This is a genomic window from Sphaerisporangium melleum (assembly GCF_014646695.1).
Taxonomy (GTDB): Bacteria; Actinomycetota; Actinomycetes; order Streptosporangiales; family Streptosporangiaceae; genus Sphaerisporangium; species Sphaerisporangium melleum.
In genome coordinates this window covers 1-43,812 of the sequence record NZ_BMNT01000051.1, presented here as the reverse complement: position 1 = coordinate 43,812, position 43,812 = coordinate 1, and the positions used below count along the sequence as shown (strand labels likewise).

36 protein-coding genes and 1 tRNA gene are annotated in these 43,812 nt (G+C 71.4%); 23 read left to right on the top strand and 14 right to left on the bottom strand.

The window, feature by feature from the left end:
* The 3 genes from pyrH to IEY93_RS32945 form a co-directional block, all read left to right on the top strand.
* Positions 1-628 (top strand): UMP kinase (gene pyrH, locus IEY93_RS32955; protein ID WP_229691674.1); only part of this gene is annotated, 628 nt, incomplete at its 5' end.
* A 9-nt stretch (positions 629-637) separates the two neighbouring features.
* Entirely contained in the window at positions 638-1,195 is a 558-nt protein-coding gene (frr, locus tag IEY93_RS32950; RefSeq protein ID WP_189167082.1) for a ribosome recycling factor, read from the top strand.
* Positions 1,196-1,360: 165 nt separating this feature from the next.
* Positions 1,361-2,476: a phosphatidate cytidylyltransferase gene (locus tag IEY93_RS32945; RefSeq protein WP_229691673.1), complete on the top strand. Its 1,116-nt coding sequence runs from the start codon at positions 1,361-1,363 to the stop codon at positions 2,474-2,476.
* Positions 2,477-2,489: 13 nt separating this feature from the next.
* Here IEY93_RS32945 and IEY93_RS32940 read toward each other — a convergent pair whose 3' ends face one another.
* Positions 2,490-3,521 carry a suppressor of fused domain protein gene (locus IEY93_RS32940; protein WP_189167081.1) on the bottom strand — a complete coding sequence of 344 codons (1,032 nt, stop codon included), beginning with the start codon at positions 3,519-3,521 and terminating at the stop codon, positions 2,490-2,492.
* Between the two features lie 108 nt (positions 3,522-3,629).
* Here IEY93_RS32940 and rlmN point away from each other — a divergent pair, with 108 nt between their 5' ends.
* Positions 3,630-4,736 (top strand): dual-specificity RNA methyltransferase RlmN, encoded by a 1,107-nt coding sequence (gene rlmN / locus IEY93_RS32935; protein ID WP_189167080.1) that lies wholly within the window; start codon positions 3,630-3,632, stop codon positions 4,734-4,736.
* A gap of 76 nt (positions 4,737-4,812) precedes the next feature.
* Here rlmN and IEY93_RS32930 read toward each other — a convergent pair whose 3' ends face one another.
* Positions 4,813-5,067: a hypothetical protein gene (locus tag IEY93_RS32930; RefSeq protein ID WP_189167079.1), complete on the bottom strand. Its 255-nt coding sequence runs from the start codon at positions 5,065-5,067 to the stop codon at positions 4,813-4,815.
* A 305-nt stretch (positions 5,068-5,372) separates the two neighbouring features.
* Here IEY93_RS32930 and rnhA point away from each other — a divergent pair, with 305 nt between their 5' ends.
* Both rnhA and IEY93_RS32920 read left to right on the top strand, forming a co-directional pair.
* Positions 5,373-5,885: a ribonuclease HI gene (rnhA, locus tag IEY93_RS32925; protein WP_189167078.1), complete on the top strand. Its 513-nt coding sequence runs from the start codon at positions 5,373-5,375 to the stop codon at positions 5,883-5,885.
* 193 nt (positions 5,886-6,078) lie between these two features.
* On the top strand, positions 6,079-6,957 hold the full coding sequence (locus tag IEY93_RS32920) for a lytic polysaccharide monooxygenase auxiliary activity family 9 protein (RefSeq protein ID WP_189167077.1): 879 nt from the start codon (positions 6,079-6,081) through the stop codon (positions 6,955-6,957).
* A gap of 33 nt (positions 6,958-6,990) precedes the next feature.
* Here IEY93_RS32920 and IEY93_RS32915 read toward each other — a convergent pair whose 3' ends face one another.
* From IEY93_RS32915 to IEY93_RS32905, 3 genes are all read right to left on the bottom strand, one after another.
* Positions 6,991-7,791, bottom strand: coding sequence for a methyltransferase domain-containing protein (locus tag IEY93_RS32915; RefSeq protein ID WP_189167076.1), 801 nt, complete (start codon positions 7,789-7,791; stop codon positions 6,991-6,993).
* Positions 7,792-7,980: 189 nt separating this feature from the next.
* Positions 7,981-8,664 (bottom strand): hypothetical protein, encoded by a 684-nt coding sequence (locus IEY93_RS32910; RefSeq protein WP_189167075.1) that lies wholly within the window; start codon positions 8,662-8,664, stop codon positions 7,981-7,983.
* Positions 8,661-9,476, bottom strand: coding sequence for an ATP-binding cassette domain-containing protein (locus tag IEY93_RS32905; protein ID WP_229691672.1), 816 nt, complete (start codon positions 9,474-9,476; stop codon positions 8,661-8,663). Before IEY93_RS32905 ends, IEY93_RS32910 begins: the two co-directional genes overlap by 4 nt.
* Positions 9,477-9,638: 162 nt before the next feature.
* Between IEY93_RS32905 and IEY93_RS32900 the strand changes: the two genes are divergently transcribed.
* Positions 9,639-10,982, top strand: coding sequence for a DivIVA domain-containing protein (locus tag IEY93_RS32900; RefSeq protein WP_189167073.1), 1,344 nt, complete (start codon positions 9,639-9,641; stop codon positions 10,980-10,982).
* Positions 10,983-11,154: 172 nt separating this feature from the next.
* Here the strand turns inward: IEY93_RS32900 and IEY93_RS32895 are convergent, their stop codons facing one another.
* Positions 11,155-11,658, bottom strand: a complete 504-nt coding sequence (locus tag IEY93_RS32895) for an Lrp/AsnC family transcriptional regulator (RefSeq protein ID WP_189167072.1) — start codon at positions 11,656-11,658, stop codon at positions 11,155-11,157.
* 217 nt (positions 11,659-11,875) lie between these two features.
* On the opposite strand from IEY93_RS32895, the gene IEY93_RS32890 reads away from it, so the two are divergent.
* The 6 genes from IEY93_RS32890 (at position 11,876) to IEY93_RS32865 (ending at position 18,994) form a co-directional block, all read left to right on the top strand.
* Complete coding sequence (locus IEY93_RS32890) at positions 11,876-13,309, top strand: gamma-aminobutyraldehyde dehydrogenase (protein ID WP_189167071.1); 1,434 nt, start codon at positions 11,876-11,878, stop codon at positions 13,307-13,309.
* A 71-nt stretch (positions 13,310-13,380) separates the two neighbouring features.
* Positions 13,381-14,535 (top strand): ABC transporter ATP-binding protein, encoded by a 1,155-nt coding sequence (locus IEY93_RS32885; protein ID WP_189167070.1) that lies wholly within the window; start codon positions 13,381-13,383, stop codon positions 14,533-14,535.
* Between the two features lie 89 nt (positions 14,536-14,624).
* Positions 14,625-15,815, top strand: a complete 1,191-nt coding sequence (locus tag IEY93_RS32880; RefSeq protein WP_229691671.1) for a polyamine ABC transporter substrate-binding protein — start codon at positions 14,625-14,627, stop codon at positions 15,813-15,815.
* 4 nt (positions 15,816-15,819) lie between these two features.
* Entirely contained in the window at positions 15,820-16,674 is an 855-nt protein-coding gene (locus tag IEY93_RS32875; protein ID WP_189167068.1) for an ABC transporter permease, read from the top strand.
* The gene (locus IEY93_RS32870) at positions 16,671-17,519 is read left to right on the top strand and encodes an ABC transporter permease (RefSeq protein ID WP_189167067.1); all 849 of its coding nucleotides are present in this window, start codon (positions 16,671-16,673) and stop codon (positions 17,517-17,519) included. The genes IEY93_RS32875 and IEY93_RS32870 overlap by 4 nt, the downstream gene beginning before the upstream one ends.
* An 80-nt stretch (positions 17,520-17,599) precedes the next feature.
* Positions 17,600-18,994 carry an NAD(P)/FAD-dependent oxidoreductase gene (locus tag IEY93_RS32865; RefSeq protein WP_189167096.1) on the top strand — a complete coding sequence of 465 codons (1,395 nt, stop codon included), beginning with the start codon at positions 17,600-17,602 and terminating at the stop codon, positions 18,992-18,994.
* Between the two features lie 59 nt (positions 18,995-19,053).
* Here the strand turns inward: IEY93_RS32865 and IEY93_RS32860 are convergent, their stop codons facing one another.
* On the bottom strand, positions 19,054-21,261 hold the full coding sequence (locus tag IEY93_RS32860) for an N-acetylmuramoyl-L-alanine amidase (RefSeq protein WP_203969014.1): 2,208 nt from the start codon (positions 21,259-21,261) through the stop codon (positions 19,054-19,056).
* Between the two features lie 244 nt (positions 21,262-21,505).
* Here IEY93_RS32860 and IEY93_RS32855 point away from each other — a divergent pair, with 244 nt between their 5' ends.
* The 5 genes from IEY93_RS32855 to IEY93_RS32835 all read left to right on the top strand — a co-directional run bounded on the left by IEY93_RS32855 (position 21,506) and on the right by IEY93_RS32835 (position 29,628).
* Entirely contained in the window at positions 21,506-24,037 is a 2,532-nt protein-coding gene (locus IEY93_RS32855) for a carboxylate--amine ligase/circularly permuted type 2 ATP-grasp protein (protein ID WP_189167066.1), read from the top strand.
* Entirely contained in the window at positions 24,037-25,869 is a 1,833-nt protein-coding gene (locus tag IEY93_RS32850; RefSeq protein WP_189167065.1) for an N-acetylglutaminylglutamine amidotransferase, read from the top strand. The genes IEY93_RS32855 and IEY93_RS32850 overlap by 1 nt, the downstream gene beginning before the upstream one ends.
* On the top strand, positions 25,845-27,620 hold the full coding sequence (locus tag IEY93_RS32845; protein WP_189167064.1) for a S9 family peptidase: 1,776 nt from the start codon (positions 25,845-25,847) through the stop codon (positions 27,618-27,620). Before IEY93_RS32850 ends, IEY93_RS32845 begins: the two co-directional genes overlap by 25 nt.
* 115 nt (positions 27,621-27,735) lie before the next feature.
* On the top strand, positions 27,736-28,623 hold the full coding sequence (locus tag IEY93_RS32840; protein WP_189167063.1) for an alpha/beta hydrolase: 888 nt from the start codon (positions 27,736-27,738) through the stop codon (positions 28,621-28,623).
* 57 nt (positions 28,624-28,680) lie between these two features.
* A complete protein-coding gene (locus IEY93_RS32835; RefSeq protein WP_189167062.1) occupies positions 28,681-29,628 on the top strand; it encodes a ribonuclease Z in 948 nt (315 codons plus the stop codon).
* 116 nt (positions 29,629-29,744) lie between these two features.
* Here the strand turns inward: IEY93_RS32835 and IEY93_RS32830 are convergent.
* Positions 29,745-29,818, bottom strand: a tRNA-Met gene (locus tag IEY93_RS32830).
* A gap of 73 nt (positions 29,819-29,891) precedes the next feature.
* Positions 29,892-30,335, bottom strand: a complete 444-nt coding sequence (locus tag IEY93_RS32825; RefSeq protein ID WP_189167061.1) for a hypothetical protein — start codon at positions 30,333-30,335, stop codon at positions 29,892-29,894.
* 291 nt (positions 30,336-30,626) lie between these two features.
* Between IEY93_RS32825 and IEY93_RS32820 the strand changes: the two genes are divergently transcribed.
* On the top strand, positions 30,627-31,538 hold the full coding sequence (locus IEY93_RS32820) for a TIGR03564 family F420-dependent LLM class oxidoreductase (protein WP_189167060.1): 912 nt from the start codon (positions 30,627-30,629) through the stop codon (positions 31,536-31,538).
* Here IEY93_RS32820 and IEY93_RS32815 read toward each other — a convergent pair.
* The 3 genes from IEY93_RS32815 to IEY93_RS32805 form a co-directional block, all read right to left on the bottom strand.
* Entirely contained in the window at positions 31,535-34,189 is a 2,655-nt protein-coding gene (locus tag IEY93_RS32815) for a PEP/pyruvate-binding domain-containing protein (protein WP_189167059.1), read from the bottom strand. The two genes, IEY93_RS32820 and IEY93_RS32815, sit on opposite strands and share 4 nt — an antisense overlap.
* A gap of 150 nt (positions 34,190-34,339) precedes the next feature.
* Positions 34,340-35,059, bottom strand: a complete 720-nt coding sequence (locus IEY93_RS32810) for an SDR family oxidoreductase (protein ID WP_189167058.1) — start codon at positions 35,057-35,059, stop codon at positions 34,340-34,342.
* Positions 35,060-35,198: 139 nt separating this feature from the next.
* Positions 35,199-35,852: a VC0807 family protein gene (locus IEY93_RS32805; RefSeq protein WP_189167057.1), complete on the bottom strand. Its 654-nt coding sequence runs from the start codon at positions 35,850-35,852 to the stop codon at positions 35,199-35,201.
* A gap of 276 nt (positions 35,853-36,128) precedes the next feature.
* Between IEY93_RS32805 and IEY93_RS32800 the strand changes: the two genes are divergently transcribed.
* Positions 36,129-36,470, top strand: coding sequence for a luciferase domain-containing protein (locus tag IEY93_RS32800; protein WP_189167056.1), 342 nt, complete (start codon positions 36,129-36,131; stop codon positions 36,468-36,470).
* 148 nt (positions 36,471-36,618) lie between these two features.
* On the opposite strand, the gene leuE is transcribed toward IEY93_RS32800, so the two are convergent.
* A complete protein-coding gene (gene leuE, locus IEY93_RS32795; RefSeq protein WP_189167055.1) occupies positions 36,619-37,272 on the bottom strand; it encodes a leucine efflux protein LeuE in 654 nt (217 codons plus the stop codon).
* A 531-nt stretch (positions 37,273-37,803) separates the two neighbouring features.
* Here leuE and IEY93_RS39455 point away from each other — a divergent pair.
* The 3 genes from IEY93_RS39455 (at position 37,804) to IEY93_RS32780 (ending at position 42,194) form a co-directional block, all read left to right on the top strand.
* Positions 37,804-39,150, top strand: coding sequence for a cellulose binding domain-containing protein (locus IEY93_RS39455; protein WP_203969012.1), 1,347 nt, complete (start codon positions 37,804-37,806; stop codon positions 39,148-39,150).
* A gap of 11 nt (positions 39,151-39,161) precedes the next feature.
* On the top strand, positions 39,162-40,715 hold the full coding sequence (locus IEY93_RS32785; RefSeq protein WP_189167054.1) for a cellulose binding domain-containing protein: 1,554 nt from the start codon (positions 39,162-39,164) through the stop codon (positions 40,713-40,715).
* A gap of 231 nt (positions 40,716-40,946) precedes the next feature.
* Positions 40,947-42,194 (top strand): putative hexosyltransferase, encoded by a 1,248-nt coding sequence (locus IEY93_RS32780; RefSeq protein WP_189167053.1) that lies wholly within the window; start codon positions 40,947-40,949, stop codon positions 42,192-42,194.
* 27 nt (positions 42,195-42,221) lie between these two features.
* Here the strand turns inward: IEY93_RS32780 and IEY93_RS32775 are convergent, their stop codons facing one another.
* The gene (locus tag IEY93_RS32775) at positions 42,222-43,301 is read right to left on the bottom strand and encodes an AI-2E family transporter (protein ID WP_229691670.1); all 1,080 of its coding nucleotides are present in this window, start codon (positions 43,299-43,301) and stop codon (positions 42,222-42,224) included.
* Positions 43,302-43,812: the final 511 nt, after the last annotated feature.

Here is a 43,812-nt window from a genome sequence, read left to right as displayed (position 1 = left end):
GCTCGCCGACTCGGTCGCCGAGGCCGTGCGCGAGGGAGTGCAGGTCGCCGTCGTGGTCGGCGGCGGGAACATGTTCCGCGGTGTCGCGCTGTCCGAGCGCGGCATGGACCGCGCCCGCGCCGACTACATGGGCATGCTGGGCACGGTGATCAACTGCCTCGCGCTGCAGGACTTCCTGGAGAAGCGCGGCGTCGAGACCCGGGTGCAGACGGCGATCACGATGCAGCAGGTCGCCGAGCCGTTCCTGCCCAGGCGCGCCATCCGGCACCTGGAGAAGGGGCGCGTGGTCATCTTCGGTGCCGGGCTGGGGTCGCCCTTCTTCTCCACCGACACCTGCGCCGCCCAGCGCGCGCTGGAGGTCGGCGCGGAGGCCGTGCTGAAGGGCACCCAGGTCGACGGGGTCTACGACTCCGACCCGCGCAAGAACCCGGACGCCGTCCGCTTCGACCAGCTCGACTACAGCGAGGTGCTGACGCGAGGTCTCGGCGTCATGGATGCCACCGCGATCAGCCTGTGCATGGACAACGGCCTGCCCATCGTGGTCTTCGACCTGATGGGTGAGGGGAACATCCTGCGGGCGGTCCGCGGTGAGAAGATCGGCACGCTGGTGAGTCCGGCAGGGAAATAGGGAGCCGCTGTGATCGACGAAACCCTCCTCGAAGCCGAGGAGAAGATGGACAAGGCGGTCGCGGTCGCCAAGGAGGACTTCGCGGCGATCCGCACCGGCAGAGTCAGCCCCTCGATGTTCAACAAGATCATTGTTGACTACTACGGGTCGCCGACTCCGGTGCAGCAGCTGGCCTCGTTCCACGTTCCGGAGGCCCGCATGGTGATCATTCAGCCCTATGACAAGGGTGCGATGAGCGCCATCGAGAAGGCCATCCGTGACAGCGACCTCGGGGTCAACCCCGGCAACGACGGTGCGGTGATCCGCGTGGTGTTCCCCGAGCTGTCGGAGGAGCGCCGCCGCGAGTACATCAAGGTCGCCAGGAGCAAGGCCGAGAGCAGCAAGGTGTCGGTGCGCAACATCCGGCGTCACGCCAAGGAGACGCTCGACAAGCTCGTCAAGGACGGCGAGGCCGGCGAGGACGAGGTGCGGCGCGCCGAGAAGGAGCTCGACGACCTCACCCAGAAGCACGTCGCCAAGATCGACGAGCTGCTGAAGCACAAGGAAGCCGAGCTGCTCGAAGTCTGAGCACTGGAGCGGTTCAACAGGTCAGGTCGGGGCGCTTCCCCCTCCGGCGGTGTCCGTGGGGGAGCGCCCTCGCCGCGTTCTGGCACCCGCGCCCCCTCTCCGCCTCCGGGCGGTTCCGGCACGGCGGGTCGCCCGGCACGGCCGTGGTACGAGAGTGGGATCACTGTGGAAGGTACGGCGGCGGACGGCACCGGGCCGGCTCCGGGACGCGGGTCAGGCGAGCGTCCGCCCGAGCAGGTCCCGCAGGGACACGCCGCGTCCGCGAACGGCGAGAACGGCACGGCGGCCGGGGCCGGCGGCGAGCAGACCCCGGCGGGCGGCCTGCCCTCGGCGGGGGGTGAGACGTCCGGCAAGAGCATGCCGCTCACGTCCGGAGCAGGTGCGGCTCCCCGCGCTGACCTCCGCCCGGTTGCCGCGCGAGCGGGCCGCGGTGCGCCGCAGGAGGAGGTCACGGTGGAGGGCGGCAAGCCGGGGCGCATCCGCACCGGCCGCAACCTTCCCGCCGCGATCGGTGTCGGCGTCGCGCTCGGCGCGCTGGTCATCGCGTCCCTCTACACGGTCAAGGTCCTGTTCCTGATCGTGGTCCTCGCCGCGGTCGGCATCGGCGTCGTGGAGATGGCCCGTGCCCTCGGCGGCCGGGGCATCCAGGTGCCGATCCCCCCGCTGCTGGCGGGCCTGGTCGGCGTCCTCGCCGGTGCCTACTGGGGCGGGACGATCTGGATGCTCGGCGTCTTCACACTGACCGTGCTCGTGCTGCTCGGCATGCGCATGGTCCACGGACCCGAGGGGTACGTGCGGGACGCCTCGGCCAGCCTGCTCACCGCCGTCTATCCCATGCTGATCGTCGGGTTCGTTCCGTTGATGCTCAGCGAACCGGACGGCGCCCATCGGGTGGTCATCTTCATCGCGGTGACGGTGTGCAGCGACATCGGCGGCTATTTCGCGGGCATCCTGTTCGGCAGGCACAAGATGTCGATCATCAGCCCGAAGAAGACCTGGGAGGGGTTCGCCGGCTCCGTGCTCGCCTGTGTGGTGTGCGGGGCGCTGCTGGTCCACTTCCTCCTCGACGGCCGGCTCTGGCAGGGGGCCCTGCTGGGCGCCGTCGTCGCCGTGTGCGCGACCTTCGGCGACCTCGTCGAGTCGACGATCAAGCGCGATCTCGGCATCAAGGACATGGGCAACGTGCTGCCCGGGCACGGCGGGCTCATGGACCGCCTCGACTCGCTGCTCGCCACGCTCTTCCCCGTCTGGCTGCTCCTGGCGATCTTCATTCCCGTCTGACCGGCCCGCCCGCTCAGGGGAGGCGCCCGGTCAGTGGCACGGCCTCGTGGCCCTGCTCGGCGATCAGCCGCAGCTCCGGCTCGGTGACCGGGACCAGCCACAGCCAGCGCACTTCGTCCCCGCTGAACCCGAACCCCGACAGGTCCGGCAGGCCGGGCACCGTGTCGAGCATCAGCACCCCTTGGTACCCCGGTCCGAGGGGGAAGGACGCCGACTCGCGGTACCAGCGTGCCGTGTGCCCGTGCCCGAGCCAGGTGACCGACGTCCACGGGTAGCGGGCCAGCCACAGGAACAGCCGGGCCGCCTCGGCCGCCTCGCCGCGGGTGGCGACCGCCAGCTCGATGCGCGCGAAGGTGTCCGGCCGGTCGATGTACTGCTCGACCGTGGGCATGCGCTGGCAGCTCATCCCCACGGTGGACAGCAGGGTGTACCCCTCCTGCGGGCGCTCGGTGATCCCCACCGTGGGGAGCCGGTCGCCGCCCACGTCCCAATATCGACCGGCGGGCCCGGCCTTGGCGTCCAGGTGGCTCATCACGAACTGCTGGAACGACGGCCACGCGCCATCCCCGTGCCGCCATTCCCAGTACGAGCGCGCCTTGGCGATGCGTGGCGCGAGTCCTTCCAGCGCGTCGGCGAGCGGCCAGGCGAACGGTGACTCGCCGGCGGCGTCCCGCGCGTAGCCGGGCATGCCCCGTTCGAGGTCGGCCCAGCCGGGAATCACCGCCAGCAGCTCGCCGTTGCGGTAGAGGGCGGCGCCGTCGCCCTCCTCGAACCACAGCACCTCCAGCTCGCCCGCGATGAACGGCGGCGATCCCTCAGGGACGCGGGTGTTGCCGAGGGGCATCACCGGGGTCTGGCCGGACTCGATGCGCACCAGGTCGACCGAGGAGGGAGCGGGTCCATGGTTGGCGAGCCACACGGCTCCGTGGATCCCGCCCTGCGCGTCGCGAAGGTAAGCTACCGACGACGAACCGTCCTGTTCGACGGTCACCACGCGACTACCGTAGGGGCTGGTGTCGGTGAGAACGACATCGGTGGTGCCCAACGCATATCCGCCTTTCCGGTAAGCGTCTCCCCGTTCCGCCGAGGATCGCACTAGATCACACGGAATGGCTGTCCAGTGCAGCTTCCGGCAAACCGTTAAGAGAAGGACATGTCCGCCCAGCTAACCTTTGTCGCCCCCCGACGGGCGAAGCCGTCACGCCACCTGGCCGACCTGTCCATGGCGGAGCGCCGCGCGGCCGTGGCGGAACTGGGCGAGAAGCCCTTCCGGGCCGACCAGCTCTCCCGGCACTACTTCGAGCGGTTCACCACCGACCCCGAGCAGATGACCGATCTGCCGGCGGCGTCCCGCGACCGGCTGGTGACGCAGCTGATGCCCGGCCTGCTGACCTCGGTCCGTGAGATCACCTGCGACGGTGGCATGACCCGCAAGACGCTGTGGCGGCTCTTCGACGGCGCGCTGGTGGAGTCGGTGCTCATGCGCTACCCCGACCGCGTGACGATGTGCGTGTCGTCCCAGGCCGGGTGCGGCATGAACTGCCCGTTCTGTGCCACCGGGCAGGCCGGGCTGACCCGCAACATGTCCACCGCCGAGATCGTCGAGCAGGTCGTGGCGGGGGCGCGGGCACTGGCCGCGGACGAGGTCCCTGGCGGTCCGGGGCGGGTCAGCAACATCGTGTTCATGGGGATGGGCGAGCCGCTGGCCAACTACAAGGCCGTGATCGGCGCCGTGCGCCGCATCGTGGAGCCGGCGCCCGCGGGCCTCGGCATCTCCGCCCGGGGCGTCACCGTCTCCACGGTCGGCCTGGTCCCGGCGATCGACAAGCTCGCGGCGGAGGGGCTGCCGGTGACGCTCGCGGTCTCCCTGCACGCGCCGGACGACGAGCTGCGCGACACGCTCGTGCCGGTCAACACCCGCTGGAAGGTCGCCGAGGTGCTGGACGCCGCCTGGCGCTACGCGGCGGTCACCAAGCGCCGGGTCTCCATCGAGTACGCCCTGATCAAGGACATCAACGACCAGGAGTGGCGGGCTGACCTGCTGGGACGGCTGCTCAAGGGCAAGCTCGTCCACGTCAACCTGATCCCGCTCAACCCGACCCCCGGCTCCAAGTGGACGGCCTCCCGCCCCGAGGACGAGCGCGCCTTCGTCCGCCGCCTGGAGTCGCACGGCGTGGCCGTCACGGTGCGCGACACCCGGGGCCGTGAGATCGACGGCGCGTGCGGTCAGCTCGCCGCCGCCACCCCCGAGCAGGGCTGACCGAGCCGGGCGGACGCCTCCCCGTACGCGGGCGTCCGCCCCGCGACGGCCCGCGCGTACCCCGCCTGCCTGAGCGTCACCTGTAGCGGATCGCGTTGGCGATCAGTGCGAGCAGCAGGAACGTCACGGCGCCCACCATGACCATGCGCCAGAACGCCGCCCGGGCCGCCGACTTCGCGGGCGGCACCTTGGCCGCCGCCTCCGCGGCGGCCTTGATCGCTTTACCCCAGCCCGCCCAGGTGTCCACGGTGCGCTGGAAATTGCGCCCGACGGCGAACAGGACCGTCGCGACCAGGATGATGAGCAAAATGCGGCCGTCGGTACTCTCCATTGATGCGCTCCTGCGGGGGAAGTCGGACCCGGCACCTGCTGAATTTATGCCACCCACGGCGATGACGCGGAGGAAAGCTCGCAGTGGCGCTGAAGTGCGGGAACGTGCTAATCGATGTTTCGTGATATGTCCGGCTTCCCGTCCGTGAGGTGGAGCGCTCGTCGGATAGGACGGTTTCGCGAGGGGACGCGGAGCCGCAGCCGTGAAATGCGGACGATAGCCAGGTAAATCGGATATGTGAGGGTGGCGGGCCGGCCCGCCGCATCCGGATGTGCGGGCGCATCCGCATGCACGGCGGGAATGGTATGACTGGTGCCGACCACGAGGACCACGGGCAGGAGGGCGTGCCGGCCGTGCAGGACCAGGCGAGGACGGCCGGGCAGGCCGTGGACATCTACACCGACGGCGCGTGCAGCGGCAACCCCGGTCCCGGCGGCTGGGGAGCGGTGCTGCGCTACGGCGAGGTGGAGAAGGAGATCTACGGTGGCGAGCCCGGCACCACGAACAACCGCATGGAGCTGATGGCCGCCATCATGGCCCTGGAGAGCCTCACCCGGCCGGTCACCGTGCGCCTGCACACCGACAGCACCTACGTGCGCAACGGCATCACCCAGTGGCTGCGCTCCTGGAAGCGCAACGGCTGGCAGACGGCCGCCAGGCAGCCGGTCAAGAACATGGACCTGTGGCAGCGACTGGACGCGGCGACCGCGTGCCACACCGTCGAATGGCTCTGGGTGAAGGGCCACGCCGGTCACCCCGAGAACGAACGCGCCGACGCCCTGGCCCGCCGCGGCGTCGACCAGATCCGGAGAGGCTGAGCCCGGCCGCGAACCCCGATCACACCGTGACCGGGTGAACCGCGGCCAGGGACGGGCCGTAGCTCAAGGGCAGCCGCCGCTCCGGCGCTCCTCTCAGGCACGCCGGGGCACGGCGACGGGGCGCCGCCCCGGCCGCACCGAACCTGCCGTGACCTACGGACACGGCCCGCTCCGGTCTTGCGAGGGTTGATCGATGCGTAAGGTCGTCGTGACCGTCACCGGCTTCGGCCTCGCCCAGCTACTGCTCGCAGGGCCGGCCGCCGGCCCCGCCGATGCGCACGGCGCGCTGACGAACCCGCTCAGCAGAGCGGCCGCGTGCGGCGTGGGCGAGAACGCGGCCCTGCGGGCCTGCAAGGCCGCCGTCGCCGCGAGTGCGCCCGGCGCGCTGGCCGAGTGGGACGACCTGCGGGTCCCCGGCGTGGCCGGGCGTGACCGCGAGATGATCCCGGACGGCAGGCTGTGCAGCGCCGGGCTCGCGCGCTTCGCCGGTCTCGACCTGCCGCGGACGGACTGGCCGGCGACCAAGTTGGCCGCGGGAGCCGCGTACACCTTCAAGTACCGTGCGACGATTCCGCACAAGGGCACGTTCCGCATGTACGTCACCAAGGACGGCTACGACCCGGCCCGGCCGCTCACCTGGTCGAAGCTGGAGAGGGAGCCGTTCCTGCGGGTCACCGATCCGCGGCTGGTCGCCGGGGCGTACACGATGAAGGGCAGGCTGCCGTCCGGCAAGACAGGCCGGCACGTCGTCTACACCGTCTGGCAGAACTCCGAGACCCCGGACACCTACTACTCCTGTTCCGACGTGGTCTTCGCCGCGAGCGGCGCTGACGGATCGGGTGGTTCGGACGGTGCGGGCGGCGGCGCCCAGGCCACCGAAGCGGACGCGCCGGCCCGTGAGACGAACTCCGCGCCCGGTGCCGGGAGCGCACCCGTTGCCGAGGCGGCGAGCCGTCCGGCGGCGGAGAGCGGTGGCGGCGGTGTCCGGCTGATGGCGGGCGCCGCCGTGGCCCTTCTCGCCTGCGCGGCGGGTGCCGTACTGCTCGCCCGGCGCTCCACCCGGCGGGCGTGACCGCCGGGACGCCGGCCGGCGGGGCGCCCGTCGTCAGGCGCGGCAGATGATCTCGCCGTGCACCACGGCGAACCAGCCGTCCTCGTGGGCGCCCCACTCGCGCCAGCCCGCGCTGAGGCGCTCCAGGTCGGCACGCGTGGCGAGGCCGAGCGACAGGGCGTGATCGGCGAAGGCGGAGGAGGTGACCCGGTCCGCCCACAGGCCGCTCCACCAGGCGCGGTCCTGCGGCGAGGCGAAGCACCACACCGAGGCGGAGGCGGTGACCTCGGTGAAGCCGGCCTGCCGGGCCCAGGAGAGCAGGCGGCGTCCGGCGTCCGGCTCCCCGCCGTTGGCGCGGGCGATCGCGCGGTACAACTCCTGCCAGTCGGTCAGGGCCGGCGGCTCCGGGTACCAGGTGAAGGCGGCGTAGTCGGAGTCGCGGGCCGCGACCAGGCCGCCGGGCGCGCACGCCTCGCGCATCGCGGCCAGGGCGCCCACCGGATCGGCCAGGTGCTGGAGCACCTGGTGGGCGTGGACGACATCGAATCCGCCCTCGGGCAGGTCGTGGACGTCGGCCACCTCGAAGGTGAGGCCGGCCCAGCCGGCGGAGGCGGTCCGCGCGGCCTGCGCGATGACGTCCTCGCTGGTGTCGATCCCGACGACGCGTCCCGGCGCCACCAGGTCCGCCAGGTCGGCCGTGATCGTGCCGGGACCGCAGCCGACGTCGAGGAGGGACATGCCGGGACGCAGGTGCGGCAGCAGGTAGGCGGCCGAGTTGGCGGCGGTCCGCCACGTGTGCGAACGCAGCACGGATTCGTGGTGACCGTGGGTGTAGGTGGCGCGCGGTGCCGGCATGGCATCCCCCTTCTCGATGGTCGAACGAGGCGAGCCTAGCCGCGTATCCATATTGCGAGAAGATTCGTATCGCATGTCGAGACGGATAACGAAGACGCCGGATCGGGACCCTCGGAGATCGAGGGCCGATGGAGACCGGAACGGGAGTGGGCGGCCTGGCCTCAGGGCCGCGAACCCGAGGCCGTCCCGTCAGGGGCGGGTGCGGCGCAGGCGGGTGTAGGCGAACAGGGCGACGGCGCACCAGAAGAGGGTGGCCCCGGCCAGGCCGGGCAGTGAACGGCCGAGGAAGTCGCCCTGGCCGGCCGCGCGCATCCAACTGATGATCGGCACCGTCAGCCAGGTGACCGGGACCAGGCTGAGCAGCAGGATTCCCGCGTACCCACCCAGCAGGGTGAGGGCCGCGACGGCCGGATCGGGGAGGATGGGGCGGCTGGTCAGCGCGCCGATGGCCGTTCCGGTGAGCAGCGAGAGCAGGTGCAGCGCGAGCCCGCCGAGCAGCGCCTGCGGCCCCGGGGTGGCCGAGAAGCCGATGGCGAGCGGCACGACCAGCGCGACCAGGGCCAGCGCCGCGTTGAGGGCGACCGCGGCGAGCAGGCCGCTCGCCACCTCGCGCCCGGGCCGTCCGACCGCGGTGATCGACAGCAGTCGCTGCACGTCCGGTTCGGCGTCGAGCAGGCCACGGGCGGCCCAGGCGAACACCGGGACCAGGAGGGCGGCCGAGTCGGCGTAGGACGGCAGCTCCTGTCCGACGTTCACCCGCACCGAGTACAGGATGGCCATGACGACCAGCAGTCCGCCGAACGGCAGGATGACGCGATGCGACCGCAGGTAGGCGGTGATCTTGAAGTAGGTCAGGGACAGCGCCGGTCTCATCGGTCCTCACCTGCGTCGTGTGCTCCCGGCGTGGCCGGTGCTCCGGGTCCGGCCGGCTCCGCCTGGCCCGCAGGTAGCGGCTCTTCCCGTCCTTCTGGCATCGGCCGTCCCGGCATCGCCGCTTCCGCGGTGCGGAGGACGGGCTGGTAGCCCTCGGCCCGGAGTTTGCCGGCCACCGCCTCGGCGTCGGCGGCGTCCACGGTGATCTCGATGACCACCGTGCCGGAGGCCGGGGACGAGTCGACCGCGGCGGCCACGGCGTCGGCGGGCTGGACCGTGGCGTCGCCGACATGCAGGTGGCGGATGCCGGGATACCCGGCGAGCCCGCTCTGATGGTCGCTGACCACGACGACGCCGCCCGCCGCCGCGACGTCCGCGACGATGCGCGGCAGCTCGGCGCGGGCCTGCGCGTCGAGCCCGGAGAACGGTTCGTCGAGGATGAGCAGCCCCGGCGGCGCGAGCAGCGCCTGGGCCAGGCCGACCTTGTGCGCGCTCCCCTTGGACAGGTCGGCGAGCGGCACGTCGAGCAGCGCCGCCATGCCGAGCCGGTCCACCCACGGGTCGATCACGGCCGGCCGCAGGCCCCGGATCGCGGCCATCCGGGTGAGGTAGGCGAGCACGGTGAACGGCTGCTCCACCGGGAAGATCTCCGGGGCGTACCCGACGACCTCGGGACGGTCGGTGATCCGGCCCCGGGTCGGCGGCGTGACGCCCGCGAGGAGCCGCAGCAGGGTGGATTTGCCGGCGCCATTGCGCCCGGTGATCTCGGCGACCGTTCCCGGGGGCAGATGCAGGTCGACGTCACGCAGCACCCAGGGGGCACGACGTGCGTACCGAAATGAGAGGTTCGCGAGCCGCATAGGGCGGCAAGCTTACCGGTCGGCCGCTAACTTTCTGGATTTCAGCCTGTCATACGTTCAGAATGGTAAAAGAGGGAAAAGAGCACCGGGGTGTGAACACCGGGAGGACACGGCGTGATCCGCTTTCCACGCGTGCTGGGTGTGCGGGCAGGCTATGACCCCGCCCAGGTAGACGCGCTGATCCGGCGCATCGAGGCGACCCTCGGCCGCGGCGTCCTGGACGGGCCGCCCCTGACGGCCGACGACATCCGCGCCGCACGCTTCAGCACCAAGCTGGGCGGATACAACGAGGTGGCCGTCGACTACGCGCTCGACGCGTTCGTGGTGGCGGTGGAGATCCACGCGGGCCTGGTCCACGATGCCGGGCCCGCCACCGCGCCTTCCGCGGCTCCGGCCTCCGGTGGCTCCGCCGCCCTGCCCTCCAGGACTCCTGCCGGCCACACCGCCACGAGTCCGCCCGGCTCCGCGAACACCCTGGGTCGCACCGGCTTCCCGGGGCACCCGAGCGCCCCCGGCTCGGCGGATCCCCTGGGGTCGATGGGCTCTTCGGGTCCGGTGGGCGGGCCCCTGGGCCGCCGCGCCGTCACCGGCCCGATGAGCGAGGCCCCCGGGCGGCGTGCCGCGGCCGGCACCTCGGGCGGGATCTCCTCGACCCCTCCTACGGGGATGTCGGCCGTTCCCCCGCGCGATGCCTCCTTCCCGCTCTCGCGTGACATCCCGGACCTGCCTCGGCGAGACGTTCCCTCGCCGTCCACCCGCGATGCCGGCTCCGCCGATCACCTGTTACCCGGCCGGCCTGATCTTCCCTCGGGCACACGGCGTTCCCTGTTCGAGCCCGCGCATCCGGCGGTTCCCCTGTCGGCGCCCTCGCCGGTCCCGTCCGTGCCCGCGGCCGGGCCGGTGCGGCCCGCCGAGCGGCGGAACGACGAGGAGGAGGACGACGCGCCGACCCTGCCCGGTATACCGAAGGTGACCGACCAGCCCCCCACAGGGGCGCACCACGCCCCCCAGGCCCTTGGCACGCCGATCGCCTCCGCGTCGCCATCGGCGGCGGGGGTGACCGGCGCGCCCCCGGAAACGAGGCCGGTTCCCGGGGCGGGGCCGCTGACGGTACGGGGTCTGCACGCGGGCCTTGGCGGAGTGGGGACGGCCGCCTCCGCCGCGGTCTGGCTGGAGGAGCAGGCCGTGCGGGTCGAGCGCGTGATGTTCCGGCCGGCCCGCCTCGGCTCGGGCTACGACGAGGACGAGGTCGACGTCTTCCTCGACCACGTGGTCGCCACCCTGCGGGGCACGAGTGAGCACCCGCTGACGGCCGAGCAGGTCAGGAAGGCCACGTTCTCCACCGTCGTCTTCAAGAACGGATACGCCGTCACCCAGGTGGACGCGTTCCTCGCCGAACTGGCCGGCATCCTGGACCGCCGTGAGGCACTCCTCGGCGAGCAGGAACAGCACGTCTAGCGCTTCGGGCGCCGGGTCGGCCGGGTTTTCCGCCGCAGGGCGGCGCCGGGTCATACGGCCTGCGGGGGCGCGGAGCCTCTTTCGGAGAGGGCGCGACGCCGTGGCCACGGAGGGGCGAGGCGTCGGGGGTCAGAGAGGGGAGAGTGGCGGGTGAGCGGGTGTGGCGGTGGGGTCAGCGGGTGCCCCAGGAGTAGGTTTGCTTGCGTAGCTTGAGGTAGACGAAGGTCTCGGTGGCGCGCACGGTGGGGATGGCGCGGATCTTGCCGAGAATCTCCAGAAGGTGGCTGTCGCCTTCGCAGACCACTTCCACCATGATGTCCAGAGAGCCGGCGGTGAGGACGACGTAGTCGATCTCATCGATCGACGACAGTTTGTCGGCTACGGTCTCGAGGTCGCCCTCGCACTTGATGCCGATCATGGCTTGACGGGGGAAGCCGAGGGTGAGGGGGTCGGTGACCGCGACGATCTGCATGACGCCCGCGTCGAGGAGACGTTGCACGCGCTGGCGGACGGCGGCCTCCGACAGTCCGACGGCCTTGCCGATGGCGGCGTACGGCTTGCGCCCGTCGGCCTGCAACTCCTCGATGATCCGCTTGGAGATCTCGTCCAGCACCACCGGGCCGGGTTTGGCGTCGTGGTTGTTGTTGTCCCGTCGCGCCTTAGGCGGCGTCGTCATCTCCGAGTCCTTCCTCACGACTCCGTGCCCGCTACCGCGCGGGGATTACGGCGCCGTTCCCGCCATGTTGCGGTCCTGGTGCGACATGTTGTCAGTTCATCGTGCTCTGTCAAGCGAATTCGTAGCAATTTGATATATTCGCGACGAAATCCCTTGTCGTGGTACCTGGCCTCTGTCAGAGTCGCGACAACTCAGCTACCTCCGAGGGAGGTCAACGTTGACCAGCCGTCTGCAGAACTTCATCAACGGCGGGCTCACGGACGCCAGGAGCGACCGGTTCTCCGACGTGATCGACCCGAGCACCGGGGAGGTCTACCTCCAGGCGCCGATCTCGGGTCAGGAGGACGTCGACGCGGCCTACGCCGCCGCGAGCGCCGCGTTCGCGTCCTGGGGCATGGCGACGCCGGGCGAGCGCGCCGGCCTGCTGTTGAAGATCGCCGACGCCATCGAGGCGCGGGCGGACGAGCTCGTCGAGGCCGAGTGCCGCAACACGGGTAAGCCCCGCGCGCGGATGGCCGAGGACGAGATCCCGCCGGCGGCCGACCACTTCCGTTTCTTCGCGGGCGCCGCGCGCACCCTGGAGGGCCCGACCGCCGGGGAGTTCCTGGCCGACCACACCTCGGTGATCCGGCACGAGCCGATCGGCGTCGTCGGGCAGGTCACCCCGTGGAACTACCCGCTGATGATGGCGGTGTGGAAGATCGCCCCGGCGCTCGCCGCGGGGAACACCGTGGTGCTCAAGCCGTCCGACACCACGCCGGTGTCCACGGTCAAGCTGGCCGAGATCATCGGCGAGATCCTCCCGCCCGGCGTGTTCAACGTCGTCGTCGGCGACCGCGGCACCGGAGCCCTGGTGGTCGGCCACCCGTCGGCGTCGATGGTGGCGATCACCGGCTCGGTCGGCGCGGGCGTCCAGGTGGCCAGGTCGGCGGCCGACGACCTCAAGCGGGTGCACCTGGAGCTCGGCGGCAAGGCTCCGGTCGTCGTCTTCGAGGACGTCAAGGACATCGCCGCGGTGGCCGAGTCGATCGCCCAGGCCGGTCTCTACAACGCCGGTCAGGACTGCACCGCGGCCTGCCGCGTGCTGGTGCACGAGAGCATCCATGAGCCGTTCCTCGCCGCGCTGGCCGAGTCGGCGGCGGGCACCAGGACCGGCGGCCCGGACGTCGAGGACGCCTTCTACGGACCGCTCAACAACGCGGGCCAGCTCGCCCGGGTCGAGGGCTTCCTGGAGCGGATCCCCGGCCACGCCAAGGTCGTCACCGGCGGCCGGCGCATCGGCGACAAGGGCTACCTGTTCGAGCCGACCGTGGTCGACGGCCTCCGGCAGGACGATGAGATGATCCAGACCGAGGTGTTCGGCCCGGTCATCACCGTGCAGACCTTCACCGACGAGGCCGACGCGCTCGCCAAGGCCAACGACGTGAAGTACGGCCTGTCGGCGTCGGTGTGGACCGCTGACCACGGCCGGGCGATGCGCGTGTCGCGGCGGCTGGACTTCGGTGTGGTGTGGGTGAACACCCACATCCCGTTCGTCTCGGAGATGCCGCACGGCGGGTTCAAGCACTCGGGCTACGGCAAGGACCTGTCGGTCTTCGGCCTGCACGACTACACCCGGGTCAAGCACGTCATGCACTACATCGGTGAGTGATCACCGAGCAGCTTCGCACGCACAGGCGCTCGGCGCACGGCCGCCGGCATAGGTAAGGGATAGGCCTGGAAATGACGGAGATCCAGGCGGGCAAGGAGGAGGCGGCCGCGGCGGCCGCCTCCGACATCTCCTCGGTGCCCGCCATCGAACTCGACGAGGTCGTCAAGGAGTACCAAGCGCACGGTGAGGTCGTACAGGCGGTGAAAGGGGTCAGCCTGTCGATCGCCGAGGGGGAGTTCTTCTCCATGCTGGGGCCCTCGGGGTGCGGCAAGACCACCACCATGCGGATGATCGCCGGGTTCGAGGATCCCACGCGGGGCTCCGTTCGGCTGCACGGGCGGGACGTCACCGACGTCCCGCCCAACAAGCGCGACGTGAACATGGTGTTCCAGTCCTACGCGCTGTTCCCGCACATGAACGTCTGGGAGAACGTCGCCTTCGGGCTGCGGCGCAAGCGCGTACCGGGGGCCGAGCTCAGGCGGCGGGTCGGCGAGATGCTGGAGATCGTCGACCTGACCGGCCGGGAGAAGCGGCGCCCGCGCGAGATGTCCGGCGGTCAGCAGCAGCGGGTCGCGCTCGCCCGGGCCCTGGTGAACCAGCCGCGGGCGCTGCTGCTGGACGAGCCGCTCGGCGCGCTGGACCTCAAGCTGCGCCAGGCGATGCAGATCGAGCTCAAGCGCATCCAGCGCGAGGTCGGCATCACCTTCGTCTACGTCACCCACGACCAGAACGAGGCGCTCACCATGAGCGACCGCATCGCGGTGATGAACGACGGCCTGGTCGAGCAGCTCGCCGGGCCGCGGGAGATCTACGAGCGTCCGGCGACGAAGTTCGTCGCCGGGTTCATCGGCACCTCCAACCTGCTGACCGGGACCGCCGAGCGGTTCGACGCGAGCACAGTGGTGGTCCGGCTGGGGGAGGGCGACCGGGTGCTGGTGCCGGTCGGCGAGGGGGCCCGGACCGGCGGCCAGGTCGAGGTGACCGTACGTCCCGAGAAGATCAGGATCTCGCGGGAGGAGCCCGCCGCGGGGGTCAGCGCCGTCCGCGGCACCGTGGCCGAGGTGGTCTATCTCGGCACCTACAACAGCTACGCCGTGAACCTGGCGGGCGGCGCCGAGTTCACGGTGTTCGAGCAGAACGCCAACGACAGCAGCATCACCGCCGAGCGTGGTGACCCGGTCTGGTTGTCCTGGCAGCCGCACCACTCGTTCGCGATAGGAAGTTGAACCGCCCCATGACCCCTCCTCGTGATCTCGCGTTCCTCCGTGGCCTGACCCAGCGTCGCGGAGCGCCCTCGTACAGTGGTGGCCCGGGTGTGACCCGGCGCGACGCCCTGCGCGTCGCCGGACTGTCCGCCGCCGCCCTGGGCCTCGCGGCCTGCGGCGTGCAGGGCAAGCGGGCCGAGCCGCCCAAGCCCAGCGCGGCCGCCGGCTACTGGGCCGAGCAGACCAAGCACGGGACGCTGCGCTTCGCCAACTGGCCGCTGTACATCGACAAGGACGGCAAGAAGTACCCGACCCTGGAGAAGTTCACCCAGGAGACCGGGATCAAGGTCACCTACCAGGAGGCCATCCAGGACAACTCCACCTGGTTCGGCAAGGTCCAGCCGCAGCTCGCCGCCGGACAGGACATCGGCTACGACCTGATGGTCATGACCAACGGCATCCAGCTCGGCCGGGCCATCGCCCTGGGCTACCTGGTGGCGCTGGACCACTCCAAGCTGCCGAACTTCGCCGCCAACGCCGGCGCGAAGTACAAGAACCCCTCCTACGACCCGAACAACACCTACACGATCCCCTGGCAGTCGGGGCTGACCGGCATCGCCTACAACCCCAAGTACGTGGACGGGGAGATCAGCAGCATCCAGGAGCTGTGGAACCCCAAGTACAAGGGCAAGGTCGGCATGCTGCTCGACACCCAGGAGATCGCCAACTTCGGCATGTTCTCCCTGGGCATCGACCCGGACAAGTCCACCCAGACCGACTGGGAGAAGGCCGGGCAGAAGCTCCAGCAGCAGCGCGACGCAGGGCTGGTCCGCAAGTACTACGAGAACGACTACGTGGACGCGCTGGTGCGCGGGGACATCTGGATCTGCATGGCCTGGTCCGGGGACGTCTTCCAGCAGATCGCCGAGGGGCAGGACCTGAAGTTCGTGATCCCCCAGGAGGGCGGCACGATCTGGACCGACAACATGTGCATCCCCAAGACCGCGCAGAACCCGGTCGACGCCCTGGCCATGATGGACTACGTCTACAAGCCGGACATCGCCGCCGCGCTGGCCGAGTACATCAACTACATCACGCCGGTCCCCGGGGCCCAGCAGATCGTCCAGGCCGACGCCGCGAAGGCGACCGGCGGCGACAAGAAGTCGCTGGAACTGGTGGCGACCAGCCCGCTGATCTTCCCGTCGGAGTCCGACCTGGCCAAGCTGCGTTCCTACAAGACGCTGACGCCGGCCGAGGAGAAGGTCTACGAGGGCATCTTCCAGCCGATCTCGCAGGGGTAGCGGCATGAGACGCAAGCTCGCGCCCTACCTGCTGGTGCTGCCCGGCGGGTTGTGGCTGGTGTTGTTCCTGGTGGTCCCGCTGGTGTTCATGGCCTCGGTCTCCACCCAGGAGGGCGACGTCGTGTACGGCTTCGCCCAGACCTTCCACTTCGCCAACTACACCGACGCGCTCGCGCGCTACCAGACGCAGTTCCTGCGTTCGGTCGGCTACGGCCTGGTGGGGACGCTGGCGGCGATCGCGCTGGCCTACCCGGTGGCGTACTGGATCGCCTTCAAGGGCGGAGCCCGCAAGTCGACCTACCTGCTGCTGGTCCTGCTGCCGTTCTTCGTGTCCTTCGTGCTGCGCACGGTGTCGTGGAAGTTCCTGCTGGCCGACGACGGCATCCTGCTCCAGCCGCTGAAGGACGCGGGCCTGCTGCCCGAGGACTTCCATGTCCTGGCCACCTCGGCGGCGGTGATCTGCGGCCTGGTCTACAACTACCTGCCCTTCATGGTCCTGCCGATCTACGTGGCGCTGGAGCGGGTGGACCCGCGGGTGGTCGAGGCGGCCTACGACCTGTACGCCGGGCCGCGCGAGTCGTTCACCAAGATCGTGCTGCCGCTGTCCCTGCCGGGGGTGTTCGCCGGAGTGCTCATGACCTTCGTCCCGATGACCTCGGACTACGTCAACGCGGCCATCCTCGGCGGCCCGTCGAACACGATGATCGGCAACATCATCCAGACGGAGTACCTGACGAACAACAACTATCCGGTCGGCGCCGCGCTGTCGTTCACGCTGATGGCGGTGATGCTCGCCGGCATCTTCGTCTACGCCCGCGCGCTCGGCACCGAGAACGTCCTCGAGGCGGCGGCCCGATGAGCGGCCCGGTCAGCCCCGCCCCGGCCACCCGGGCACCGGCCGCGCCGGCCCGCGCCCGCCGGGGCCGCACCCGCTGGGGCGGGCGCCTGCTGTTCGGCTACACCTGGCTGGTGCTGCTGTGGCTGTTCGCCCCGATCGCCGTGATGATCGTGTTCGGCTTCAACGACATCAAGAGCAAGTCGAACGTGAGCTGGCAGGGCTTCACGCTGAAGTGGTGGGGGCGTCTCGGCGACTACCCCGAGCTCACCACCGCCCTGTGGAACTCGATCACGATCGCGTTGCTGGCCACCCTCGTCGCCACCGTGCTCGGCACGCTGATGGGCATCGCGCTCGGCCGTTACCGGTTCGGCGGCCAGGGCGCCACCAACCTGGTGATGTTCGCCGCGATCTCCTCGCCCGAGCTGGTCATGGGCACCTCGCTGCTGTCGCTGTTCATCAGCGTGGGGGTGCAGACCGGCTACTGGACCGTGGTCATCGCGCACGTGCTGTTCTCGGTGTCGTTCGTCGCGGTCACCGTGCGGGCCCGGGTGGTGGGCCTGGACGGCTCGGTGGAGGAGGCCGCCCGTGACCTCGGCGCCTCCACCTGGGTGACCTTCTGGCGGGTGACCTTCCCGATGATCCTGCCGGGCGTCATCTCCGGCGCGCTGCTGGCGTTCGCGCTGTCGATCGACGACTTCGTCATCACGCAGTTCACCAGTGGCACGACCACCACATTCCCCCTGTGGATCTACGGCGCCGTCCGCATCGGCGTCCCTCCGCAGGTCAACATCCTCGGCACGCTGATCTTCGCGGTCGGCGTGGCGATCGCCGTGATCAACACGGTGACCTCCCGTCGTCGCACCTGACGCGGGAGACCAGCACCCGGACACGGGGCACATAGTGCCCTCCCGGGATATACGACGCAGTTCGTAGGGACGTGAAATTCGTGGATCCGCTGAAAGCACTGGCTGACGCGGAGCGTAAGCCGTACTGGTTGGACAGTCCGGACAAACCCGAGCCGTTGCGGCGGCTCTTCGAGGAGACGAGCGCCGACCTCGCGGTGGTCGGCGGGGGCTTCTCCGGCCTGTGGGCGGCCCTGATGGCCAAGGAACGCGACCCCGCACTCGACGTCGTCCTGCTGGAGGGCAGGCGCGTCGGCTGGGCCGCCTCCGGGCGCAACGGCGGCTTCTGCGTCGCCAGCCTCACCCACGGCCTGGCCAACGGCCTGACCCGCTGGCCGCACGAGATCGCCACGCTCGTGCGGCTGGGCCGGACCAACCTTGACGAGATCGAGCGGACCGTGGCCCGCCATGGAATCGACTGCGCCTTCGAGCGCACCGGCGAGCTGCACGTGGCCACCGAGCCCTGGCAGCTCGACGGGATGGCGCAGGAAGCCGAGATCGCCCGCGAACTCGGCATGGACCACCGCCTGCTGGACGAGCACCAGGTGCGCGCCGAGGTGCGCTCGCCCACCTACGCGGGCGGCCTGTGGGATCGCGACGGCTGCGCGATGCTCGATCCGGCGAAGCTCGCCTGGGGCCTGCGCGAGGCGTGCCTGTCGCTCGGGGTGCGCATCTACGAGCGCACCCCGGTGCGCTCCATGAGGGACGACGGGACGGCCATGGAGCTGACCACCCCGCACGGCAGGGTGCGTGCGGCCAAGGTGGCCCTCGGGACGGGTGGCTTCCCGCCGCTGCTCGGCCGGCTGAAGAACTTCGTGGTCCCGGTGTACGACTACGCGCTGACCACCGAGCCGCTGTCGCAGGAGCAGCTCGCCGCCGTCGGCTGGCACAACCGGCAGGGCATCGGGGACTCGGCCAACCAGTTCCACTACTACCGCCTCACGGAGGACGGCCGCATCCTGTGGGGCGGGTACGACGCGGTGTACTACAACGGCGGCCGGGTCCGGCGGGAGTACGAGCAGCGCGACGAGACCTTCGCCACGCTCGCCGCGCACTTCTACGCCACCTTCCCGCAACTGGAAGGGGTGCGCTTCACCCACCGGTGGGGCGGGGTGATCGACACCTGCAGCCGGTTCAGCGCGTTCTTCGGGCGCGCGCACCGCGGCCGGCTGGCCTACGCCCTCGGGTACACCGGACTCGGCGTCGGGGCCACGAGGTTCGGCGCGAACGTCATGCTGGACCTGCTGTCGGGGGAGCCGACCGAGCGCACCGAGCTGCGCATGGTGCGCGAGAAGCCGGTCCCCTTCCCGCCGGAGCCGATCAGGTCGGGCGTCATCCAGCTCACCCGCTGGTCGATCGCCCAGGCCGATGCCCACCAGGGCCGGCGCAACCTGTGGCTGCGTACCCTGGACCGCCTCGGCCTCGGCTTCGACACCTGATCGCGTACGTGGACGCCCCCCGGCCCGTGCCGGGGGCGTCCACGTACGCCCGCCGCCGGTCAGCGCCGGTGACGGGCGGCGCGCACCGGGGCGGTCGGCTCGGAGGTCGCGCTCGCGTCCTGGTGGCCGGCGGCGGACGCCGTGACCCGCACCGAGATGCGCCTGCCGAGGTCGTGCCCGGTCAGGCGCAGGCTCTTCCCCTTCGCTCCCTTGATGGGGGCGCCGTCGCGAAGCCACTGGTAGGCGACCTTGTCCGGGGCCGGTGACCAGCCACCCGGGGAGGCGGTCAGCAGGCGGCCGACCTTGGCCGTCCCGGAGACGGCCGGCGGGGCGGTGGCGAGCACGGCGGGCGTGCGCGCCTCGTGCAGGTCCACCTCCGCGGCGCGGACGAACACCTGGCGGTGGGCGTACCAGAGCTGCAGGTAGCGGTCCTGTCCCCGCACATCGGTGCGGTCCCCGGGGGCCGATCCGTCGAAGCTGACCGCCCGGTAGTAGTCGGTGGCGACGTCCGCGTCGCTCACGGCGTACTCCTGCCCGGCCGGGACGGTGTACTCCAGCGGCGAGAGCGCCTGCACCGGGATGCCGGTGCCGGCGTACGCCGCCGCCTCCGGGTAGGCCCGGCCGTAGATCGCCGCCTGGGCGGCGCCGGGCCGGACGGTGACCGTCTTGGCGGTCGTGCGCACCGCCACCGGCCGGTCGGCGGGGTTGCGCAGCCAGGCGAGCGAGCCCGCCCACCACACCCCGAGCCACTCGCCCTGGACCCGCGCCACGACGAGCTTCTGCCCGGAGGTGACCCGTGCGCTGATGTCGCTCACGTACGTGCTCCCCGCCGCGCCGTCCGGCTTCCAGCCGGGGTCCTTGGCCAGGGGCGCGTCGGCGGACGGCGCCTGGCGCAGCGGGAGGAAGTTCGTGCCGGCGCCGGCCACGCAGTCGGGCGAGCCGGGGGAGGCCTGCGCGCATCCGGTCACCGGCTGGACGTTCGCGGCGTACCCGGTGCGCACCTCGACCACGTCGCCGGGCGCGACGTGGGCCGTGGCCGCGCGGGTGCCGCCGATCGGGGCGCCGAGCAGCTCGAAGTAGTGCTCCCAGTCCCAGTACGGCCCCGGATCCCAGTGGACGTTCTTGGTGGCGCCGAGCACCGTTCCGGGCACCTGGTCGTGGCCGATGACGTGGGCCCGGTCGAGCGGGATGCCGTACTTCGCGGCCAGGTGCCGCACCAGGGCCGCCGAGCTCTGGTACATCGACTCGGTGTACCAGGTCGCGGTGCCGGCGAAGCCCTCGTGCTCGATGCCGATCGCGTGCATGTTGACGTACCAGTTGCCCGCGTGCCAGCCCACGTCCTTGGCGTCGAGGTGCTGGGCGACGTGCCCGTCAGCGGAGCGGATCGTGTAGTTCCACGCCAGATAGGCCGGGTCCTGCACCAGTTCCAGCGAGGGGGCGTAGTAGCCCTCGGTGTCGTGGATCACGATGTACCGCAGCCGGGGCCCGCCGGGGCCGGTGCGGTCGGCGATGTCGTGGTTGCCGTAGGCCGTGGTGCCGTCGGGGTCGGCGGGGTTGATCTTGGCGTACGGCGCGTCGACCCGCTCGCAGTCGAGCCCGGCCGGGCAGTCGGTTCCGGACGTCGCGGCGCCGGCGGGCACGGTGACCGAGGGGTCGGCGGCCAGGGTGACCCGCTCGCCTTCGCCGGTCACGCGGCTCTGGCCCTGCCGCAGCGTGTGGTACACCTGCGCGGCGAAGCCTTCCGTGCCGCCGAGGCGGGTCACGGCGTCCTGCCAGCCCGCCAGGCCCGCTGAGGGGCGCGCGAGGCCGCCGCCGTCCCGGTGGTAGGCGGCGAGCAGGGCCGCACCCCCGCACAGGCCGGCGTTGGCCTGCTCCCGCAACTCCTCCGCCGGCAGCCCGGTCAGCTCGGCCGCGGCGGCGATCTGCGCGCGTGCCCCGGCCGGGCGGCCCTTGCCGGAGCCGTCCCAGCGCTCGGGTGCCTGGTCGCGCAGGCCGAACAGGCCGTACCCGCCGTCGGAGCTCGGCCGTCCCCCGTGGTCCTCCCAGCGGGACCGCATGTACGACACGGCCTTGAGCAGCGTCTCGGGCACGCCGGACGCCACGGCGGCGGCGGTGAACGCCGCCTCGCGGCTGGGCGCGGACACCGTGGCCGCGCACGACACCGGGGGAGCGGAAGCCGGGACGGCGCTCGCCGCGACGGCGGCGGCCGGCAGCAGGAACGCCGCGGCCACGCCCGCCACGACCATGCCGCGCACTGCGGATCTCACGGATGTGACTCCTTCCCGAACGGCTGGAGCGGTACTCCGAACCGGAGCAATCACACCCCGGCACGGCGCCCGGCGCCAGAGGGCGGAGTAAAGAAGCAGTTAAGACCAGTAGCAAAGTGGCAAGTCGGCCGGGGATTTTCCGGTCTCACCATCCCGTCAGTTGCGGTGTGACGTGCAATTTGCTCGGTTATGGGCAGTGGGCCGTCAGCCACCCTCGGCTGAGGGCGTTCAGAAGGATGGTGGGATGTCGGGTCTCGGGGATTCGATCGCCGTAGGAGTGGAAGAGGAATTCCACGTTGTGGACCTGGAGACGCGTCACCTGGTCCCTCGCGCCGAAGGCCTGCTGGAGCGCCTGCCGCGCGACCGGTTCACACACGAGCTCCAGCGCTCCGTGGTCGAATCCAACAGCCGCCCGTACGTGCGGCTGGAGGACCTCGGCCAGGACCTCACCGCACTGCGCCGCACGGTGGTGCAGGCGGCCGACGGCCTGGGCCTCGGCATCGTCGCCGCCGGCACGGTGCCGCTGGTCGACCCGGCCGCGCTGAAGATCTCGCCGGACCGGCGGTACGAGAAGATGCTGGAGGACTACCAGCTCCTCACGCGCGAGCAGCTCATCTGCGGCGCCCAGGTCCACGTGGACGTCGCCGACCGCGACGTCGCCGTCGAGGTCGCCCACCGCGTCGCCCGATGGCTGCCGCCGCTGCTCGCGCTGAGCGCCAGCTCGCCGTACTGGATGGGCGCCGACAGCGGGTACGCCAGCTCCCGCACCCTGGTGTGGCAGCGCTGGCCCACCACCGGCCCGGTGCGCCGCTTCTCCTCGGCCGCCGAGTACGACCAGATGGTCGCCGACCTCGTCCGCTCCGGGGTGATCAGCGACCCGGGCATGATCTACTTCGACGTCCGCCCCTCCGCGCACGTGTCCACCGTCGAGATGCGCATGTGCGACGCCTGCCCCCGGGTGGAGGACGTCGTGCTGCTGGCCGGTCTGTTCCGCGCCATGGTCATGCGCGAGTTGGAGGACATCGAGAACGAAGGGCCGGTCCAGCCCGAGGTGCCCATGGAGCTGGTGCGCGCCGCGACCTGGCGCTCCGCGCGTTCGGGGCTGGAGGGCGCGCTGGTCGACCCGGCCGACGGCGAGCCCCGCCCCGCCGCCGAGGTGATCCGCCGCATGCTCGACGGCCTGCGCCCGCAGCTGGAGGCCACCGGCGACTGGGAGGCCGTCACCACCCTGGCCGGGTACGCGCTCGGCCGGGGCAGCTCGGCCGACCGGCAGCGGCAGATCATCGCGCACGGCGGCACCTTCGCCGACGTGGTGGACCGGCTGGTGGCCGTGACCCGCTCCGACGGCTGGCAGGCCGAGTTCGGCGGGCCCACCCCCCGCCTGAGCACCGAACTGCTGGAGGACTACCAGGCCGTGCAGGACGAGGCCGTGATCGAGGGCTTCGTCCGCGAGCCGTACCAGCCGGTCTTCCAGGTGCTCGACAAGCTCGGCGCGGCGGAGCTGTGCCGGCGCGAGGGCGTGCGCGACGCCTACCTGCGCGAGTCCGGCATGACCTTCAGCCTGGACGAGCCGGAGGCGACCTCCTCCGAGCGGCGGATGCCGGTCGACATGGTGCCCAGGCTGATCGCCGGCGACGACTGGGCCAAGATCAGCGAAGGCATGCCGCAGCGCGTCCGGGCCCTCTCGGCGTTCCTGAACGACGTGTACGGGCGCCGCGAGGCGATCAACGACCGGGTGCTGCCCGCCTGGATCGTCGACGAGTCCCCCGGCTACCGCGCGGCCGGCCGGCGGGTCCACGACGACGCGATCCGCTGCTCGGTCGCGGGCCTGGACGTCGCCCGCGACGGCGCCGGACGCTGGGTCGTGCTGGAGGACAACCTGCGGGTCCCCTCCGGCATCGGCTACGCGGTCGGCAACCGCCGCATGGCCGTCCACACCCTGCCCGAGCTCGACCGCGGCGGCGTGCTGGACCCCGAGGGCTCCGCCGCGCTGCTGCGCGAGGCGCTGCTGGCCGCCTCCCCGGCCGCCGGCCCGGTCCTCGGCGTGGTCACCTCCGGCCCGCGCGACCCCGCCTACTACGAGCACCGCACCCTCGCCGAGGAGATGGACGCCGTGCTCGCCGAGCCCGGCGACCTCGCCGTGCGCGACGGCGCGGTGTACGCCGCCGGGCGGCGGGTGGACGTGCTGTACCGCAGGATCGACGAGGACGACCTGCTGGACGGCCCCATCGGCCCCGCCCTGCTCGACGCCGTCGAACGCGGCACGCTCACCCTGGCCAACGCCCCCGGCAACGGGGTCGCCGACGACAAGAGCCTGTACCGCTACGTGCCCCGGCTCATCGACTACTACCTGGGGGAACGCCCATTGCTCGCCAACGTCCCGACCTACCTGTGCCGTGATCCCGCCGACTGCGAGCAGGTGCTCGACCGCCTATCCGAGCTGGTGGTCAAACCGGTGGACGGCTACGGAGGGCAGGGCGTGCTCATCGGGGAGCGGGCCTCCGCCGCCGAGCTGGCCGAGGCGCGCGAGCGGATCATCGCCGAGCCCGCGCGGTGGGTCGCCCAGGAGACCATCGCCCTGTCCACCCACCCGACCTTCGACGGCGAGCGCATGCGCCCGCACGCGGTCGACCTGCGCGGGTTCGTCTTCATGGGCGAGCGGCCGGTCGTACCGCCTGTCGCGCTCACCCGCGTCGCGCCCGCCGGCAGCATGATCGTCAATTCGTCGCAGGGCGGCGGCGCCAAGGACACCTGGCTGTTCCGGGAGGCCGTCTGATGTGCGGCCTCAGCGGGGAGATCAGGTTCGACGGCCGCCCGGCCGACGTCGCCGCCGTCGAACGCATGACGGCGGCGATGGCGGCCCGCGGACCGGACGGCACCGGCCTGTGGTCCCTCGGCCCGGTCGCGCTCGGCCACCGGCGGCTGCGGATCATCGACCTGTCCGACCGCGGCGCCCAGCCCATGGTGGACGCCGAGGCCGGCCTGACCGCGGTGTTCAACGGCTGCCTGTACAACTACCGGGAACTGCGCGAGGTGCTGCTGGCCGAGGGCCACCGGTTCTTCTCCACCTCCGACACCGAGGTGCTGCTGAAGGCCTACCGCCACTGGGGCCCGCGCTGCGTCGACCGCTTCAACGGCATGTTCGCCTTCGCCGTCGCCGAGCGCGACACCGGCCGGCTCGTCCTCGGCCGCGACCGGCTCGGCATCAAGCCCCTGTACGTGACCCGGGACGCCGCCCGCCTGCGCTTCGCCTCCACCCTGCCCGCCCTGCTAGCTGGCGGAGGAGTCTCCACCGACATCGACCAGGTCGCCCTGCACCACTACATGACCTTTCACTCGGTGGTCCCCCCGCCCCGCACGATCCTGACCGGGGTGCAGAAGCTGCCACCCGCCACCGTGCGCACCATCGAGCCGGACGGCGCCACCAGCGACGACCGCTACTGGGACCCGCCGTTCACCCGGCCCTCCGACGGCGCCGCCCCGGGCGCGGGCGAGATGCAGCTCGACGTCCTGTCGGCCGCGCGCGGCGAGATGGGACCGGCCGAGTGGCGCGAGGCCGTGCTGGACGGCCTGCGCGCCGCCGTACGCCGGCGCATGGTCGCGGACGTCCCGGTCGGCGTGCTGCTGTCCGGAGGACTGGACTCCAGCCTCATCGTGGCCCTGCTCGCCGAGGAGGGGCAGCGGGACCTGGCCACCTTCAGCGTCGGCTTCGCCGCGGCCGGAGGGGAGCGAGGGGACGAGTTCGCCTACTCCGACCTGGTCGCCCGCAGGTTCGCCACCGACCATCACCGCATCATGGTCGACGACGCCCGCCTGCTGCCGTCGCTGGAGAACGCCGTCGCCGCGATGAGCGAGCCGATGGTCAGCCACGACTGCGTCGCCTTCCACCTGCTCTCACAGGAGGTGTCCCAGCACGTCAAGGTGGTGCAGTCCGGGCAGGGCGCCGACGAGGTCTTCGCCGGGTACGACTGGTACCCGCCGCTGGAGAACGTGGCCCGCGACGACGCCGCCGAGGCGTACGCCAAGGTCTTCTTCGACCGGCCGCACGAGGACCTGGCCGCGATCCTCCAGCCGGACCACCTGGCCGGTGCGGATGTCAGCACGGCCTTCGTCCGCGACCACCTGGCCGGGCCCGGCGCCGACACCGCCCTGGACGCCGTGCTGCGCCTGGACACCCGCGTCATGCTGGCCGACGACCCGGTCAAACGGGTCGACAACATGACGATGGCGTTCGGCCTGGAGGCACGCACCCCGTTCCTGGACCACGAGCTGGTCGAGCTGGCGGCCACCTGCCCGCCCGAGCTCAAGCTCGCCGCCGGCGGCAAGGGGGTGCTCAAGGCCGCCGCCCGAGGACTGGTCCCCGACGAGGTCATCGACCGGCCCAAGGGCTACTTCCCGGTCCCGGCGATCCGGCACATCCACGGGCCGTTCCTCGGCCTCGTCCGTGACGCCCTCACCTCACCGGCCGCCCGCGCCCGCGGACTGTTCCGCCCCGCCGCGGTGGACCGGCTGCTCGCCGCGCCGGACGAGCACCGCACGACACTGGGAGCCAACGCGTTGTGGCAACTTGGACTCCTGGAGCTGTGGCTGCAAGCACAAGGAGTCTGACCGTCGACATCTCATGGATCTGCCGGTTCCCGGCGCTGTCGCCCGACAACCGGGCCGTCGCCTACGTCAGCGACCGGGACGGCACACCGCGCGTATGGGTACAGCCGCTCACCGAGAACGGACATCGCCGCGCCCGCGTCATCGACACCGGCCCCGAACCGGTCGGCGACGTGCTGTGGTCCCCGGACGGTGCGTGGCTGGCCGTCACCGTCTCCCCGGGCGGCGGGGAACGCACCCAGGTGTGGGCGGTGCGGCCGGACGGCACCGACCGCCGCCTGCTCGCCGGTCCCGACCGCGCTCCGGCCGAGGGGTCGGCGGTGTTCGTCCGCTGGACCGGGCAGGGTTCGACGCTGCTGGTCGCCGAGCTGACGGCGTCCGGGCTGACCGAGGCCGTGCTCATCGACGCCTGCCTCGGCCACCGCGACACCATCGCGGCCGGCCCGCTCATGTGGCCGAGCGCCGTGAGCCGCGACCACACCCGGGCTCTGCTGCGACACGGCCCGCGCGGCATGCGCGAGATGGCCGTCGCCGACCTGCCCTCCGGCGAGGAGCGGCCGCTGCTGCCGCCCACCACCGACCTCGGCGCGCTCTCCCCGGACGGCGAGATCGCCTACATCCGGTCCAACGCCGGCCGCGACCGCAGCGCCCTGGTCGCCATGCCCGTCGGCGGGGCTCCCCGGGTCGTCGCCGAACGGCCCGACGCCGAGCTCGACCGGTTCGCGGTCAGCATGGACGGCGGCACGGCCCTTCTGGTGTGGAACGTCGCCGGACGCTCGGAGCTGTGGGTCGCCGACCTCGCCGCCGGGACCACCCGGCCGCTGCCACCACCCCCGGCCGAGGTGGTCACCGCCGCGCGGCTGTCCCTGGACGGCACGCTGGCCGTCCTGGCGGGCGAGTCGCCCGACACGCCCTCGCACGTGCTGCTGTGCGAGACCGGCACCGGCCGCTACCGGCGGGTGGCCGGGGACGACCCGCTGCCGCACGGCATCGACACCGAGCTGGTCCGCTTCCCCGCCCGGGACGGCCTCGAACTGACCGGCTGGCTCTACCGCGCGGGCCCCGCCCCCGGCCCGTGCGTGATCTACCTGCACGGCGGGCCGGAGAGCCAGGAACGGCCGACGTTCAACCCGCTGTTCCAGCGGCTGCTGGCCGCCGGTATCAGTGTCTTCGCGCCCAATGTGCGGGGCTCGTCCGGGTTCGGGCGCGCGTTCCAGGACGCCGACAACCATGCCCTGCGCTTCCACGCCATCGACGACGTGGCCGACTGCGCCGCCTACGTCGTCGACGCCGGAGTCGCCGACCCGGAGAAGCTCGCCTGCATGGGCCGCTCGTACGGCGGCTATCTCACCCTCGCCGCGCTGGTGACCCATCCCGAGCTGTTCCGGGCCGGGGTGGACGTCTGCGGCATGGTGAACTTCGCCACCTTCTACGCCCGCACCGAGCCGTGGATCGCCGCGGCGGCCGTGAGCGAGTACGGCGACCCGGTGGCCGACGCCGAGTTGCTGCGGGCGCTGTCGCCGATCCACTCCTTCGACCGGCTGACCGCGCCGCTGCTGGTCGTGCACGGCGCCCAGGACACCAACGTCCCGGTGCACGAGGCCGAGCAGGTCGTCCTCGCCGCCACCGCGCGCGGCGTCCCCTGCCGTTACCTGCTCTTCCAGGACGAGGGCCACGAGACGGTCAGGAAGGCCAACAAGATCGCTTTCTTGGACGCCGTCGTCGGCTGGCTCGGCCGCTGGCTCGACTGCTGAAGCGACCGTCGTCCCGGCGCGCCGCGGGAACCACCCGCCGGCGCGCCCGGCGGCCACGGCGCTGTGGCGCGAAAGGATTGGCGCGCCGGGAATCCGATGGGGTTGACTTACCGGCATGGCCGAACGAGTCCACTTCACCGCCGGCGGCGTCACGCTCGCCGGTGACCTCCGCGTGCCGCCGGGTGACCGTCCGCGTCCGGCGCTGGTGCTCACCGGCCCGTTCACCGGGGTCAAAGAGCAGGTGACCGGCCTGTACGCCGCGCGGCTCGCCGACGCGGGGTACGTCACCCTCGCCTTCGACCACCGCAACTTCGGCGAGTCCGAAGGGCTGCCCCGCCGGCACGAGGACCCGCAGGGCAAGCTGCACGACCTGCGCGCCGCCGTCTCCTACCTGCGCGCCCTGCCCGGCGTGGACGGCGATCGCGTCGGAGTGGTCGGCATCTGCCTCGGCGCCGGCTACGCCTTGCGCTTCGCCGCCTTCGACCCGCGGGTGAAGGTCTTCGTCGGCATCGCCGGCGCCTACAACGACCCCTACGCCATGCGGTCGGGCATGACCGAGCAGGGGTACGCGCAGGCCCTCGCCTCGTTCAGCGAGGTCCTCGAACGGCAGGACCAGGGCGGCGAGCCGGAGTACCTCCCTGCGGTCGCCGCGTCCGGCGAGGCCGCCATGCCCGGCGACGAGCCGTTCGCGTACTACGGCACCGAGCGGTCCGCGGCGCCCTCGTGGGTCAACGAGGTCACCAGGGCATCGATCCGGGAGCTGATCACCGTGGACAACATGATGGGCGCCGACTTCCTCTCTCCAAAGCCCGGCCTGATCGTCCACGGCGTCGTCGACCGCTTCTGCTCGCCGGAGGGCGCCGAGGAGGCCTACAAGCGCATGGGCGAGCCCAAGAAGATCGTCTGGCTGGACGCCAGGCTGCACATCGACCTCTACGACACCGAGCCCTACGTCACCCAGGCCGTCACCGAGACCACCGCCTTCCTCACCACCCACCTGTGACCCGGCCGGTCGACCGGGGCGATGCGGCCGGTCCGGGCCTGGCTTATGGTGTCTGGGGTGTCATCGCGTGAGCTCGTCGTTCTTGGGACCGGTAGTCAGACGCCGACCCGGCGGCGCAACCACAACGGGTATCTCCTGCGGTGGGACGGGGCAGGGCTGCTGTTCGATCCGGGGGAGGGCACCCAGCGGCAGATGATCATGGCGGGTGTCGCGGCCACCGACGTCGACCGCATCCTGATCAGCCACTTCCACGGCGACCACTGCCTCGGCGTGCCGGGAGTGATCCAGCGCATGTCGCTGGACCGGGTGCCGCACCCGGTGTTCGCCCATTTCCCGGCCGAGGGCGCGGAGTACTTCGCCCGGCTGCGGCACGCCAGCTCCTACCACGAGACCGCCACGGTGATCGCCCAGCCGGTCGGCGGGGACGGCGTCATCGCGGAAGGACGCTTCGGCCGGATCGAGGCGCACGCCTTGGACCACCAGCTTCCGACCTACGGGTACCGGCTGGTCGAGCCGGACGGGCGGCGGATGCTGCCCGAGCGGTTGCGCGAACACGGCATCGCCGGTCCGCGCGTCAGTGAACTGCAGCGCGAGAAATCGATCCGGGCGGGCGGGCGCACGGTAACCCTGGAGGAGGTCAGCGTGCCGCGCATCGGCCAGCGGTTCGCGTTCGTCATGGACACCCGGCTGTGCGAGGGCGTCTTCACCCTGGCCGACCGGGCCGACCTGCTGGTGATCGAGTCGACGTTCCTGGACGAGGACGCCCGCCTGGCCCACGACTTCGGACACCTGACCGCGGGGGAGGCCGGGCGGGTGGCCCGCGAGTGCGGGGTTCGCCGCCTGGTGCTCACGCACTTCTCCCAGCGCTACAGCGACCCCGCGGCCTTCGGCGCGCAGGCCGCCCGTCAATTTCCCGGCGAGATCGTCGTGGCCGAGGACCTCACCCGCGTCCCCGTCCCGCCCCGATCGCATGCCCCGGCCGGCGAGACGACCGCCGGCCGCTGAGATCGCGGCCCGAACGCCGAGGTGCGATTGAGTTCCGATTACCGCGGAGAGATCGCCCGCACCCGGTACGCAAAGAACAAGGCCCTGGTCACCAGTGGTGACCAGGGCCTTCTAGGTAGCGGGGGCAGGATTTGAACCTGCGACCTCTGGGTTATGAGCCCAGCGAGCTACCGAGCTGCTCCACCCCGCGTCGCTGAAATAACCATACCGCTGATCTCGGTGTGCGCAAACCTAATACCGCGTAGGGCGGGAGACACGGGCGCTCAGGAGGCGCAGGCGGTGGTGCCGGTGATCTCGACGTTCGGCCTTTCGGAGCGCAGGGCCACCGTGAACACGATGCCCAGGGACTCCTTCCGCACGACGCTGACGTTCAGGCCGAACCGTTCCTGCGGGCTCTCGCCCTCCTGGTACCCCATGCGATGGAACTCGGCGGCCAGAGTCGAGGCCACCGCGGCCGGCGCCTGGGCGCCGGAGTCCTGCGGCAGGTCGCCGGTCAGGGTGTAGACGCCGCGCGCGGTGCCCGCCGGGCAGCCGGAGGTCTCCCTGGTGAGCGTGACGGCCTTGCCGGGCAGGGCGAGCCGGCTCAGCGCGGCGCCGTCGTCGCGCAGGAGGCGGGTGGCCTCCTCCAGGCTCGGCCGGGCGCCGCCGCACCCGCAGGCCAGCAGCGCCAGCAGGACGAGCGGACCGGTCACCAGCACACCTCGCACTCCCGTGATTCTACCGATCATGCGCCGTCCGCGCCGGGACCCATCGTGCTCGCCTCACCCCGATGGGCGTGCGCGATGCGGTACCGCGGCGGTCCACACCGCCCGGCCCTCGTGGCGCTGGCCCGTGCCGCCGTGCCCCGGACGTGCCCCGCGCGTTCCCGGTCCGCCATGCATGCCGATGTCCGTGGCCGAGGCGGGTGCCGGTGAACCGTTCACGCGCGCGGCGTCCGGTGCGTACGATGAGCGGGGAGCAGGGCAGAACATGATTCGGTTTCGCGGGATTGGACGGACATGCGCATCGGGCTGTACCTGAACGAGCCCTCGGGGCCGGACGCCATCGCCAAGCTGGAGGAGAACATCGCGGGCGCGGCCGGTGACGGCTTCAGCTCGGCCTGGCTCTCCAACATCTTCGGCGTGGACGCGCTGACCGCGCTCGCCGCCGCCGGTCCCCGGGTCCCGGGCATCGAGCTCGGCACCGCGGTGGTGCCCACTTACCCCCGCCACCCGGCCGTCCTGGCCCAGCAGGCGCTCACCGCGAGCCTGGCCCTCGGCGGGCGGCTCACGCTCGGGATCGGCCTCTCCCACCGGCTCGTGATCGAGGACATGTACGGCTACCGGTACGACCGGCCGGCCCGGCACATGCGCGAGTACCTCTCGGTGCTGGGCCCCTTGCTGCGCGGCGAGCGGGCCGACGTCGACGGGGAGACCGTCGCGGCGCACGTCGAGCTGAGCACGCCCCGCGCCGGCGAGGTCCCGCTGCTGGTCGCCGCGCTGGCGCCGCGCATGCTCGGCGTGACGGGACGGGCGGCGGACGGCACGATCCTGTGGATGACCGGGCCGCGCACCGTCGCCGAGCACGTCGTTCCCGCCATCACCGAGGCCGCCCGGGAGGCCGGCCGGCCCGCTCCCCGCATCGTGTGCGCCCTCCCGGTGGCCGTCACCGGCGACGAGGCGGCGGCCAGGGAACGCGCCGCGAAGATCTACTCCATCTACGGCCAGCTGCCGTCCTACCGGGCCATGCTCGACCGCGAGGGTGCGCAGGGTCCGGCGGACGTGGCGATCGTCGGCGGGGAGGACGAGGTCGCCGAGCGCATCGCCGGCCTGGCCGCGGCCGGGGTGACCGACTTCGTGGCCGCCGTGTTCGTCTCCGGCGACGACGCGGTCCGCACCCGGCGCCTGCTGCCGACCCTGGCGTCCTCCTAGCCGGCGTCCTTCACCGGGGGCAGGACGACCGCGCCGCCGGTGCCGTCCACGGTGATCTCGTCCCCGGTGGCGATGCGCGAGGTGGCGTCCGGGACGCCGACCACCGCGGGGATGCCGTACTCGCGGGCCACGACCGCGCCGTGGGAGTTGGCGCCGCCCATCTCCATGACCAGGCCGCCGGCGGTCAGGAAGAGCGGCGTCCAGCCCGGGTCGGTGGACGGGGCCACCAGGATCTCCCCAGGCGCGAGGTGCGCGCCCACCGGGTCCAGGACGACCCGTGCCTTCCCGGTGACTGAGCCGGGCGAGGCCGGGGTGCCGGTCAGCGCACCCTCGACGGGCGCCGCCGTGCCCACCGCCTCGGGCTCGGTGCCGTCGGAGAGCAGCACCCGGGGGATGTGCCTGCGCCGCAGCTCCCGCTCGTAGGCCGCCCGGCGCTCCCGGACCGGCTCGCGCCGGTCGGCGCCGCCGAGCCCGGCCCGCGCCTCGGCGATGGTCAGCATGAAGACGTCGTCCGGCTCGGCGAGCAGCCCGCGCGCGGCCAGTTCGGCGCCCACCGCCGCGAGGTGCCGGCGCATCTCGCCCAGGGCCACGATGAAGCAGTACTTGGGCATCTCCCGGTATCCGGCCAGCTCACGGGTGCGCCGCAGGGCGAAGCGGACCAGCGGGCCCCGCAGGACGCCCGCGCGGCGGGCCAGCGTGTCGATCATGTCCTCCGCCTCGCGCGCGCCCCGCGCGAACTGCACGTCGGGAGCCAGCGCCGGATCGTCCAGCCGCAGGTAGTTGGCGAGGACGCCGAGCACGTGCGAAGGGTCGTCCGACCAGCGGGGCACGCCGAGGTCGATCTCGGCGACGGCCCGGTGCCCGTAGCGGTGAAGGAAGCGGTCCAGCTCCTCGCGCAGTACGGGCGGCAACGCACCTCGCGGCAGGTCCGGGCCGCTCAGGGCCCGGGTGGCGGCCTCGTCCACGCGGATGCGCTCCGCCGCCTCCCACAGCGCGAGGTCCATCTCGGTGGTGACGTTGTGCGGCAGCCCGCGCAGCACGGTCGGCAGCTCACCCGGCCGGGTGCGGCCACGCAGCAGGCGGGTGGCGAGCCCGAACATCAGGAACCCCGCGGCCGGGGCGGGCACGATGTTCGGGATCAGCGGCACGACCTGTGAGCTCAGGCAGTGCTCCACATGGTCCAGGCGCTCGGCGGCGGTGGCGCCCTCGTGCAGGGCCAGCCGCTCGCGGAGCCGCGTCACCACAAAGGAGACGCGCTGGCGCGCGGTCGCGGGGTCGCGCAGGTCCTGCAGGATGCGCAGGGGTATGCGGTACCTGCGGGCGACGCGCGCGAGCCGGCGCACGGCCGGCAGCGGCGACCGGTGGGTCACGCTCAGCCGGGGATCGTCGAACAGGCCGCGCAGGACGACCGCAGACCTGGCCTCCATCACGTCCAGCATCCGGGGCACGATGGCACGGCCCACTCTGCCGCGCATGATGCCGGTCACGTCGCCGAAGATCCGCATGCCGGCGTAGTGGACCGGGAGGGGGCCCTTGCGCGGGCCGTAGAGGGTGGTGATGGCCGAGCCGGCCAGCGCGCGGAAGGCCGACATGCCCATCGGGGTGATCGGCCGGTGCAGTCCCTGGGCGAGACTGAAGCAGAAGTACACCCGAAGGCCGCCGGCCGCCGGCTCGGGCAGCGGGTAGAGGGTGGTGATCGGCCGCGCCTGGGTGAGCCAGAGCGTGCCGGAGGCGTCGATGGCCCACTCGGTGTCCTGCGGTGCGCCGTAGTGGTCCTCGACCCGCGCGCCGAGCCGTGCCAGGGCGACGACCTGCTCGTCGGTGAGGCACGGCCCGCTCGCGCCCTCCCGTCGCACCTGCTCGGTGCCGCCGCCCGCCACCGGGCGGATCTCGGTGCGCTTGTCGCCGGGCCGCCGCTCGACGATCGCCCCGGACGGGCTCACCACGAAGTGGTCGGGGTTGACCGCGCCGGACACCACCGCCTCGCCGAGACCGGGCGCGGCGTCGATCACCACCTCGCGGCGGCGGCCGGTGACCGGGTTGGCGGTGAACATCACCCCGGCGACCTCGGCCGCCACCATCCGCTGGATCACCACCGCCAGGTGGACGGCGCCGTGGTCGATGCCGGCCGCGGCGCGGTAGGCGACCGCGCGGTCGGTCCACAGCGACGCCCAGCAGCGGCGCACGGCGTCGAGCACCGCGTCCGGGCCGACCACGTTGAGGAAGGTGTCCTGCTGGCCGGCGAAGCTCGCGTCGGGCAGGTCTTCGGCGGTGGCGGACGAGCGGACCGCGACCGGGCCGTCGGCGGCCTCCCGTACGGCCCGCGCGATGTCGGGCGGCACCGGGGCGGCCAGGACGGCGGCCCGCGCCCGGCCGGCCAGCTCGGCGAGGGCGGCGGTGTCGTCGGCGGCGGTGCGCGCGAGGGCGTCCAGCACCTCGGAAAGACCCGCCCCTTCCGCTACGCGGCGGTAGGCGCGCGTGGTCAGGCAGAGACCGGCCGGCACCGGCAGCCCGGCCCGGGTGAGCACGCCGAGGTTGGCGGCCTTGCCGCCGACCAGCGGCAGCATGTCGGCCGTGATGTCCGGGAAGCCGAGGATGAGGGGGTGGCGCTCGGAGCCGGCGAGCCGGCGGTCACCGTCGGAGATGAGCATGGTCGGTCTCCCTGGGGCGCCGCGGGCGGGCGGGGGCCCGCCCTCTTGGCGACGCTGTCCTGTGTGTGACGCCAACATAAACTCATCACCTGATGAAATCAACAGGTGATGAGTTTCGGTCGCGTCCGCCGCGGCACCGCCCGGTGGCGATCAGCTCAGGGTGTTGCCGCCGTTCACGGCCAGACGCTGGCCGGTGATGAAGCGCGCGCCGGGGGAGGCGAGGAACGCGACGGCCTCGGCGACGTCCATGGGCACGCCCATGTGGCCGAGCGGCAGGCGGGCCTGGTAGTCGCTCCAGTCGTCGCCCGCATGACGCTCCACCGGGATCCAGCCGGGTTCCACCGTGTTCACGGTGATGCCGAGCGACCCGAGCTCGCGTGCCCACGAGCGGGTGAGGCCGTGCATGGCCGCCTTGGCCGATACGTAGTGCCCGAAATCGGGGTTGCCGAGATCGGCGACCTCGCTGCCGATGTTGATGATCCGGCCGCCGCCCGCGGCCCGCATGTCGGGCAGCACGGCGTGCAGGAGCAGCAGCGGCGCCTTGACGAAGAACACGAGCTGGTCGAGGTGGTCCTGCCAGGTCTGCTTCTCGATCGGCATCATCGGCTGCGGCCCGGTCGCGTTGTTCACCACGATGCCGATCGGGCCCACCTGCTCGCGGATCTCCGCGACACCCCGCGCCACCGACTCCTCGTCGGTCACGTCGAAGCGGGCCACGTGGGCCGCCTCGCCGATGCGTTCGGCGACCGCGGTCGCTCCCGCGGTGTCGTGGGCGTAGTTGACGACGACCTTCCAGCCGTCGGCGGCCAGTCGCTCGGCGACGGCCGCACCGAGTCCCCGCGACGCCCCGGTCACGAGTGCGCATCCCATGTCTTCGTCCTCTCCCTGTACGGAACCGCTCTCATCTTTGCCCAGATGCGCACATCGGCGTACATGTCGCCATCAGGCGTGCTGCGGACAGAGCGGGGGAGAGAAGCCGTGCCGGGACGACAGGCCGGGGGCGGGCGGGTCAGCCGGCGGTGATGGCCGGGGCGGCGGGGGTGTCGGTGTGCAGGCGGTGCAGCATCCGGCGGAACGCGTAGACGGAGACGGCGATCGCGGCTCCGCTGATGGCGGCCACCACGGACGTACGGACCAGCAGGTAGGTGCCGATGGACTGGTGCAGGAGCAGCCAGATGCTGACCGCCGAGTTGGCCAGCAGCACGAACGCCCACAGCAGAGTGATGCGGGCGAAGAACCGCCGCACCCGCTCGTGGCGCAGCACGGCCGAGGGGAGATGGATGTAGTCGAGGGTGAGCTTCTGCACCAGGGGGCGGTTCAGCCGCACGGAGGCCAGGAAGGCCATGCTGATGCAGATGGTGCCGAGCTCGGGTTGGAGGAAGTAGACGACGGCGCTGCCCGTCCACCAGCCCAGCGCGGCGCGCGCGGTGATGGCGATGGCCGCGAGCACCATCGTGCCGGGCACCGGCCGCCGGCGGACCAGCCGCCACAGCACTCCCGCGTACACCCAGCTCACCGCGGCGATCAGTGCTCCGTCGAGGCCGAGCACGGCGAGCGCGGTGTAGAACACGGCGAGCGGGGCGACGACGCCTTCGAGGAGCCGCGGTACGGCCTGCCGGAGGAGCGCGGTGATCCTCGGCAGGGTGAAGGGTGGTGCGTTCATGCTTCCCCCCAAGGAGGACGGTTGATGAGCGACGGTAAAGCCTCGGCGCCTACCCTGGGATGGGAATGCCAAAACTCCCATACAAATGGCAAGTAGTGGCCATTGGTCGCTTACCGTACACAATCACCGACTAAGACGTACATAACAGGAAAAAGATCATTTACCGCGATCTTCGGGGACGGGGTGGCGGTGAACGTCTCCTAAGTGGTTGAACATTGGATAACGGTTCGAGAACAGAGGGTTTCGGGATGGCGAGCGGACCGCGAGCATGAAGCCATGGCAGTGCTCTCACGCACGCATGTCCCCCCTTCGGCCGATCACGTGGCCGACGTCGCCGTCGAACTGACGCGCTGGCCCGACCTGGTGGTCAGCCACACCCGCACCGCCGTGCGCTTCCGCGCCCGGGGCCGCGAGATCATCCGGATGCCGGGTGACCACACCGCCGAACTGCTCCTCACCGCCCCCCTCATCGACCGGTGGGCCCGGGTGCTCGCCGACTCTTATCGTGTCACACCAGGTCACAAGGCCGGGTGGATCCGCGTGGAGATCGAGGACCGCGCCGACGCGGAGCTTTTCCTGTCCTTGGTCAGCGTCGCGCTGAAGGTCAACGACCGCTGATCCCCGGCTCCGCCGGGGTGCCGTAGCGTCAAGAGATGCCCGGCCGGGGTGTCTCGCCGGTCGACGATCCGGCGAGCCTCCGGCCGTCGGCGCGCCGCGATCACCGCCGCGGGCGGGCCCGGCCTCCACGGGCGGGCACGGCCAGGGCTCAGCTCAGGCTGGAGGTCGCGAGCTTGGCGCCGAAGGCAAGGAAGATCGCTCCCACGCCGGAGGTCAGGCCGGCCGAGAGCCTGCGCCGCCGCCGGAACTGGCCGGCCAGATATGACCCGCCGAATATCAGCGCCGACAGGTACAGCACACTGAAGAACTGGCAGATCGCGCCCAGGATCAGGAACGACAGCGCCGGCGCGCCGTAGTGCGGATCGACGAACTGCACGAAGAACGAGATGAAGAACAAGATGGCCTTGGGGTTGAGCAGGCTGATCGTCAGGGCCTTCCTGAACGGGTCGGCGAGGTCGGGCGCCTGCTCCACCGGCCGGTCGTCCGGCCGATCCTCGCCGCGCCACGATCGGCGGGCGGCGCGGATCATGTTGAAGCCCAGCCAGGCGAGATAGGCCGCGCCGGAGTACTTCACGATGCCGAACAGCAGTGGCGAGGACTGCAGCAGCGAGGCGACCCCGGCCGCCGAGAGCACCATCAGCACCGAGTCGCCCACGAAGACCCCGGCGGCGGCCCGGTAGCCGCTCCGCACGCCGCGCTGCGCCCCCATCGTCAGGACGTACAGCGAGTTCGGGCCGGGGAGGAGGATGATCAGAAAAGCCCCGATCACATAAGCCCAGATATTGGTTATGCCGAAGAACATGCTGCAAACTCCCGGTACAACGGTGGTCGTCACGTTATACCGGGCGTAGCCAGGACGAGGCGACGGAGTATTCCGCCCTGCGGCCCCCCCGCCGTGCCGGACCCCAACCCCGAGCGAGGTCCGCAAGCCGCGAGAGCGCACCAGAGTACGGACCAGGTCGGACGCCCGCCGCTCACGCTCGGGCGGCGAAGAGGATCCCCCGGCCGGACTCACGTGCGGCGATGAGGACCGTACGTCTCCAGGCCGGCGGGTAGACCAGTCCTTCACCCCTGTCAAAGCGGCCCTGGCTCGGAGAAAACCCCACGGTTTGGGCCTTGTGGGGTGCCCGCCGCGGAGCTACGATCGCACCAACTCTTAGGAAACTTTCCTAAGAGTCAGGCCGCTGGAGGCGTCGTGCCGCGCCCCCCACCTGCGCCGACAGCGCACAGGTCACTCCCTTCCCCACCCAGATGGCGGTTGCCGCCCTCTCACTCCGGCGTCCCGCGCCGCGGGACGCGTACGCCCAGCCTCCTCGCCAGCTAGGGAGCGCCCATGCGACGCACCTTGCCCCTGCTCGCCCTCACGGCCGCGGCCAGCCTCGTCATCGCGGTGCTGATGTCCCCTGGCGCGCAGGCCGCCGCCCTCGGTGCCGCGTTCGTCAAGACGTCCGACTGGGGGTCGGGCTTCGAGGCGAAGTTCACCCTCACCAACGGCACCACCAGCACCGTCAACGGCTGGACCGTCCAGTTCGACCTGCCGTCCGGTACGAGCGCCGGTACCTACTGGGACGCGCTGATGACCCGGTCCGGCGACCGCTACACGTTCAGGAACCGCGAGTACAACGGCACGCTCGCCCCCGGCGCCTCGGCTTCCTTCGGGTTCGTCGGCGCTGGACCGGGCTCCCCGCTGAACTGCACGATCAACGGCGCGCCGTGCGGCGGGGGCGGCACCCCGAGCCCCACGCCCACGCCCACTCCACCCAGCCCCACCCCGACGCCCACCCCGACCCCGACGCCCAGCCCGCCGGCCGGGACCATCCTCGTCGCGCCCTACATCGACATCACCATGTCCACGCCCTCGCTGGTCGCCGCCGCCGCCGCGACCGGCGTGCGGAACTACACCCTCGCCTTCGCCCTCGGCGACAGCACGGGCTGCAACCCCGCCTGGGGCGGGACGATCCCGCTGAACGACACGCGGATCATCAACGACGTGCGCGGCCTCCAGGCCCAGGGCGGCCAGGTGATCGTCGCGACCGGAGGCGCCGTCGGACCGTACCTGGAGCACAGTTGCGGCACCTCCGCGCAACTGCTCGCGGCCTACAAGAAGGTCCTGGACACGGTCGGCACCAACCACCTGGACGTCGACGTGGAGGCGGCGATCGACATCGCCAAGGTGAACTCGGCTCTGCGGCAACTGCAGGCCGAGCGGGGCACGCGGATCAGCTACACCCTCCGCATCCAGGGCCAGGACTACGGGCTGGACCCGTTCTCGGTGCAGATCCTCGGCGACGCCGCGGCCCGCGGACTCGACGTCCTGGTCAATCCCATGCTGATGGACTTCGGCTACACCGGCGCCTGGGGCGACGCGATGGTCTCGGCCGCGAACGCGACCCTGGCCCAGATGCGCACGATCTGGCCGTCGAGAACCGACGCGCAGCTCAGGCGGATGCTCGGCCTCACTCCCATGATCGGCAAGAACGACACCGGTCAGACCACCACCCAGGCCGACGCCCGCAAACTGCTCGCCTACGCACAGGCCGGTCATGTCGGGCGGGTGGCCTTCTGGTCGATCGGCCGTGACAACGGCGGCTGCCCGAACGGCACCCTCTCGCCGACCTGCAGCGGCGTCAGCCAGTCGGCCTACGAGTTCACCACCATCTTCCGGGCCTTCACCGGCTGAAAGGGACATCCATGCGTCTCATCCGCCTGTGCGCAGCGGCGCTGACCGCCGCCGCGGCCGTCCTGGTGGCGGGCGGCACCCCCGCCTCGGCCGCCGCCGTGACCGCGACCTTCACCAAACCCCAGGACTGGGGCACCGGGTTCGAGGGCAAGTACACGATCACCAACGGCACCTCCAGCACGCTCAACGGCTGGACCGTCGCCTTCGACCTCCCGTCCGGCTACTCCGTCACCACCGCGTGGGACGCGGTCATGACCAAGAGCGGCCAGCACTACACCTTCGCCAACCCGAGCTGGGCCCCCACCCTGGCCGCGGGTGCCAGCATCACCTTCGGCTTCAACGGCGCTCCGGGCAACTTCACCGCTCCGCAGAACTGCACGATCAACGGCGCCTCGTGCTCAGGAGGCACCACCAACCCGGGCGCGCCGGGCACGCCGGGGACGCCGTCCGTCACGGGGACCACCGGCTCGTCGATCTCCCTGTCCTGGACCGCCTCCAGCGGCACCGTGACCGGTTACCGCGTGTACGAAGGGTCGGCGGTCCGGGCGACGGTCACCGGCACCTCCGCGACCGTCGGATCGCTCGCCACCTGCAGCACGCACACCTACACCGTCAAGGCGTACAACTCGGTGGGCGAGTCGGCGGCGAGCGGCGCGGCCACGGGGACGACCACCGGCTGCCCGCAGCCCACCGGCGGCAGCGGCGCGCCCTACCTGTACATGGGCTGGGGCAGTCCGCCGAGCCCCGCGTCGGTCATGAGCGCCACCGGGGTCAAGTGGTTCACGATGGCGTTCGTCCTGTCCGGCGGCGGCTGCACCCCCGCCTGGGACGGACAGCGCCCGCTGCAGGGCGGTGTGGACGCCACGGCGATCGGCCAGATCAAGGCCGCCGGCGGTGAGATCGTGCCGTCGTTCGGCGGATGGAGCGGCAACAAGCTGGGCCCGAACTGCGCCACCCCGCAGGCGCTGGCGGGCGCCTACCAGCAGGTGATCAGCGCCTACAACCTGAAGGCGATCGACATCGACATCGAGAACAGCGACGAGTTCGAGAACGAGGCCGTGCAGGACCGCATCCTGAACGCGCTGAAGATCGTCAAGCAGAACAACCCCGGGATCAAGACCATCGTCACCTTCGGCACCGGCACCAGCGGGCCGAACTACTACGGCACCCGGCTCATCAACCAGGCGGCGGCGCTCGGCGCCGGCATCGACGTGTTCACGATCATGCCCTTCGACTTCGGCGGCGGCGCCGACATGTACCAGAGCACGGTCAACGCGAGCGAGGGGCTGAAGAACGCGCTGAAGAACGCCTTCGGATGGTCCGACGCCACCGCCTACGCCCACATGGGCATCTCCGGCATGAACGGGCTGTCCGACCAGCAGGAGCTCACCTCGCCGGGGACCTGGACCCAGATCCGCGACTGGGCGAAGTCCAGAGGGCTCGCCCGGCTCGCGTTCTGGTCGGTCAACCGCGACCGTCCCTGCCCGGGCGGGGGCGTGACCGCCTCGTGCAGCGGCATCTCGCAGAGCGACTGGGAGTTCACCCGGATCACCGCCGGCTTCTGAGCGCGTCCCGTCGCAGGCCGGCCTCCCGACCGTGCGGCCCGCGGCTCCAATCCCCCAAGGAGCCCGCGGGCCGCACGCTTGTCGCCCCCTCCGACTAATCCGCATCTATCATGTGATCGTCACCTATAGGAGTCGGAACACTTCTTTGTGTGAGCAATTCTGGATAGATGGTGGCAATTTCCCCACGCGAGTGGTCGCTTTGGCCCGTGGTCCGGCAGGCTAGTGAGCGTCATGGACTACGCAATGCTCACGGGGTTCGTCCTCGTCTCAGGTGTCGTGCTCGCGATCGTCGCTCAGTGGAAGGGCTGGAGACCGTCCCTGGCCGTCGCGCTCGCGGCCGGCATCGGGGTGCGCGTCCTGATCATGATCTTGGCGGCGACGTCCACCTGGCAGCCGGTGGACTTCGTCAACAGCTTCAAACCGGCCGGCGAGGCCATCCTCGCCCACAAGGACCCCGTCCTTGAGAGCCAAGGCGGCTGGCACTTCCTCCCCACCATCCCGTACGTCTACGGGCTGCTGCTGTGGATGAACATCCCCTGGGAGATCGCCGGCCGGCTGGTCACCGTGGTCGCCGACATCGCGTTGATCCCGCTGGTCGGCAAGCTCGCCGGTGGCAAGGACGCCGGCCTGCGCGCGTTCCAGTACGCGTGCAACCCGCTGGCCGTGCTGGTCGCCTCGATCCATGGACAGGTGGAGCCGGTCTCCCTGGTGTTCGGCGTCGCGGCGTTCATCGTGGCCAGGAACGCCAGAACCTCACGCCCCGTCCGCAACGCCGTCATCGCGGGCCTGCTGATGGGCCTCGCGCTGTGCGCCAAGAGCTGGCCGATCTGGCTGGTCCCCGGCATGCTGCTGTTCCTGCCCGACCTGCGCTCGCGCGCCTGCGCCTTCTTCGCCACCGGCGTCGCGCCGATCTTCTTCCTCGTGACCCTCCCCATCGGCGCCGGCACCTCCCTCAGCCAGCTCCCCGAGGTGATCAAGACCATCGGCGACGTCCGGCCGATCATCGGCGAGTGGGGGTGGACCCCGCTGTTCACGGGCGGGAACTGGGAGCTGAACGCCGATCTCGCGCGCTACGGACAGTGGGCGATCTATCTCACGCTGCTCGTCGTGGCGTTCGCCTGGCGGCGTGCCGACCCGATCGACCTCACCACGGCGATGCTGCTGGCGTTCATGGTGGTCACCCCGCGGCTCGGCGCGCAGTACCTGATGTGGTTCATGCCGTTCCTCGTCGCCCGTCCGACGCGGTTCGCCTGGCCGGTCATCATCGGCACCTCCACCTGGGCCGCGGTCGGCTACCTGTACCTGACGCAGTACAACGACGTCCGATGGTGGTACCTGCACCAGCCGTGGTCGATCAGCTCGGTGGTGCTGCTGCCCATCCTGATCGCCGCGATGCCCTGGGGCGCCCGGCGCATCGCGGGACTCGTGCCCGTGCAGCAGCGGGAGACTCCTCGCGCGCCGGTCAGCGCCTCCGCGTGACGCGACGGCAGAGCCGGCCGGATCGGGTCACACGGACCCACGCGAGGGAGAGCTTCCCGTGGCGTCCGCCCGATCCGGCGGGAGCTCGCCCGAGACGAAGGCCGCGGACCATCGCACCCCGGGGTCGCTGTCGATCAGCAGCGCGCGTGCGAGCAGCGTGAGCGGGATCGCGAGAAGCGCGCCGAGCGGCCCCAGCACCGTGGCCCACAGGATCAGCGACAGGAAGGTGACCGTCGTGCTCAACCCCACCGCGTCACCGAGGAACTTCGGCTGGATGAACGACTGCACCACGATGTTGATGGCCAGGTACGCCACGATCACCAGGATCATGCGCGGCAGGCCGCCGGTCAGCAGGGCGAGCAGGGCGGGCGGCACGAGCCCGACGACGAAGCCGATGTTCGGGATGTAGTTGGTGATCAGCGCGAGCACACCCCAGAGCAGGGGGAGCGGCACCGAGAGCAGGTACAGCGCCAGCACGTCCAGGGCGGCGCAGATCAGCCCGAAGATCGTGGACACCAGCAGGTATCGCCGGGTCCGGGAGGCGAAGGTCGCGAGCGCGGTGGTGATGGCGGGGCGCTCCGGCGCCGCGGCGGCCATGATGCGGGACACGACCGGGGCGTCCAGGCTCATCGCCAGCAGCAGGACGACGATCAGGAAGAGGCTGGACACCACACCCAGCACGCTGGCCGCCAGGCCTTGCGCCAGCTCGACCACCTTGCCCGCGTCGACCGAGCGCAGCGCCTCGTTCACCTGGGGCGCGATGCCATGCTGCGCCGCCCACCGCTGGGTGTCCGCGACGAGCTTGTTGAACTGCGCGGAGTAGCTCGGGAGCAGCACCGCCAACTGCGCGACGGCGGTACTGAGGATCGCCATCATGCCCAGCAGCGCGACCATGACCACCGAGAACGGCACCGCGACCGCCGTCCATGCCGGCGCCTGCCTGCGCACGAGCCACTCCCGGATGGGGGAGACGGCCACCACGAGCACCAGGGCGAGCACGATGGGCCCGACGATCGTGCTGATCGCCTTGATGCCGGCCAGTACGACGACGGCCGAGGCCGTGACCAGCAGGAGGACCAGTGCCCGGGGGGCCGTTCGTTCGCTCACGGTTGGTCAGCCTCGATCCGGTGGTGATCCTGCGATGGACGTACCGCTCTTGTACCGGTCTTGCCCACTGGGCCGAAAGGTTCTACTCGATCGTTGCCCGTATTGGATCGAAGGCTGGGTAGGGCCTGCTAATCTTTTGTCGTCGGCATCGCCCGGCCACCAACCACCCTCACCACCTTGAGTGGCCGAGGTGCGGGTTCGAGTGGAGAGAGCGGTGTCGGCCCCCTCGAAAAAGATCTTCGCTCCTCCGTTTGCACGGTGGTTCGAGGTCGGGTAAGTTAGAGGGGTTGCCCTGGAGACGGGGCGGCCTGAATGTTAGTTGGTTCGGGTGGCTGGGAGTCAAGTGCTGGAAAACAGCGCGATTTGGTCCCGGCCGCGGGGAGCGGCTAAGATTAAGGCACAACGAAATGAACGCCCCGGCCGGGGCCGGACTCCTTAAAGGGTCGGTTTCCGGGTGGTGTACGCGTCCGTTTCTTGAGAACTCAACAGTGTGTTAAAAGCCAGTGCATGA

Bases quoted from the DNA above. Each gene is read 5' to 3' on its own strand.
- rlmN (WP_189167080.1), top strand. From the start codon at position 3,630: ATGTCCGCCCAGCTAACCTTTGTCGCCCCCCGACGGGCGAAGCCGTCA.
- IEY93_RS32930 (WP_189167079.1), bottom strand. From the start codon at position 5,067: ATGGAGAGTACCGACGGCCGCATTTTGCTCATCATCCTGGTCGCGACG.
- rnhA (WP_189167078.1), top strand. From the start codon at position 5,373: ATGACTGGTGCCGACCACGAGGACCACGGGCAGGAGGGCGTGCCGGCC.
- IEY93_RS32920 (WP_189167077.1), top strand. From the start codon at position 6,079: ATGCGTAAGGTCGTCGTGACCGTCACCGGCTTCGGCCTCGCCCAGCTA.
- IEY93_RS32915 (WP_189167076.1), bottom strand. From the start codon at position 7,791: ATGCCGGCACCGCGCGCCACCTACACCCACGGTCACCACGAATCCGTG.
- IEY93_RS32910 (WP_189167075.1), bottom strand. From the start codon at position 8,664: ATGAGACCGGCGCTGTCCCTGACCTACTTCAAGATCACCGCCTACCTG.
- IEY93_RS32895 (WP_189167072.1), bottom strand. From the start codon at position 11,658: ATGACGACGCCGCCTAAGGCGCGACGGGACAACAACAACCACGACGCC.
- IEY93_RS32885 (WP_189167070.1), top strand. From the start codon at position 13,381: ATGACGGAGATCCAGGCGGGCAAGGAGGAGGCGGCCGCGGCGGCCGCC.
- IEY93_RS32875 (WP_189167068.1), top strand. From the start codon at position 15,820: ATGAGACGCAAGCTCGCGCCCTACCTGCTGGTGCTGCCCGGCGGGTTG.
- IEY93_RS32870 (WP_189167067.1), top strand. From the start codon at position 16,671: ATGAGCGGCCCGGTCAGCCCCGCCCCGGCCACCCGGGCACCGGCCGCG.
- IEY93_RS32855 (WP_189167066.1), top strand. From the start codon at position 21,506: ATGTCGGGTCTCGGGGATTCGATCGCCGTAGGAGTGGAAGAGGAATTC.
- IEY93_RS32850 (WP_189167065.1), top strand. From the start codon at position 24,037: ATGTGCGGCCTCAGCGGGGAGATCAGGTTCGACGGCCGCCCGGCCGAC.
- IEY93_RS32840 (WP_189167063.1), top strand. From the start codon at position 27,736: ATGGCCGAACGAGTCCACTTCACCGCCGGCGGCGTCACGCTCGCCGGT.
- IEY93_RS32820 (WP_189167060.1), top strand. From the start codon at position 30,627: ATGCGCATCGGGCTGTACCTGAACGAGCCCTCGGGGCCGGACGCCATC.
- IEY93_RS32815 (WP_189167059.1), bottom strand. From the start codon at position 34,189: ATGCTCATCTCCGACGGTGACCGCCGGCTCGCCGGCTCCGAGCGCCAC.
- IEY93_RS32810 (WP_189167058.1), bottom strand. From the start codon at position 35,059: ATGGGATGCGCACTCGTGACCGGGGCGTCGCGGGGACTCGGTGCGGCC.
- IEY93_RS32805 (WP_189167057.1), bottom strand. From the start codon at position 35,852: ATGAACGCACCACCCTTCACCCTGCCGAGGATCACCGCGCTCCTCCGG.
- IEY93_RS32800 (WP_189167056.1), top strand. From the start codon at position 36,129: ATGGCAGTGCTCTCACGCACGCATGTCCCCCCTTCGGCCGATCACGTG.
- leuE (WP_189167055.1), bottom strand. From the start codon at position 37,272: ATGTTCTTCGGCATAACCAATATCTGGGCTTATGTGATCGGGGCTTTT.
- IEY93_RS39455 (WP_203969012.1), top strand. From the start codon at position 37,804: ATGCGACGCACCTTGCCCCTGCTCGCCCTCACGGCCGCGGCCAGCCTC.
- IEY93_RS32785 (WP_189167054.1), top strand. From the start codon at position 39,162: ATGCGTCTCATCCGCCTGTGCGCAGCGGCGCTGACCGCCGCCGCGGCC.
- IEY93_RS32780 (WP_189167053.1), top strand. From the start codon at position 40,947: ATGGACTACGCAATGCTCACGGGGTTCGTCCTCGTCTCAGGTGTCGTG.